Consider the following 55,292-nt stretch of genomic DNA (forward strand, 5'->3'; position numbering starts at 1 on the left):
AAATCGACACGCGCCAGGTGCCCTCGCTGGTGCGCCCGCAGGGGTTTGAGCCGGCGCCGGCGAAGTGGGAGCTGTTGGGTGGAGATCATATGGCGAGGGTGGAAACTTAGACATGTTTGCGGGACAGAGGGGGGTGCGACGGAGCGCGACCATTCAGATGGAGGTCGGCATTGAGTGACCTCGGCCAGCTCTTCGACCGCGCATTCCAACCGCTCACGGATGCAGTGGCCGGCAGGCGCATTCCCGGTGGCGTGCTTGGCATCGTCGACACAAACGGCGAACGCATCATAAAGGCGATCGGCTCCGCGCAACTCGTGCCGAAGCAGCGCCCGATGACCGTCGAAACATGGTTCGACCTCGCATCCCTGACCAAGGTCATCTTCACGACGCCACGCATCCTGGCGCTGGCGGAGGATGGTGTCATCGATCTCGATGCGCCGCTGATCTCCGTCCTGCCTGATCTGCGCCAGTACGATGCCGGAGCCTGGGAGCGGACGGTGACGTTCCGGCAGTGCCTCGGTCACCAGACGCCCTTTCCGGCCGTCGAGCCGATCTACACTTATGGGCGCGACCCCGATCTGCTGCGCGCCTTCATCCTGCAGCGCGAATGGCGGACTCGCGACCCGGTTTATTCCGATATCAATTTCATCCTGCTCGGCTTGGCTCTGGAACGGCTGTCGGGCAAAACGATCCGTGACCTGGAACCCGGTCCGGGCTTTGCCTGGTCAATAGAGCCGGACGCCGCCGCCGCGACCGAGGACTGCACCTGGCGCCATCGCGTGCTCTGCGGCGAGGTGCATGACGATAATTGCGCGGCGCTGCAAGGCGCGGGTCATGCCGGCCTGTTCGGTACGGCAGCTTCGGTGCTCGATTTCGCGCAGGGGCTGCTGATCGGCGCATCCGAACGCTCGATCGCGCTGATGCGCACCCCCATGTCCGACACCCGCACCCATGGTTGGGAATGCCCCTATGAGGGTTGGTCGGGTGGCGCATTGTGCAGCCCGGGAACGATCGGCCACACCGGCTTTACCGGCACCGGCCTGTGGATCGATTTCGATAACGGCAAGGCATGGACCTTGCTCACCAACCGGATCCATCCGACACGTCATTTCGACAGCGGAATCATTTCGCTGCGCCAGGCGGTCGGCGATCTCGTTAATGGAGCTCTTTGATGGAACCAATCTGGGCCGTCGGCCTGATGACCGGAACCGTGCTTGACGGCAACATCGACGTCGCGCTGATCAAGACCGATGGCGAGCGCATCGACGATTTCGGCACTTACCGGCTGATGCCTTATCCCCCGTCCATCCGTTCCCTGCTGGAAGAGACGCTGAAGGAGGCCCGGGCCTGGAATTTCGTCGGGCCCGAACCGGCGATCTTCCGCAGGGCCGAGGAAGCGCTGACGCGTGCCCAGTCGGCGGCGGTGAAGGAATTGGTCGAGGGCTATGGCATGACGATGGCCGATGTCGGCGTCGTCGGCTTTCACGGCCAGACGGTGCTGCATCGCGCGCCGCAGGTCGGACAGCTCGGGCAGACACGGCAGCTTGGCGATGGCGAGCTGATGCATTCCATCCTGGGTACCAAAGTCGCTTACGACTTCCGCTCGGCCGACATGCGCGCCGGCGGACAAGGCGCGCCTTTGGCCGCCGCCTATCACACCGCGCTGATGCGCAGCGCCGGCGCCAGCGGCGAGGTGGCCGTGCTCAATCTCGGTGGCGTCGCCAACATCACCTGGTGGGACGGCGCCGACAATGTCGTCGCCTTCGACACCGGCCCCGCCAACGCGCCGCTCAACGATTTCATCAAGTCGAAGGGGCTCGGCGAAATGGATCGCGACGGCGCGCTTGGCCGCGCGGGAACGGTCGATGAGGTCAGGCTCGCCAAGCTGCTGCAGCACCCCTATCTGACCAAACCCTATCCGAAATCGCTCGACCGTTTCGACTTCGGCGCCGCGATGGCCGACGGCCTGGGCGCCGAGGATGGCGCTGCCCTGCTGACCGCCTTCACCGCCGCCGCCGTCGGCAAGGCGCTCGACCTTTTGCCAAGCCGGCCGAAAAAATTGGTGGTCAGCGGTGGCGGCCGTCACAACCCGACGATGATGGCGATGCTCGCCAGCCGCGCCGGTGTCGAAGTGGTGCTGGCCGAGAAGCTCGGCTGGAGCGGCGACGCGGTGGAAGCCGAATGTTTTGCCTTCCTGGCGGTGCGCGTGCTGCGCGGCCTGCCGATCAGTTTCCCGAGCACGACCGGCGCCCCGCAGCCGATGCGCGGCGGGCGCGTAGCCGGCTGATCAGGCAGGCTGAAGTTTCTTCTGCAGGAAGATGCGGCTGCGGCCGACCGGGAAATCGGCCAGCGTCCCGAAGGGTTGATAGCCCTGGCGCTGGTAGACCCTGGAGGCATTGGGACTGAAGGTGTCGATCCAGGCATTCCGGCAGCCACGCGCCACAGCTTCCTGCTCGGCAGCATCCAGCATCCTGCCGGCCATGTGTTGGCCGCGCAGCCTTTCATCGACCCACAGCCATTGCACGTAGAGCCAGCCCCAGGCCGTGTAACCGGAGATGCCGGCAACGACCGCGCCGTCCTCGTCGCGCACGAACACGGCCAGCGCCTTCCTTTCCGACACGCCGACATCGCCGTCATTGAACGCCGTCAGGCGCTCGCCGAGAAAGGCGAGGTCTTCCGGCAAAGGGTTCGCCGTTGTTTCGAGTGTCGTGTTCATGGCTCTTTCCGGAATGCTTGGCTGGGCAGGAATGAAGCGTTACGAAGCGCAATGCCCTCGCGCAATATCTATATCCGCTCTCGGACAGATTGAGCGTCCGGATCGCCGCCATTGCGAAAATCGGCAGCGGCAATGCCGTAGCGTTTGAGCTTGTCGTAGAACGTCTTGCGCGGCACGCCGAGCGCGTCGATGGCGCCGCGCACGTCACCGCCATGGTCGCGCAGCGCATCGCGGATGAGCTGTGCCTCGTATTGACCGACCCGCTCGGGCAGTGCCGCCGAGGGTTGCGGCAACCGCGCGGGTGCTGCGCTTGCCTCGTCGTCAGGCCCGAGGCCAAGCGCGACACGGTCAGCGAAATGCGCGAGCTCCCGCACATTGCCCGGCCATGTATGCGACTGGAGATGATCGCTCACCGCCGCGTTCACCGCTGGGACGGGGCGGCCGAAGCGCTCCGCTGCCTTGCCCAGGAAATGCCCAAACAGCATCGGGATGTCGCCGCGCCGCTCGCGCAGCGGCGGGATGCGCAGCATCACCACGTTAAGACGGAAATAAAGGTCCTCGCGGAAATCGCCACGCTGGTCGGGCCGGCCGAGATCGACCTTGGTCGCCGCGACGACCCTGAGATCGAGGCGCCGGGTCTCGTTGGAGCCGAGCGGGGTGAGGCTGCGCGTCTCCAGCACCCGCAGCAGCTTGACCTGCAGGGCCGGCGGCATGGATTCGATCTCGTCGAGAAACAGCGTGCCACCGCTGGAATGCTCGATGCTGCCGATCCGCCGCCGCTGCGCGCCGGTGAACGCGCCGGCCTCATGGCCGAACAGCTCGCTTTCGATGACTGTCTCGGGCAGCGCGCCGCAATTCAGCGCCACGAAAGGCTTGACGCGCCGCCGGCCCCATCTGTGCAAGAGGTCCGCCACCACCTCCTTGCCGGTTCCGGTCTCCCCTTCCACCAGCACGTCGACATCCATGTCGGCGATCTGGCGCAAGGTCTCGCGAAGGCGCCGGATGGCGGGCGCTTCGCCGATCAGCGGCAGGCCGTCGGCGGCGAGCGCCGCGGCCTCGCGCAGCCGCCGGTTCTCCATCACCAGCCGCCGCTTCTCGCTCGCCCGCCTCAGTGCCTCGACGAGGCGATCTCCCGCATAGGGTTTTGGAATGAAATCATAGACGCCATCCTTGAGTGCGGCCACCGCAAGATCGACATCGCCATGTCCGGTGACCAGGATCACGGGTATGTCAGGGTCGATCGCCTTGATGCGGTCGAACATCTGCAACCCGTTCATCCCGGGCATGCGGATGTCGCTGACGACCACACCGTCGAAATCCCTGTCGACGACGCCGAGTGCCGCCTCGGCGGCGTCAAGGGCGACCACCGTGAAGCCGGCAAGTTCGAGCAATTGCATGGTGGCATGCAGCAGGTCGGCATCGTCTTCGACGAGCGCCACCAGCCCTGATCCCTCGGTCATTCAATCCGCCTCAAATCGATGGTGAAGGACGCGCCCGCCGCGCTGCCGGGGTCGAGCCGCAGCGTGCCGCCCAGTTCCTGGGCGATCTCCTGCGAGATCACCAGTCCGAGCCCAAGCCCCTTCTCTTTGGTGGTCTGGAACGGCATGAACAGATTGGCGGCCGCCTCCGGCCCGAGACCTGGACCGTTGTCGCGCACCGAGATCAGAACCCTGTCGTCCTGCTCGGCGAGCTCGATCTCGATGCGGGGGTCGGGTTGGTCCTTCATCGCGTCCAGTGCGTTCTGCAGCAGGTTGACCAGGATCTGCTCCAGCCGGATGCGGCTTGCCATCACCATCGGCGACGCGTTGCCACGCGGCTTGACGATGGTGACACCGGAATCGCGTATGCGGCCGGATAGCAGCGACAGTGCCCCGTCGATCGCCTCGCGCACCGGCAGCGGCGAGGCAGCGGTGCCCGGCCGGCGGGCGAAGGTGCGCAAGGTGCCGGTGATCGCGCCGATGCGCTCGGTCATCGAAACGATCGAGGTCAGATTGCCGCTCGCCGGCTCGGTCTTGCCGCTGTCGAGGAAGCGGCCGGCATTTTCGGCATAGGTGCGGATCGCGGCGACCGGCTGGTTGATCTCATGCGCGACGCTGGCGGCGATCTGACCGAGGATGGAAAGCCGGTTGGCCTGGGCGAGATCGTCACGCAGCCTGCGCACCTTGGCTTCGGCGCTCTCACGCTCGGCGATTTCGCCGGCAAGGGCCGTGTTGGAGCGCGTCAACTCGGCCGTTCGCGTGGAGACGCGGCTTTCGAGTTCAGCGTTCATACGCGCCAGCGCTTCCTGCCGCAGCCGGCGCGTGCGACGGCGGCGGGTGAGCACGTAGGCAAGCAAGCCCGTCAGAAGCAGCCCCAGCAGCGTCGTCAGGCGCGCCGTGTTGACGGCGGAGGAAAGTGCGGCGTCGGCAGGCGTCAGCAGCCAGAGGCGCCAGCCGGGAACCGCACCGGGCAGGTTCTGCACCACCTCGACGAACTGGCGCGGCTTGCCGGGGCCGTCGATCGTCGCCAGGCCGTCACCAGCGCCGCGCCGTATCGGCAACGGTTCGAAGGCGGCATCGGGCAGTTGCAGCTGCGCATGAGCAGCGGCGGCGTCTTCGGTGGAGAGCGGCGCCAGCGCATGAAACCGCCATTCGGGCTGGCTGGTGGCCAGCACGACGCCACGTTCGTCGGTGACGAAAACCAGGAACCTGCTGGACCGCCAATTGGCCTCCACGCCGTCGAGTTCGACCTTCAGCACCGCGACGCCAAGTGGCTTGCCGCCATCGTCGACGCGGCCGGCAAGGTAGAGCCCCGGCCGGCCGCTGATTGTGCCGAGGCCGTACTGGCTGGCCGCGCCCTTCGCCATCGCCTCCTGGAAATAGTGACGAAAATTGTAGTCGATGCCGACAAAGCTGGTCGGTTCGCCGGCATTGCTGGCGGCGATCGCGATGCCGGCCGTATCGATGACGTAGATGGCGGACGCCGAGGCATCGCCGGCAATGGCTTTCAGCTTTTCATTGAGCGCGGTCTCTTCCGTTTTTCCGGCCCGGCGCAACGCATCGCGCACCGCGTCGTCGCGCGCCAGCACCAGTGGCACCAGGCGCTGTTTTTCGATTTCGCCGGTCAGGGTTCCCGCCGCCAGCGGCATGGCGGCCAGCGCGCCGTCGCGCAGATCATTGGCCGCCTGGCCGGCGGCGATGCGTCCGGCAATGGCGATCGCGCCCGCAAGGATCGCAAGGGCAACGACGGCGACAAACCAGCGGCCATCGCGCAGCCGGGCAACCGCCTCGCGCAGCAACCCGCGGCTGGCAAATCCCACGGAGCCGCTATCGGTCCCTGCTTGCGGCGTCTGCCCTCTCCCTTTTCTCGCGGCCTTGCAGGCACTCTAATGCGAAATTCCGCCCAGGCAAATGCCGCATGTGCGGAAATCCGCACATGCGGCAGCCGAAGGACGCTGAACAACGCCCGGAACCCCGGGATTCCGGTCTTTCCGCGATCTGGCACGCCGCTTGCAAAAGTCCTGGTTAGCGGCGGGCGACCGGAACGCCGCGATGGGAGAAGTCACGCAGGGCGGTGCATTTGCTGCCCATCCGGCTAGGGAGAGTTCGATGCACATCGCAGACCAATCGGCCGCGCCTGCCGCGCAGCGCAAGCCCCTCTATGCCCAACTCTACGTGCAGGTGCTGGTGGCGATCACCGTCGGCATCCTGCTCGGCCACTACTATCCGTCGATCGGCGAGAGCATGAAGCCGCTCGGCGACGCCTTCATCAAGCTGGTCAAGATGATCATCGCCCCGGTCATCTTCCTGACGGTTGCGACCGGCATCGCCGGCATGAGCGACCTGCAGAAGGTCGGCCGCGTCGCCGGCAAGGCGATGCTCTACTTCCTCACCTTCTCGACGCTGGCGCTGATCATCGGCCTTGTCGTGGCCAATGTCGTGCAGCCGGGCGCCGGCTTCAACATCGACCCGGCGACGCTCGACGCCTCCACCGTCAACACCTACGCCGCCAAGGCGCATGACCAGTCGGTCACCGGCTTCCTGATGAACATCATTCCGGGCACGATCGTCGGCGCTTTCGCCGATGGCGATATCCTGCAGGTGCTGTTCTTCTCGGTGCTGTTCGGCATTGCGCTGGCGCTGGTCGGTGACAGGGGCGCGCCGGTACTCAATTTCCTGCAGGCGCTGATGGCGCCGATGTTCAAGCTGGTCAGCGTGCTGATGAAGGCCGCCCCCATCGGTGCTTTCGGCGCCATGGCCTTCACCATCGGCAAATACGGCATCGGCTCGGTCATCAATCTCGCCATGCTGGTCGGCACCTTCTACGCGACGTCATTCCTTTTCGTGTTCGTCGTGCTGGGCGCGGTCTGCCGCTATAACGGCTTCTCCATCCTGTCGCTCATCCGCTACATCAAGGAAGAGCTGCTGCTGGTGCTGGGCACGTCCTCGTCGGAAGCAGCCCTCCCCTCGCTGATGGAGAAGATGGAAAAGGCCGGCGCCAAGCGCTCGGTGGTCGGACTGGTCATCCCGACCGGCTATTCCTTCAACCTCGACGGCACCAACATCTACATGACGCTGGCGGCGCTGTTCATCGCGCAGGCAACGAACATCCATTTGTCCTTCGGCGACCAGATCCTGCTGCTTCTGGTGGCGATGCTGTCCTCGAAGGGCGCTGCCGGCATCACCGGCGCCGGCTTCATTACCCTTGCCGCGACGCTTTCTGTCGTCCCCTCGGTACCGGTCGCCGGCATGGCGCTGATCCTCGGCGTCGACCGTTTCATGTCGGAGTGCCGGGCGCTGACCAACTTCGTCGGCAATGCGGTGGCCACGCTGGTCGTCGCGCGCTGGGAAGGCGAGCTCGACGAGGCGAAGCTTGCGAGTGCATTGGCAGGAACAGCCGACGACAGCCTGCCGGCGGATATCGTTCCCGCCGAGTGATCGGGGCGGCAACATGGCAATGAAATGGCCGAGGCATTGCTGCCTCCGGCCATTTTTCATGCGCTGACGATGTCAGTCGGCACGGGCTTTGCCGATTGGCGCCAGCGCCTTGCCATCGGCGGCGAAGAGATGGCAATGGGACGGATCGACCTGCATCGCGATGGGACTGTGCAGCGGAGTGGTGTCGGTGCCTTCAGTCTGGATGACAAGCCTTGCCTTCTCGCCAATGTCGGCATGCAGGATAGTCAGGCCGCCAAGCCGTTCGGCCAGCACGGCCTCGCCCTTGAACTGGCCGGCGTCCGCGATACGGATATGCTCCGGCCGGATTCCAAGCAGCAGCTCGGCATTTGGCGCATTCGTTCCGGCCTCGACCGGCACGACCAGGCTTGACCCGCCCGGCAGCGCAACGGCAACGCCGTCTCCGCTCGCGGACAAAACCCGCACCGGGAGCATGTTCATCTTCGGTGAGCCGATGAAGCCGGCGACGAAGACATTCGCCGGACGGTTGTAGAGATCGAGCGGAGTGCCGACCTGCTCGATTGTCCCACCGTTTAGGACCACGATCTTGTCGGCCATGGTCATCGCCTCGGTCTGGTCGTGGGTGACGTAGACGATTGTGGCGGCGAGCCGCTCATGCAGCTGCATCAGTTCGAGGCGCATGTTGACGCGCAGGGCGGCATCCAGGTTCGACAGCGGTTCGTCGAAAAGGAAGACCTTGGGCTGGCGCACGATGGCGCGGCCGATGGCGACGCGCTGGCGCTGGCCGCCCGACAGTTCCTTCGGCCGCCGGTCCAGCAGATGCGACAGCTGCAGCACCTCGGCCGCGGCCTTGACCTTGGCATCGCGCTCCGCCACCGGCAGGCCGGCGATCTTCAGCGCGAAGCCCATGTTTTCCGCGACCGTCATATGCGGGTAGAGCGCGTAGGACTGGAACACCATGGCAAGGCCGCGCTCCGAGGGATCGACCTCGTTGATGCGCGCGCCATCGAGCATGAGCTCGCCAGCGGTGATCTTCTCCAGCCCGGCGATCATGCGCAGCAGCGTCGACTTCCCGCAGCCGGACGGGCCGACGAAGACGACGAACTCGCGGTCGCCGACATCGAGGTCGACGCCCTTGATCACCTCGGCATTGCCATAGGACTTGCGCAGGCCGCGCAGCTTGAGCTCAGCCATTGAAGTCCCTCCTCGTCTCCGGATAGGCGCTTGGACCGGCAGGCATGCGGGCAGCCAGCGCACCCAAATCATCGAACAGCACCAGGCTGGCGGCGCCGACCAGGCCGGCATGGCGGCCGAGCTGGGCCTGGACCACCGGCACGTCGCGATAGGCGCGCATTGCGCGCTGGCGGATGGTAGCCTCGATCACGGGATGCATGAGGTCGAGACCATTGGCGATGCCGCCGCCGACGACCAGCACGTCGGGCGAATAGAGATGCAGGAGGTTGGTGAAGCCGACGCCCAGCCAGCGCGCCTCCTCCTCGAGCAGGGCCAGAGCGAGGTCGTCCTGCAGGCGCGCTGCCTCGACCACGTGGCGGCCGGTGACTTCGGCATTGGCCGAGAGACGGCGCAAAATCGATCCGTCGAAGGCCGATGTGGCGGCATTGGCACGGCGGCCAAGCGCGGTGCCGGAGGCGATGGCCTCGAAGCAGCCGACAACGCCGCACACGCAGCGTTCCCCTTCATTGGTGATGGTCATATGGCCGATCTCGGCGGCCAACCCGCGGCGGCCATGCAGGATGCGCCCGTCGGCGACGACACCGCCGCCGATGCCGGTCGATACGGTGACGAAGACCAGCGAGTGCGCGCCATGGCCGGCGCCGAAGCGCCATTCGCCAAGTGCCGCCGCGTTGGCGTCGTTCTCCAGCCGCACCGGCAGGCCGAGCCGCCGCTCGAGGATGTCGGCCAGCGGCACGTCCTGCCAGCCGGCGAGCGTCGGCGGTCCGACCGCGATGCCGGCCAGCGGATCGAGCGGCCCCGGCGCGCCGACGCCGACGCCGACAATGGCGAGGCCCGGCGCCTCGGCATGAACGGTCGCGGCCAGCGCCTCGATCTGGCCGATCACCACGTCGGGGCCGGCCTGTGCCTGCGTCGGCACCACCGCGAAGGCCAGGATCTTGCCGTCACGGTCGACCAGAGCGGCACGAAGTTCGGTGCCGCCAAGATCGATCGCGAGAGCGGCTTCGGTGCTCATGCCGCGACCTTCAGGCCATGCAGCCAGCCGATGCGGCCGGCCAGATCCTTGTCGCCGAAGGCGAGCGAACCCAGGACCACGGTCTCGGCGCCGGCGGCACGCAGCAAGGGCACGGTCTCGTGGCGGATGCCGCCATCCGCCGCCAGAACCACATCCCGTTCGCGTCCAGCTTTCCTCAAGATGGTGCGAGCCGCGCCCAGCCTGTGGCAGGCCTTGTCCGACAGGCTCTGGCCCTTGACGCCGATGGCGGTTCCGAGAAGCGTGACGAAGGCGACCTCGGAGACGAAAGGCGTCACCGCCTCGACCGGCGTCTCCAGCCTCAGCACGACGCCGGCCTCGGCACCGAGTTTACGTGCCAGCCGCACGGCGCGCAGGCCCGCCTCGCCATTTTCGGCATGGACACTGATCATGTCGGCGCCGGCCTCGATGAACTGGCGCGTCTGTGCTTCGACGATATCAGCATCGACCATCAGATGGACGTGGATGGGCTTGGCCGTCAGCGCCGCGATGCGGGCAACGAGATCGGGAAAGAACAGGAAGGACGGCGCGAAATGGCCGTCCGCGACATCGATATGATGCAGATCGACATAGGGCTCGATGCGCCTGATGTCGCTCTCGAAATTGGCGAGATTGGCCGACCAGAGCGAGAACTCGGCGATCAGGCGATCGCGCGGCAATGCGGCGATGGCGGCCGGGCCTGAAAGAGGTTTCGAGGTCATGACTGGTCCTGGTTGTTGAAATTTCGGTCGAGAAAGCCGCCGATCGCGGCCCGGATTTCGGCGAAATGGCGATCCTTGTCGGTGGCCTTCGGCGTCACTTCGGCAAAGGCAGCATCGGGGATGGTCCCGGCGAGCTCGCGGGCGACCGCCAGGGGATGGACCAGATCGATGCCACTGCCGATGACCAGCGTGGGTATTGCCAGGCCGGCGGCTTCGGCCCGCACTACGCCAGGTTCGTCATTCGCGACTGCCTGCATCACCTCGGCGAAGACGGCCGCGTTTTCACGGGCGAAGAAGCCGAGCAGCGAGGCCAGATTGTCCGGTGCTCCGCTGCGGAAGCGGGCTGCCGTTTCGGAAGAGGCGAAGGCTTCCCGCGCATCGTCCAACGGGCGGCTGCGGATGAGTTCCGCCACTTCGACGTAAGGACGCATGTTTGGCGGCGCCGCGTCGAAAACCCAGGCGGGGCGCACGAGCACCAGGCCAAGCACGCGGTCCGGATGGCGGGCGGCGAGCCGCAGCGCGATCGCCGCGCCCATCGAAATGCCGCCTGCAACGAAACGATCGAGCCCTGCGGCATCTGCGGCGGCCTGCACATCGTCGGTGAACATCGCGATCGAAAAAGGACGCTTGCTGCCGGCTCTGGAACCACCCTGCGCGCGGCATTCGACAGTCAGCCGACGGCGCGACACGTGGTCGGGGAAATTCTGCGCCACCTGGGCGGCATCACCGCCGAGACCATGCTGGAAGACGACGGGAAGCCTGCCCTGCTCCGTGTCGAAGACACGAAGTGCGGCATCGTCGCGAAGCATGGTCGTCGGCGCGGCACTCATCGGAACAGTTCCCGCAGGAAGGCGGCGACGCCGGGAGCCTCGTCGGCCGACAGTCCATGGGTGACGAGTGCGCCCTCGAAACCCACGTCCTTCAACCGCGCGACGAAATCGGGGAAGTCGACGATGCCTTGCCCTGCCGTGGCGAAGCGGCCGTCACCATGCCGGTCCTTGGCGTGCGCCATGGCGATGTGGCCGGCGGCTTCCTCGATCGCGGCGGCGACGATGGCGCGCGCCTCGTCCGACGTCGCATGTTCGAACAGGTTCGCCGGATCGAGCACGATCTTCAGACGCCTCGAACCCATGTCGGCGATCAGGCGCGTCGCCTCCCCGGCCGAGGTGACAATGTTGGCCTGCTCGGGCTCGATACCGAGATCGACGCCGGCGGCTTCCGCCAGCGCCAGTGCCTTCGCCATCTCGGTGGCCATGTCCGACCATGCAGCCGGCGTCGTATTGTCGGGATGAAACGCCCATTGGTCGGCGGCATTACGCGAGCCGGTGCAAAGCGTCACCAGCGGGATGCCGAGGGTCGCTGCCGTCTCGATGACAACAGCGAGGCGACGAAGACCGTCGTCGCGCACGGACTTGTCGGGATGCGCCATGTTGTAGGTGCCCGACAGCGCTGCCAGCGAGACGCCTGACGATCGCGCAGCAGAACCAATGGCCGCGACGGCATCGGCCAGCACCGCATCGGGCATAGACGGCAAGCCGGTGCAAGCGAGATTGAACTGCGTCGTCTCGTATCCGGCCTGCCTCACCGCGGCCAGCACAGCGGCCGGGTCGGTGCCCGAGAAAGTCTTGGCGAAGATGCCGAGGCGCATCAGACCGCACCCGAAACCGAGGCGAATTCAACCCGCTCGCCGGTCTCGACAGAACGGGCAATCGCCACCATGGCGCGGATCGACGCGATGCCGTCCTCGACATTGGCGCCGCGCATCGGCGCGCCGATGAGCACCGTATCGGCAAGGCCTTCCAACTGGCGGCGGAAGAAATGGCCGTCGGCGCCAAGCGGTTTGCGCGAGGTCGCATCCTTCTCATGGAAGATATCGACCTCGCTGGCGCGGAAGTACCAAGGGTTGAACGTCTTGGCGATCACCGAGCCGTTCTCGCCATAGAGCTGGAAGCCTTCGTGCCAGTCCATGCGCACGGCGACGGTAAGATCGAGATGGCCGAGCGCGCCGCTGGCGAATTCGGTCTCGACAAACCAGCAGTAAGCGCCGAAGCGCTCGTTGAGCCGGGCGCGCACGGCGGTGATCTCGCCGCAGAGGAAGCGCGCCGTGTCGACGAGATGCGAGCCGTGCGCCAGCATGAAATATTGCCTGAGATCAGCCTTGGGGTTGCCCGCCGGCTTGCGCGCCAGCTTGCTGGTCACTGGCAGCGGCTGCACGGCATCGGTGTTGGTGTAGCGATGGGTGGAATCGCAGTACCAGGCCTTCAGCGCCAGCACCTCTCCCATCTCATCGCGAACGAAGTCGCGCGCCGCCTCCAGCGCCGGGTCGAAGCGCTTCATGTGGCCGACCTGCAGCACCTTGCCCGAACGCTTCACCGCAGCCGCCAGAGCCTCGCCTTCCTCCACCGAGGTGCCTATCGGCTTTTCGCACAGAACATGCTTGCCGGCGTCGAGCGCCTTGATCGACATCGGCACGTGATAAGCATCCGAGGTCGCGACGATCACCGCCTCCAACTCGGGATCGGCGAGCATGGCGTCGTAGTCGGAATACATCTTCCGCGGCTCGTAGGTGGCGCCCATGCGGGCGAGCAGATCGGGCGCCGCGTCGCAGATGGCGTAAAGGTCGGCATTCCCAGCCTTCACGCAGGATTCCAGGTGCGCGAACTGCGCGATGGGACCGCAGCCGAGCACGCCGACCCTGAGCCGTCTGTCTTGTTTCCTGATCATCGTTTCGTTCTTCAGGCGCCGTAGCTGCGCATTGTCTGGCGGTTGGTCTTGACCGCGCCGGCGGGATCGGCGGCGGCCGCGTCGGATTCCTCTTCCAGCACCAGCCAGCCATCGAAGCGTGGCGCGGTGCCGGCGATCTCGATGACTTCAGGCGTATTGCACACACCCTCGCCCAGCATCGCCCAGGTGCCGTTGGCGTCGACGTCCTTCAGATGGATGTAGCGGATGCGGTCGCGATAGGTGCGCAGCGTATCGGCCATGTCCTTGTGGCCGCGCAGAATGTGGCCGGTATCCGGCACCCAGCCGACCAGATCGGGGTCGAGCAAGGCAAAGATCCTGTCGTAGTCGGCGCGGTCGAACAGCAGCGTGTTGTGGTGCGAGCTCGGATGCACCGCGACCTCGACACCGGCCTTGCGGCCGAGCTCGCCGGCCCTGTTGTAAACCTCCGCGGCGATCGCGAACTTGTCGTCGCGTGGCCCGTCGGAAACGACGGTCGCCGACCCCATCGAGACCAGCGCGCCGGAGAAGGCGGCGGCGAAGTCGATCCAGCGCTTGGCGGCGTCGAGGTCGGCGCCGATCTGATCCTCGAGCGTGAAGCCGCTCTTCGAACCGAAGGCGAAGGAGACGAGCGTCAGGCCGGACGATTTCAGCGCGGCGGCGAACTCCAACGGCCGGTCGGCGTAGCGGCCGATCATGGTGTCGGTGATCTCGATGCCGGCATAACCGCCATCGGCGATCGCCTTCAACAGATCATCGGGACCGCCGGTCCAGGCCTTGCCAAGCATTTCCCAGGTGAAGGTCTGGCAGCCGACCTTGAGCTTCGTCTTCGTCATGTCGTTCATTCCTTGACGCCGCCCTGGGTCAAGCCTTCGATGATGTGGCGCTGGAAGAACAGCACCAGAAGGATCAGGGGCACCGTCACCACGGCGGAGGCCGCGGCGATATCGCCCCAGGGGACGTAATAGAGGTTGGTGAAGTTGGCGATGCCGACCGGTATCGTCTGCCGGTCGATGTTGGAGGTGAAGGCGAGCGCGAACAAGAATTCATTCCACGCGGTGATGAAGGCAAGCAGGCCGGTGGTCACCAGGCTCGGCAGCGACATCGGCAGGATGACGCGCCAGAGCAGGCCGGGGACGCTGACGCCGTCCATGCGCGCGGCCTCGTCGATCTCGCGCGGCAGCGTCTCGAAATAGCCGAACAGCACCCAGGTGACGAGCGGCAGGCCAAGTGCCAGATAGGTGATGATCAGCGCCGTGTAGGTATCGAGCAGGCCGAGATTGGTGGCGACGAGATAGAGCGGCCCGACCAGCGCGATCTGCGGGAACATCGACACAGACAGGATGACCATCAGGATGCCGAAGCGGCCCTTGATGTTGAGCCGCGACAGCGCGAAGGCGGCCAGCGAGCCGACGAACAGGCACAGGAACGTCGTCGCCAGCGAAACCACCAGCGAGTTCCACACATAGCGGTGAAGCTGCTTCTCGACGAAAGCGTTGTAATAGTGTTCCAGCGTGAAGGGATGCGGGATCAGCGACGGCGAGCCCGATGTCAGCATCTTGTCGAGCTGGAACGAGGTCGAGAACTGCCAGATGAACGGGCCGCCCGACCAGACCAGGATCAGCAGGGCGCCGGCATAGATCACGAAGCTCTGCAGCGGCGAGCGCGTCTCGTTCATTGCGCCCTCCTGATCTGGCGGACGAGATAGACGACGAAGACCAGCGCGATGAGGCCCTCGGTGATGAACATCGCCGTCGACACGGCCGAGCCGTAGCCAAACTGCAGCGTCGAGAACAGCACCTTGTAGGACAGCGTCGACAGCGTCTCGGTCGAATCGGCCGGGCCGCCGCCGGTCAGCACATAGACGAGGTCGAAGACGCGGAAGGCGTCGAGCGCGCGGAACAGTCCGGCGATCAGCAAGGTCGGCATCAAGAGCGGCAGGCGGATATGCCAGAACGTGATCCAGCCCTTGGCGCCGTCCATGCGCGCCGCCTCGATCAGCGAATTGGGCACGGTCTGCAGGCCGGTCAGCAACAGCAGGGCCATGAACGGCGTCGTCTTCCAGACGTCGGCGATGATGATGGTGATCATCGCCGTGTCGGGCGAGCCATACCAGTTCACGTTCTGGTCAATCAGGCCGGCATGCAGGAGGATGTAGTTGATGATGCCGTTCTGGCCATCGAACAGCCAGCCGAACATCTTCGAGGTAACAACGGTGGGCATTGCCCAGGGAACCAGCATGGCCGCGCGGACGAGCCCGCGCCCCTTGAACGCCTCGCACAGGATGAGCGCCATGCCGAATCCGATCACCGTCTCCAGCACAGTCGAGGCGGCAGTGAACCACATCGTATGCCACCAGGCGTTCCAGAACTGCGGGTCCCCCCAGAGCTGCACATAGTTGGAAAGGCCGGTGAAATCCTGATCCTGCGTGATCAGCGAGGTGTTGGTGAGCGAAAGATAGAGCCCGTTGACGATCGGGTAAAAGGAAACCGACGCCAGCGACACGAAGGCCGGCGTCAGCAGGATGAGGCCCCAGAAGGCGCCGGGAAGCGCCCTGCCGAGCCGCCGCGGCCGGCGAACACTGGAAACAGTGGCGGCCGCGGTCATTGTCAGGCGACGATCTTGTTGATCTGGTCGGCGAGCGCGTCCATCTCGGCCTGCACCTTGCCTGAAACCAGCGCCTTGGAGATGCCGGACTGCAGGGCCAGCGTCACCTTGGCGTATTGCGGCGTGATCGGCCGCGCCGTGGCGCCGGTGAATACTTTCTCCAGGCTCGCCATGAAAGGCTGTTCCTTCTTGATCTGCTCGTCCTGGAACAGCGCCGGTCGCGTCGGCGCGAGCCCGAAGTTGAGCGCGATGCGGTGCTGCGTCTCGGTCGACGACAACCAGGTCAAGAGCTCGATCGCGGCTTCGCGCTGCTTGGAGTTGGCATTGACGCCGAGCTGGTAGCCGCCGAGGCAGGCCGAGCTCTTGCCACCGGGGAATGACGGCAGCGGCGCGACGCCAACCTTGTCGACCACCTGTGAGGTCTTGGCGTCCTGCGCGATCGGCCAGACATAGGACCAGTTGCGCATGAACATCGCCTTGCCCGAGGTGAAGGGCTGGCGCGATGGTTCCTCGTCCCAGGACAGCACGTCCTGCGGGCTGATCTTGGTGGTTGCGATGGTGTCGTGCAGGAACTGGATCGCCTCGACCGCGCCTTTCTGGTTGATCAGCGACGACTTGCCGTCGGGAGCTAGGATGGCGCCATTGTTGGAGGTGACGATCTCGACCGCGTCGCAGACCAGAACCTCGGCCTGCTTGCCCTGCCAGAGATAGCCGAAATCGATGTCACCAGCCTTCTGGGCGGCGGCGGCGATTGTCGCCATGTCGGCCCAGGTTTCCGGCACCTTGCCGCCATGCTTTTCCAGCACGTCCTTGCGGTAGTAGAACATGCCCGAATCCATGAACCAGGGAAGGGCCGTGAGCTTGCCGCCATAGGTACAGGCATTGAGGGTTCCGTTGAAGTAGGCACTGCGCTTGTCGGCCGGGAAATACTCGTCCAGCGGCAGCGCCCAGCCGGCGGCGGCGAAGCCGGCGATCCAGATCACGTCCTGGCTGAACACGTCGGGCGTGCCGTTGCGGCGGGCCAGCTGCTGCACCAGACCCTGGTAGACCTCGGTCGAGGAGCTCGGCGGCGGCAGCGCTATGTTCTTGACCAGGATGCGGTCCTGCGATTCGTTGAAGGCCTTGATCAGGTCGCCGAAGGTCTCCTTGCCGAAGAAAGCCGCACTCGCGAAGCTGATTTCGGCACGCGACTGGGCGCGAGCACGGCCGAGGCCAAGGGACGTCCCTGCCCCGAATGCCGCCGCGCCAAGCAGGCCGGCGGAACCGATGAGAAACTGGCGGCGATCGGCGATCGTCACGTGACCTACAGGCTTAGTACCGGCGGTCGGCCGTTTTTTCATGTCTGTCATCTTCTCCTCCTAAGGCTGGCAGCCTCCCGATGTTGCGCCAGCGTTTTCGCATGGTGTATAAAAATTTTACGCGCGTCAATATTTAAAATACTGTATAGCGCTTTTCCGAAACTGATCCATTGCCCGCGCAACGGATCCCGCAGACCGTGACCAAACCGGGAGGACGATCGAACATGCAGGGGAAATCAAAGGACAAGCTTGGAATCGGCGTCATCGGATGTGGCAACATCTCGATGACTTACCTCCGCAATGCCGCGCTCTTCGGTGGCATCGAGCTGCGGGCCTGCGCCGATATCTCCGCCGAGATGGCGGCGTTGCGGGCCAAGGAATATGGCATCCAGGCACTCGGCGTCGATGCGCTGCTGGCCGACCCCGAGATCGATCTTGTCCTCAACCTGACCATTCCGGCGGCACATTTCGACATTTCGTTCTCGGCACTTTCGGCCGGCAAGCACGTCTTCACCGAAAAGCCGCTGGCGACCTCGGCCAGCGACGGACGCCGGCTGGTGGCGGAGGCGGCCAGGCGCGGCCTGCTGCTCGGCTCGGCTCCCGACACCTTCCTCGGCGCCGCCGGGCGCCGGGCGCGGCGCCTGATGGATGAAGGCGCCATCGGCCGTCCCGTCACCGGCACCGCCTTCATGATGGGGCGCGGTATGGAGCACTGGCACCCCAACCCGCAATTCTACTATCAGCCGGGCGGCGGCCCGGTCTTCGACATGGGCCCGTATTATCTGACCATGCTGGTCAATTTGCTCGGCCCTGTCGCGCGCGTCATGGCGATGGCGACTCGGGGCCAGGAGGAAAGACTGATCACCGCCGAGGGACCGTTCAGGAACACCTCGTTCAAGGTCGGCACGCCGACCAATGTGCTGTCGCTGCTCGAGTTCCGCTCCGGCGTGTCAGTAACCTTCGGCGCTTCATGGGATGTCTTCAGGCATTCGAACCATCCGATCGAGTTGCATGGCACCGAGGGCTCGCTGCGACTGCCCGATCCCGATACGTTCGGCGGCACGGTGTCGCTGTCGGAACGCGGTGCGGACTGGAAGGATTTCGCCAGCGAGGGCGAACTCTACGGCGCCCGCAACTGGCCTTATGCCGCGCCCGACCGCGCCAACTATCGCATGCTTGGCGTTGCCGATCTGGTGCGCTCGCTGCGGACAGGTGTCACACCCCGCGCTTCCGGCAATCTGGCACTGCACGTGCTGGAGATCATGGAAGCGATCCTGCGTTCGGGCGAAACGAAAAACTCGGTCGCCATTGCCGGCTACTTCGTCCAGCCAGCGTTGCTGACCGAGGACGAAGCAAGCAGCCTGCTCGCCCAGTGACGGCGGAGATGGCGATGGTGCTCGACCCCGATGCTTTGCGTGCCCTCGAAATCGGTAATGCTGCCGGCGGCGAGCCGTTCGAGAGCGGCAGCGTGGCGGCGGCACGGGCCGCCTACAACGCTTCGTTTCCGACGCAGCAAGGCGAGCACGAACCGGTCGCGGCGACCGCGCAACGGCAGATCGACGGGCCGAACGGCCCGGTCACCATCCGCATCCATCGCGGCATAGGCGCGCCGCGGACCGGCGCGCACGCCGTGCTCTATCTGCACGGCGGCGGCTGGGTCATCGGCAATCTCGATTCGCATGACGAGATCTGCCGCTGGCTGGCCAATCTGGGCAACGCTGTCATCGTCTGCCCAGATTATCGGCTGGCGCCAGAACACAAATTCCCGGCAGGGCTCGAGGATTGCGCGGCAGCGCTCCGCTTCATGGCGGAAAACGCCGGAAAGCTCGGCATCGACCCGGCCCGCATCGCCGTTGCCGGCGACAGCGCCGGCGGCAACCTTGCCGCCGTTCTTGCGTTGCTCGCCCGGGACGGGCTGGCGCCGCCGCTTGCCGCTCAGATCCTGATCTATCCCAACACCGATGCACGCCAGACGGCGGACAGCTATCGGCGCTTCCGTGACGGCTTCGGACTTACCGCCGCCACCATGGCCTGGTTCCGCGACCACTATGTGCGAACGCCTGACGACATCACGGACTGGCGCGTCTCGCCGCTGCTGGCCTCGAGCCTTGCCGGCGCGGCACCGGCATTTGTCATGATCGCCGGCCATGACATCCTTGCCGACGAAGGCACGGCCTATGCCGAGCGCCTGCGCGCCGACGGCGTGCCAACGGTGCTGCGGCACTGGCCCGGCCAAATCCACGGCTTCGTCTCGATGGGCCGCAATATACTGGGCGCACGGCAAGCGGTGAGCGAGGCGGCGGCCTGGCTCCAGCTCCAGACGCGCGTTCAGGCCGACTGACGCATCACCAAGGTCGCGCCTAGCTTGACGTTGCGTGCCAGATCCTGTCCGGGGGAATCGGTCTCACCCAGCAAGGCCAGCAGGATCTCGACGCTGCGTCCGGCCATGGCGGCGAAATCCTGCGCCATGGTGGTCAGCGCCGGGCAGGTGTAGCGGCTCAGCGGATGATCGTCGTGGGCAGCGACACGGAAGTCGCAATCGGGGCGCCGGCCGATCTTCAGGCCGCGCGAGAAGGCGGCCGACATGACACCGAAGGCGAGACGGTCATTGGCGCACAGCAGCGTGCGGGCCGGCAGGCCGCCCTTGTCGAGCGTCCTGTCCATCCATTCATGGCCGATGCGCTCGAAGTCCCAGCTGTAGTCGCCCGCCGCCTTGAGAACGACGGGCTCCAGGCCGGCGGTCTGCATCGTCTCGATATAGCTCTGTAGGCGTTCGTCCGAATTGTGGTTGACGTGCGGAATGTCGACATAGGCCGGCGGCTCGCCGGACCGGCAGAGATAGTCGACGATGGTCGACGTGCTCTGGTGATTGTCGTTGCCGACGAAAGGCGTGTCACCTTCGATGTAGGTGTCGAAATAGACGATCGGAATGTTCTCGCTCATCCGCTCGAAGACGCCGGGTTCGGAGACCAACCCCAATGGTGCGACGATGGCGCCGGCGACCTTCAGCGACATCAGCGTCCTGACCGATTCCGCCTCCAGTTTCGGCGAACCGTGCGAGGAGATGACGATCGGCCAGAAGCCTTCATCGCGGCAGCGCAGTTCGATACGGCTGACCATCTCGGCATAGAACGGATCGGTGATGGCAGGCACGACGATGCCGACATTGCGGGTGCGCTTGCGGTTGAGATTGCGCGCGAAAACATTCGGCTGATAATCCGATGAACGCAGTGCCGCCTCGATGCGCGCCCGCGTCGCCGCCTTCACGCTCGCCGGATCGTCGAAGTATTTCGACAGGGTCGGCCGTGACACGCCGGACGCCCTGGCGAAGTCGTCCATCGTGCGGTGCGTCTTCTCCGCCATCGATATTTCCAGCCCCTATGTCTTCGCCCGCCAGCCGCCTCAAGTCCGGCCAGAATCAGTCTTGCGGCCGTAGCCGACGGGCAGCAATGCTTGACCGAGCTTATTCAGTCAAATTTTCACGCTTCCCGATACAATGGGAAATCATTTCGCGCGTCAAATTATTTATTGACGCTCTAAAAATTGCAACTTAGGTTTTGAGGCCGCACGACATGGAAAAGGCGCCCGGCAACCGGGCGCCGACCATCCGGCAAATGGTGAGGACATGAAGAAACTGGTTTGCGCCGGCGAGATCCTGGTCGAGATCATGGCCGAGCGGATCGGCCAGAGTTTCCTTGCTCCCGGCCTGCTGGTGGGTCCGTTTCCATCCGGTGCGCCGGCGATCTTCATCGACCAGGCGGCGCGGCTCGGCCAGCCGGCGGGCCTTATCGCGGCCGTTGGCGATGACGACTTCGGCCATTTGAACATCGAGCGCCTGCGCACGGACGGGGCTGATGTCTCGGCCATCAAGGTCCACCGAGGTGCCGCGACAGGCACGGCCTTCGTCACCTATGAGGCGGACGGCAGCCGGCACTTCGTCTACAACATCAAGCAGAGCGCCGCCGGCCTGATCGAGATCGGCTCCGAGGCGCGCGCGCTGCTGGCGGGCGCCGATCATTTCCACGTCATGGGCACCTCACTGTTTTCGCCCGAGGTGATCGAGGTGGCGCATACCGGGATCGAGACAGTCAAGGCGCGTGGCGGCACGGTCTCCTTCGACCCCAACATCCGCAAGGAAATGCTCGATCTGCCGGGCATGCGCGACGCCTTGCACTTCGTGCTCTCGAAGACCGATGTTTTCCTGCCGAGCGGTCCGGAACTGTTCATCTTCGCCAAGGCAGCCGATGAAGAAAGTGCCGCGCGCGAAATGCTGGATCGCGGCATCTCCACCGTCGTCGTCAAGAAGGGCGCGCAAGGCGCTGTCCACTACGACAAGGCCGGACGCACCGCATCGCCCGGCTTTGCCGTCGAGGAAGTCGATCCAACCGGCGCCGGCGACTGTTTTGCGGCGGCCTTCGTCTCCCTTTGGCTGCGCGAGGCGGCACCCGAGACAGCGCTGCGCATCGCCAATGGCTGCGGCGCGCTGGCGGTAACGAAGAAGGGGCCAATGGAGGGCATCGCTTCGCTCGCCGCTGTCGAAGAATTCCTCAAGACCGCCAGGACCGGGGCGCCGGCATGAGCCAGGCGACGGACAGGCTGGCGGCCATCGCGGCCCGTCGCGCGGCGGGCGAACGCGGCGGCATCGCCTCGATCTGCTCGGCCCATCCGCTGGTCATCGAGGCAGCACTTCGCCACGGCAAGGCGCGCGGCACTGACGTGCTGATCGAGGCCACCTGCAACCAGGTGAACCATGAAGGCGGCTACACCGGCATGACGCCCGCCGATTTCCGCCGCTTCGTCGAGACGATCGCCGGCAAGGTGGCCTTTCCCCTGGACAGGCTTGTGCTCGGCGGCGACCATCTCGGCCCCAATCCCTGGAAGCATCTGCCGGCGCCCGAGGCAATGGCGAAGGCTTCGCGCATGGTCGATGCCTATGCCGAAGCCGGCTTCACCAAGATCCATCTCGATGCCAGCATGGGCTGCGCCGGCGAAGGCGCGGCACCACCTGACGCAACCATTGCCGCGCGCGCCGCCGAACTGGCCGAGGTCGCCGAGGCCGCGACTGGAAGAACCGGCGGGACCAGGCCTGTCTACGTCATCGGCACGGAGGTGCCGGTGCCGGGTGGCGCCCTGGAAGCGATGGACCATTTGGCGGTGACGACGCCGCCGGCGGCACGCGAGACGGTGCGTATCCACAGCGAAGCCTTCAGCAGGCACGGCCTCGACCAGGCCTTCTCGCGCGCGATCGGGGTTGTCGTGCAGCCAGGCGTCGAATTCGGCAATGCCGAGGTGATCGCCTACCGGCCGGAAGCCGCCAAGGCGCTGGCCAGCACTTTGCAGGGCCTGCCGCAATTCGTCTTCGAGGCGCATTCGACCGACTACCAGCCGGCCGCGGCGTTGAGCGCGCTGGTCAACGATGGCTTTGCCATCCTCAAGGTCGGGCCGTGGCTGACCTTCGCGCTACGCGAGGCGCTCTATGGCTTGAGCCACATCGCCGACATTCTGGTTCCGGACCCGGCGCGCGAAACCCTGCCGGCGGCGATGGAGCGCGTCATGCTGGCTTCGCCGGGCAACTGGAAGAATTATTATCATGGCTCGGAGGCCGAGCAGCGGATCGAACGCCATTTCTCCTACAGCGACCGTATCCGCTACTACTGGCCGGCGCCGGAGGCCCAGCAGGCCACGGAGGCATTGATGCAGGCGCTTGGCGACCGCGACATCCCCCTACCTCTCATCAGCCAGTATCTCAGCCGTCTCGACGGCGCGGTGGCGAACGGATCCGTCGCGCCAACAGCCCGGGATTTGCTGATCGCCAGCGTGACGGAAGTCCTCGACATCTACGCCGGCGCAACCAGCTGATCCGCAGTTACGGTCTCGGCACGATGACCAGCGCCCCCGTGGTGCGGCGGGCTTCCAGATCGCGGCCGGCACGCTGATCCCGCTCTACCGCCTGGTGGGCTCGATCGGGCTGAACGCCAGCCTTGCCGGCATCATCGTTCCCAACCTCGCCAATGCCTTCGGCATCTTCCTGATGCGCCAGTTCATATCAGGCGTGCCGGACGATCTGATCGACGCCGCGCGCATGGACGGCGCGTCGGAACTGCTGATCCTCTACAAGATCGTAGCGCCCAGCGTCGCGCCGGCGATCGCCGCACTTGCGCTGTTTGCCTTCGTCTATCACTGGAACAGCTATCTGTGGCCGCTGACCGTGCTGCAGGGCAATGCCGACGCCTATCCGATCGTCATCAGCCTCAGCCGGCTCTTGAGCTACAACCGGGGTGCTATGAATACCGGATTGGTGATGGCCGGCGCGACGCTGGCCGTGCTGCCGCCGCTCATCCTCTTCGTCTTCCTGCAGCGCTTCTTCGTCGATTCCATCGTCGGCTCGGCGATCAAGGGATAGCCGCCCTCAATGGGGCAGACCGACATAGTTCTCGGCGAGCGCGGTCGATGCCGCGCGCGAGTGCACGAGATAGTCGAGTTCCGCCTCCTGGATGCGTTGGCCGAATTCGCCCGTGTCGGGAAAGCGGTGCAGCATGGTCGTCATCCACCAGGAAAAGCGCACCGCTTTCCAGACCCGCGCCAGTGCCTTGCCGGAATAGGCGTCGAGACCTGCTTGAGATTTGGCCTCATAGAACTCCCGAAACCCGTCGAAGAGATAGCGCACATCGCTGGCGGCGAGGTTGAGGCCCTTGGCGCCGGTCGGCGGCACGATGTGGGCGGCGTCGCCGACCAGGAAAAGCCGGCCAAAGCGCATCGGCTCGGCAACGAAGGAGCGCAGCGGCGCGATCGATTTCTCGAAGGATGGCCCTGTCGTGACGCCCGCCGCCGTCCGCTCCGGCAAGCGGCGGCGCAACTCATCCCAGAAGCGGTCGTCGGACCAGTCCTCGACGCGATCGTCCTGCGGGCACTGTACATAGTAGCGGCTGCGGTGTGTCGAGCGCATCGAGCACAGCGCAAAACCCCGCTCGTGATTGGCATAGATCAGTTCATGATCGGCCGGCGGCACTTCGGCCAGCACGCCGAGCCAGCCAAACGGATACTGCCGCTCGAAGGTTTTCAGCGCGCGCTCCGGCACCGACTTGCGGCTGACACCGTGATAGCCGTCGCATCCGGCAATGAAGTCGCAGTCGATGCGGTGCGCCACGCCATGCCTGGTATAGGTGACGAAAGGCGCTGCGCCGTCGAAATCGTGCGGCGCGACATCGGCGGCCTCGTAGACAGTGACAAGCCCCGCCGCCTCGCGCTTGTCCATCAGATCATGCGTCACTTCGGTCTGGCCGTAGACGGTGACATGCTTGCCGCCGGTGAGCGCCGCGAGATCGATGCGGTGCAGGCGCCCGTCGAAAGCCAGCGAGATGCCGGAATGCGGCAAGCCTTCGGCATGCAGCCGCGCGGCAGCACCGGCCTCCCCGAGCAGATCGACGGTACCCTGTTCGAGCACGCCGGCGCGCACGCGGCCAAGCACATGGTCGCGGCTCGAGCGTTCCAGAATGATGGTCTCGACGCCGACGCCGGCGAGAAGCTGCCCGAGCAGCAAGCCCGAGGGTCCCGAGCCGATGATGACGACCTGAGTGCGCATCAGTGGCCGAGACTTTCGATCTGCCCGGCCAGGCCGGCGGCAAGCCGCAGCGATGCGGCGGTTGCGACCGCCATCTGCGGCAGCAGCAGCCATTCCAGCGTCCAGGCCGCGCCCGAACGCTCCTGCTCGTGCACCAGCACCTGATGCATGCCGGAAAGCTGCGTGGCGTTGAAGCGGGCGAGTGCCACCAGCGCCTCGGCCTTAACCGGGTTCTGCTTGTGCGGCATGGCCGACGAGCCGCCCCCACCCGACAGCGCGATGTCGGTGCCACCCTGCGCCATCAGCGCGATGTCCTGGCCGAACTTGCCGAGGCTGCCGGTCAGCAGCGACAGCCAGCCGGCAAAATCGGCGAGTGCGTCGCGCTGGCTATGCCATTGCGGCGCATCGGCAAGATCAAGTCTTTCGGCAAGCGCCGCACGCACCGCCGGCCCCTTGTCGCCAAACTTTTCCAGCGTGCCGGCGGCTCCGCCGAATTGCACCACCAGCAGGCGCCTGGACTGTTCCGATAGCCTTTCCTGATGCCGCTGCAGTGGCGCGCGCCACGCTGCGACACGGTCCGCCATTCTGATAGGGATCGCCTTCTGCATGCGCGTCACGCCTGTCAGCGTCCTGTCCCCGAAACGCTCCTCGAGTGAGGCGAGGCGCAAAACGGTCTCGGTCAGGAGCAAGCCGAGATGCTCGACGACGGATTTCAGCCGAAGCACAAGACCGGTATCGACGACATCCTGGCTTGTGGCACCGAAATGCACTTTGTCGCCATGCTGTTCGCCGACCGCCGTCCTGAGCTGGCGCACCAATTCCGGCACGATGACGCCGTCCCTGGCGGCAGCGGCCCGCAGCAACGCCGTGTCCAACCGGAACGAGGCGAGTGCCACCGTGATCGCCGACGCGGCGTCCTTGGTGATGATCCCGCTTTCGGCCTCGGCTTGCGCCAGCGCGCGCTCAAAGGCCAACATCGCCTCGATTTCCGCCTCGACGGAAAATTGCCTGGCCGCCTCCACGTCGCCGAGAAGCGCGGAGAGCAGCGGATGGTCGAAGGGCGATACAGTCATGTCAGGGGTCGCCTAGCTGTCGAAGAAGACCGTTTCCTTCTCCCCCTGGAGATGGACGTCGAAGACATAGGTATCGCCTTGGCGCGCCGCGATCAGGGTGGGCACGCGAACGCGGTGCTCGATGCGCGCCAGGATCGGATCCCCGGCATTGGCTTCTTCCTCGTCGGAGAAGTAAAGCCGCGTATGCAGGCCGATATTGATGCCGCGCGCGACGATCCACAATGTGATGTGCGGCGCCATCAGGCTGCCATCCCGGAACGGCACCCGGCCCGGCTTGACCGTCTCGAATGCGCAGAGCCCGGTTTCCATGTCGGTCGGGCAACGGCCCCAGCCGGAAAAGTTCGGATCGGCGGCACCGCGCAATTCTGCGGGCGAATTGTAGAGCCCCTCCGCGTCCGCCTGCCAGATCTCGATCAGCGCATCCTTGAGCGGCGTGCCGGTGCCGTCGAGAACCCGGATGTGAAGTTTGATGCGCTCGCCTTTGGTCTTGTCGTTGACCATGGCTGCACCGAGGTCGCTGGGGTAGACACCGCCGATACCACAGAAATTGGGCGTCAGCCCGATATGGACGTAGGGTCCCGCGGTCTGAGATGGGCTTTCCCTGAGCCGGTCGAGCGACTGGGCCATCAATTGCCCTCCAATCGGTTTTCGAACAGCGATGAGCGCCGCCCGCGCAGCACGATGTCGAACTTGTAGGCGAGCGCATCCATCGGAATGGTCGCCTGCGTGTCGAGAACAGCCGTCAGCGCCTCTATGGCCGCCTTGTCGGCGATGCCGCGCACGATCGGGCATTTCCAGATCAGCGGGTCGCCCTCGAAATACATCTGCGTGATCAGCCGCTGCGCGAAACCATGGCCGAAGACCGAGAAATGGATATGCGCCGGACGCCAGTCATTGGGACCGTTCGGCCAAGGATACGGTCCAGGCTTGACGGTGCGAAAGGCGTAGCCGCCATCCTCACCCGACAAGGTGCGGCCACAACCGCCGAAATTCGGGTCGAGCGGCGCCAGGTAACCATCCTTCTTGTGGCGGTAACGGCCGCCGGCATTGGCCTGCCAGAACTCCAGCAGCACGCCGGGAACGCCAACGCCGCGTTCGTCGATCACCCTGCCATTGACGATAATGCGCTCGCCGACGGCGCTCTCTCCCGGCCTTGCGAAATTGTGGATCAGGTCGTTGTCCAGTTCACCGAGCATGGCATGACCGAAGACCGGGCCCGATATCTCCGACAGTGTGTTGTCGAAGGACAGCAGCGCCTTCCGCGGCGAGCGCAATACCGAGCTCTTGTAGCCCGGCGTCAGCGCAGGCGGGTGCCATGTCCGGTCGCGCTGGAAGAAAGCGCCGGTCTCGGGCACCCGGTTCGAGCCGGACTCAGGCATTCTTGGCTCCATCCATTTCCGAAAACACGTCCTTGGCAATTCTGAAGGCCCGGTTGGCAGCAGGCACGCCGGCATAGATGGCGACATGCAGGAAGGCTTCGCAGATATCGTCGCGTGTGGCGCCGGTGTTGGCGGTTGCGCGCAGATGCAAGGCGACCTCTTCATCATGGCCAAGCGCCGCCAGCAGCGCCAGGGTGACGATCGAGCGCTCGCGTTTGCTGAAGCCCGGCCGCGACCACACCGTTCCCCAGGCGGCCTCGGTGATCAGTTCCTGAAACGGTTGATCGAAATCGGTGGCGCCGACCTCGGCCCGGTCGACATGGCGGTCGCCGAGCACCGACCGTCGGACGGCGAGACCCTTCCGATATCTGGCTGTGTTGCCGGGGACTTCATCCATGGGTTTCTGCTCCAGGGGCAAGCGATGCGACAAAACCGCGGATCAGCGCGACCAGCGCCTCCGGCTGTTCGATGCAGGGAATATGTCCGGCATTGCGGATGATCTCGAAACGCGCGCCCGGGATCAGATCGGCCAGAGAGCGGACAAGATCTGGAGGCGTCGAACCGTCCCGATCGCCGGCGATGCAGAGCGTCGGCACGGCAATGCGCCGCGCGCTCTCGGTGAAGTCGGCGTCGCGGACGGCCTTGCATGTCCCGATATAGCCGGGCAGCGCCTGCCTGGTCAGCATGTTGCGGCAACCGGCAAGGTCGGCGGCGCGGGCGGCATGGAAATCCGGCGTGAACCACACTTTCATCACGCCGTCGGCGATCGCATCGATGCCGAAGCGCTCCACGGCCGCAATGCGGCTGTTCCAGCTTTCGGCGGTGCCGATCTTGTGGGCGGTGTCGCTGAGGATCAGGCCCTCGACACGTTCCGGATGGCGGGCATGGAAGCCCTGCGCGATCATGCCGCCGACCGACAGACCGAACAGCACGATCTTGTCGAAACCGAAATGGTCGACGAGGGCGCAGAGATCGTCGACATGGTCATCAATCGAACGGACGCCGTTGCCATTGTCGGAAAGGCCGTGACCGCGCTTGTCGTAGACGAGCAGAGGCATCTCACCGGCCAGAAGCGTAACGACCTCGTCCCATATCCGCAGATCGGTGCCGAGCGAATTGATGAACACGACCGGGGGCGTCCTGCCTTTCGCCTCGACATATCGGTGGTGCAGCGTGATGCCGCCAATGGTGACGAATGGCACGGGTCCGATCCTCCATCTCCACATTGCACGCTGCGTTTGGTTCGGTAAAATGATATTTTGCGCCATTTCATTAACTCAAGGGTTATCAAATTCATGCCCGACAGCCGCATCCGGTTCCGTCATCTGCAAGCATTCCTGGAAGTCGCAAGGCAGGGCAGCGTGGCCCGTGCCGCAGACTTCCTGCATGTCAGCGCGCCGGCGGTGACCAAGACCCTGCGCGAACTGGAGGAGGCGCTGGGTGTGGCCGTCGTCGAGCGTGACGGGCGCGGCATTCGCGTCACAAGGCTTGGCGAAATCTTCCTGGACCATGCCGGCTCGGCGATATCGGCGTTGAGGCGCGGCATCGATTCCGTTCGCCAGGACGGCGCCGTCAACCGCCACCCGATCCGCATCGGCGCGCTGCCGACAGTATCGGCGAAGGTCATGCCGCAAGCCATGAGCCTGTTCCTCAGGGAAAACACCGGGGCGGCGATCAAGATCGTCACCGGCGAGAACGCCGTGCTGCTTGAACAATTGCGCATCGGCGCGCTCGATCTCGTTGTCGGACGGCTGGCGGCGCCCGAAAACATGACCGGCTTCTTCTTCGAGCACCTCTACTCCGAACAGGTGCTGTTCGTGGTGCGGGCCGGGCATCCGTTGCTGGAACCGGGAGCCGACATCTTCGCGAGGCTCGACGAATTCCCGGTGCTCATGCCAACTCGGGAATCCGTCATCCGCCCCTTCGTCGATCGCCTGTTCATCACCAATGGCATGACCGCGCCGGCGATGGAAATCGAGACGGTTTCGGACTCCTTCGGCCGCTCCTTCATGCGGCAGAGCAACGCGGTGTGGATCATCTCGGCCGGCGTGGTCGCCAACGAGCTCGCAAGCCGCGCCTTCGTCGCGCTGCCGGTCGACACGGACGAAACCAAAGGACCGGTCGGCCTGACGATGCGCACCGACACCGCCCCCTCGCCCGCCTTCATGATCCTGCTGCAAACCATTCGCGAGGCGGCGCGGCCTGATGCCTGAGCTCCAAGACGGTTCGAACCGAGCTCGGCTGCGGCGCGGTCTCCTAACCCAGGGGTTAATAAAACACCGCAAAATATCATTTTACTGAACCAAACCGCAGGTGCACTGTACCGACCGAGGAGCACAGAGGGAGGAAACGCATGACCCATTCCATTGGCAGCAGGCCCATCATTCGTGGCGTGTCGCGGCGCCAGTTCATCGCCACCTCGATCGCCGGTGGCGCGGCACTCGCGCTTGGCGGCAAGAGAGCCTTCGCCCAGGCAGGCGGCACGCTCAAGGTCGGCTTCGTCAGTCCGCGCACCGGGCCGCTGGCAGGCTTCGGCCAAACCGACGGCTATGTGCTCGATCTGGCCCGCAAGGCACTGGCCGGCGGCCTTGAGATCGGCGGCAAGAAATACAGCGTCGAGATCCTCGACCAGGACACGCAGTCCGATCCGTCACGGGCCGGCCAGCTCGCCAAGGACTTGATCAACAACCAGGCCATCGACCTGATGCTGGCGGTATCGACGCCCGAGGTGATCAATCCAGTGGCCGACGCCTGCGAAGCCGCCGGCGTGCCGTGTCTGTCGACAGTCATGCCGTGGGAAGCCTGGTATTTCGGCCGCGGCGCCAAACCCGGCGCGCCCTCGCCATTCAAATGGACCTATCATTTCGGCTTCGGCGTCGGCGAGTTCTTCAAGACCTACATCTCGCAATGGAACCTGATCGAGACCAACAAGAAGGTCGGCGTCATGTATCCCAACGACGCCGACGGCAACGCCATCCGCGCCAATCTCGCGCCGCTGCTGGCCAAGCAGGGTTTCACCATCGTCGATCCCGGCGCCTACGAAACCGGCACCACCGACTATTCCTCGCAGATCGCGCTGTTCAAGCAGGAAGGCGTCGAGATCTTCAACTCCTTCCCGATCCCGCCGGATTTCGCCGCCTTCTGGCGCCAGGCGGCGCAGCAGGGCCTGATCAGGCAGATCAAGATCGCCCAGGTCGCAAAGACCGGCCTGTTCCCATCGGATATCGAGGCGCTCGGCGACCTCGGCGCGAAGATTTCGAGCGCCGCCTACTGGCACAAGGCCTTCCCCTACAAATCGCCGCTGACGGGCGTTTCGGGCACCGAGTTGGCCGACGGCTATGAGGCGGCGAGCGGCAAGCAGTGGACACAGCAACTCGGCGCCTCGATGTCGCTGCTCGATGCCGGCTTCGAGGCCTTGAAGGCGAGCGCCGACGCCAAGGACAAGGCGGCGGTGGCGAAGGCGCTGAGCACGCTCAAGACCGAAACCATGATTGGCAAGGTCGACTTCACCAGCGGACCCGTGGCAAATGTCTCGCCCGGGCCGATCATCGGCACGCAGTGGGTCGCCGCCAAGGAAGGATCGAAGTTCCCGCTCGATTATGTGGTGACCGAGAACGCCACCGATCCGAAGGTTCCGGTCGGAGCCAAGCTTCTTCCTTACAACGGCTGATAGACCGCTGACGAGGATCGCGTGGTGACCCATCCGCAACAACAGGCGTTCCTCACTGCCACTGGAATCCACAAGCGCTTCGGCGCGCTCGTGGTGCTGGATGCCGTCGATTTCACCATGGCAGCCGACGAAGCCGTCGGCATTGTCGGCCCGAATGGCGCCGGCAAGACCACGCTGCTCAGCGTGCTTGCCGGCGCCTTTCCGCCCAGTTCGGGCTCGGTCAGCTTCAAGGGCGGTGATGTGACGGCGCTGCCGGCGACACGGCGTTGCCGGCTGGGTCTGGTGCGTACGCACCAGGTGCCGAAACCGTTCAGCGGCATGACCACTTTCGAGAATGTCTTCGTCGCCGCCTCGCATGGCGCCGGCCTTGGGCGCGATGAAGCCTATGAGGAGGCGCTCGGTTCGCTGAAACTTTGCGGCATGCTGGGTGTTGCCAACCGGCGAGCCGAGACGCTTGGCCTGCTCGACCGCAAGCGACTGGAATTGGCGCGGGCGCTGGCGGCCAGGCCGGCGCTGCTGCTGCTGGACGAGATCGGCGGCGGCCTGACCGATGCAGAAGCGGGCGAGCTCGTCGACACTATCAAGGAGTTGCGCCGGCGCAAGATCGGCATCGTCTGGATCGAGCACATCGTGCACATCCTGCTGCAGGTGGCCGAGCGGCTGATCTGCATGGACGCGGGAAAGATCATCGCCAACGGCGATCCGCAAGCAGTGATGGCCGATCCGCGGGTGGTCCACGCCTATCTCGGCGGAGGCCCGAAATGAGCCTGCTGACAGTCGAGAACCTTGTCGTCCGACACGGCCTGCTACAGGCGGTGCGCGGCGTCAGCTTCAATGTCGAACGCGGCGAGACGCTGGCGCTGGTCGGCGCCAATGGCGCCGGCAAGACGACGCTGCTGCGGGCGATTGCCGGCGCGCACCCGCCGGCCGCCGGGCGGGTGCTGCTGGATGGTGCCGATCTTGCCGGCGTGCCGTCGCACAGGCGCGTCGGCATAGGCATCGCGCTGGTACCGGAGGGGCGAAAACTGTTCGTGCAGATGACGGTCGAGGAGAACCTGCTGCTCGGCAGGACTGCTCGCCGGCCGGGCGACTGGAGTGTCGATAAAGTGCTGGAGATGTTCCCAAACCTGAAGCCGCGCCGCCATGCCCGGACGGGCCATCTTTCAGGCGGCGAGCAGCAGGCGACCGCGATCGGCCGGGCACTGATGAGCAATCCGGACGTGCTGCTGCTCGACGAGGTTTCGCTCGGCCTGTCGCCGGCAATCGTCGACCGCGTCTATTCGGCGCTTCAGGGCCTGATTGCTTCCGGCACGACGATCATCCTGGTCGAACAGGATCTCAATCGCGCGCTCGCGGTCTCCGACAGGGTCATCTGCATGCTCGAGGGGCGTGTCGCGCTCGAAGGGCCAAGCAAGGAGGTCTCGCGCGACGAGGTGACAAAGGCCTATTTCGGCCTGCATCGGAAAAGCGGGAACGTTCCGGCATGAGCAACCAGATCATCCAGGGCATTCTGCTCGGCGGCTATTACGCGCTGATCGCCTGCGGCCTGTCCTTCATGTTTTCGGTGATGCGCATCATCAACCTCGCCCATGGCAGCCTCGCCGTGTTCGCCGCCTTTGCGCTGTGGCTGCTCGCCTCGCGGTTCCATGTCTCGCCATTCCTGGGCCTGCTCATCGTGCTGCCATTGATGGCGGCGATCGGCTGGGCGCTGCAGCGCTTCCTGCTCGAGCGCAGCGCGCGCGGCGGCGCGCTGCTGCCGATCCTGACCACGTTCGGCCTCGCCATCGTCATCGACAACATGCTGTTCGAGCAGTTCGGCGCCGACACGCGTTCGCTGGCGCCCTATATCGGCAGCCTCTCCTACGATTCATGGGAATGGCCGGGCGGCATCTATGTCGGCAAGCTCGCCGTGATCATGTTCGCCACCGCCGTGATCCTGCTTGGCGGACTGCAATTGTTCCTGACCCGCACAAGGCTTGGCCGCTCGATCCGCGCCACGTCGGAGGATCCCGACACCGCCGGCCTGGTCGGCGTCGACGCGCGCCGCGCCAATGCCATTGCCGCGGCCATCGCCATGGTCACGGTCGGCCTTGCCGGCGCCTTCCTCGGCATGCGCGCCACCTTCGATCCCTATGCCGGCGCACCGCAATTGCTGTTTGCTTTCGAAGCCGCGGTGATCGGCGGCGCCGGTTCGCTGTGGGGGACGCTGATCGGCGGCATCGTGCTGGCGCTTGCCCAGACGCTCGGCGCTCAAGTGCATCCGCAAGGCTTTCTCATCGGTGGTCACGCCGTCTTCCTCGTCGTCCTGTTCGTGCGGCTTTCCACCTCGGGCCTGGGCCTGCGCGGCCTGTTGCGCTTGCCCTCCCGGAGCGCGCCATGAGCGCCTCCGCCCCCATGCCAGTCATCGAGCGCGGCACCGCGACGTCGCGGATCGCCGCGATCGCGACCGCCCTCATCATCGCGCTGCTCGCGATCGCGCCGCAGGTCCTGTCGGCCGGCGCGGTCGACCGGATGACCGCGCTGTTCATCTATGTGATCCTGGCGGCGATGTGGAACGCGCTGGCCGGCTTCGGCGGACTGGTCTCGGTCGGACAGCAGGTGTTCTTCGGGCTCGGCGCCTATTTCGCCATCCGGCTGGCCGATGCCGGCCTCAACCCTTTCGCCGCGCTTTTCGTTTCAGCCATGGCCGTCGGCGCGGTTTCGTGGCCGCTGTCGCTGTTCATGCTGCGGCTCAGGAACGGTGAGTTCGCCATCGGCATGTGGGTGATCGCGGCGCTGACGCATCTCCTGATCAATCTCGACCGGCTGGTGCAGGGCGAAACCGGCACCTCGCTGATCTCGCTCAATGTCTACGACGCCGGCCCCAGGCGGGTGACCATCTACTGGCTGGCTCTGGCATCGATGACGGCGCTGCTCGCGGTCCTGTTCGGCTTGCTGCGCGGCAGCACGGGTGCCGCGATCCGCGCCATCCGGGACAATGAGGATGCCGCCGCTTCGGTCGGCGTGCGCGTCACCGGCACAAAGCGGCTGCTGTTTGTGCTTGCCGCCTTCGGGATCGGCATTGCAGGTGCGCTGTGGCTGGCAACATCCATTACTTTCCAGCCGAAGACCTACTTCAACGTGCAGTGGACCGCCTACATGATCTTCATGGTGCTGGTCGGCGGCATCGGCACCTTCGAGGGCGCCATCTTGGGCGCGCTGGTGTTCTTCCTCATCGAGACATGGTTCGGCGGCACCGGCGTCTGGTACCTCGTCGGCCTTGGCGCCACGGCGGTGCTGTTCTCGCTGTTCCTGCCGCGCGGCCTGTGGGGGACGATCGAGGAACGCTTTGGCCTGCGCCTGCTGCCGGTCGGCTACCGCGTCAGGCTTACGGGAAATCCTGCAGCTTTAGCCGGGGATGGCGCTTCATCCCCGCCGCGCCAAACCACACAGCATCAGGAGAAGGCATGACCATGCTTTTCGGCAAGACCATCCTCATCACCGGCGTCGCCTCCGGCATCGGCGCGCGCACGGCGGAACTCGCCGGCCAGTTCGGCGCGGATGTGATCGGCGTCGATGTGCGCGAGCCGGCCGCATCGGTCGGCAGCTTCGTCAAGGCCGACATCTCGTCGAAGGCGGGCGTCGACGATCTCATCGCGCGCCTGCCGCAACGCATCGACGCGCTTTGCAATGTCGCAGGCCTCTCCGGTAACACTGGCGCGGTGTCGACGTTGGCTGTGAACTTCTTCGGGCTGCGTGCACTTTCGGAAGGCCTCGCGCCCAGGCTTCGCGAAGGTGGCGCGATCGTCAACGTCGCCTCGATCGCCGGCTATGGCTGGCGCGCCAATCTTAACCGCGCCGCTTCGATGATCGGCATCGAAGGCTTTCCCGACGTCGCCAAGGTGGTCGCCGATCACGCGGTCAGGAACGAGGAAGGCTATCCCGTTTCAAAGGAACTGCTGCTGCTGTGGACCTTCCGCGCGGCGCATCAGGATCTGTTCAAACGCCGTGGCATCCGCGTCAATGCTGTGAGCCCAGGGCCGGTCGAGACGCCGATCCTGAAACAGTTCCGCACCGTGCTTGGCGATGCCCGCGTCGACAGCGACATTGCCAGGGTCGGGCGTGCCGGCACCTCGGGCGACATCGCGCCTGTCGTGCTGTTCCTGTGCTCGGATGGCGCACGCTGGATCAATGGCGCCAACGTGCCCGTCGACGGCGGCCTCGAAGCATCGATCAATGCCGAAATGTTTGGCTTCTAACACCCAATTTGTAAGGCTCCATCGAGAGCGAGGGAAAGAACAATGGATATCGGACTTCTGATCGACGGCGACGAAAGGGCGGCAACAGGCTCGGCTTCCTACGAGCGCCTGGATCCCTTCACCGGCAGACTGGCGACGCGCGCCGCCGCGGCCAGTGTCTCTGATGCCAACGCAGCCGTCGGAGCCGCTGCGGCCGCCTTCCCGGCATGGTCGAAGACCGGCCCCGGGGAGCGCCGTGCCTTGCTGTCAAAAGCGGCGGATGTGATGGCGGCCAAGGTCGGCGAATTTACCAAGCTCATGATGGAAGAGACCGGCGCGACAGGTCCCTGGGCTGGCTTCAACGTCATGCTGGCCGCCAACATGCTGCGCGAGGCAGCCGCCATGACGACGCAGATCTCCGGCGAGATCATCCCCTCCGACAAGCCCGGCACTTTAGCCATGGCAATCCGCCAACCCGCGGGTGTGTGCCTCGGAATCGCGCCATGGAACGCGCCGGTCATCCTCGGCACACGCGCCGTGGCGATGCCGATCGCCTGCGGCAATACGGTGGTGCTGAAGGCCTCCGAACTATGTCCCGGTACGCACCGGCTGATCGGCCAGGTGCTGGTTGAGGCTGGGCTGCCGAAGGGCGTCATCAATGTGGTCACCAACGATCCTAAGGACGCCGCCGCCATCGTCGAGACACTGGTCGCGCACCCGGCCATCCGGCGCGTGAACTTCACCGGCTCGACAAAGGTCGGCCGCATCATCGCGGAACTCGCCGGACGGCACCTCAAGCCGGCGCTGCTCGAGCTTGGCGGCAAGGCGCCGCTGATCGTGCTCGACGATGCCGACATCGATGCCGCGGTCAATGCCGCGGCCTTCGGCGCTTTCATGCACCAGGGCCAGATCTGCATGTCGACCGAACGGCTGATCGTCGACGAAAAGATCGCCGACGAGTTCGTGGCCAAGCTTGCCGCCCGCGCTTCGAAACTGCCGGCCGGCGATCCGCGCGGCAATGTCGTCCTGGGCTCCCTGATCAGCAGCCAGGCGGCCGACAAAATGGAGGAACTGGTCGCCGACGCGCTCGCCAAGGATGCCTCCCTGGCGGCGGGCGGCAAGCGCAGCGGAACTGTCGTGGAAGCGACGGTGCTTGATCATGTCACCGCGTCAATGCGCGTCTATGCGGAAGAATCCTTTGGGCCGGTCAAGCCAGTCATCCGCGTCAAAGGCGAGGATGAAGCGGTGCGCGTTGCCAACGATACCGAATACGGCCTGTCGTCGGCGGTCTTCAGCCGCGATATAAGGCGCGCCATGGCGGTCGCCGCCCGCATCCAGGCCGGCATCTGCCATATCAATGGCCCAACCGTTGGCGACGAAGCGCAGATGCCGTTCGGCGGCGTGAAGGGCTCCGGATATGGCCGTTTCGGCGGCAAGGCCTCGATCGCCGAATTCACCGACCTGCGCTGGGTAACAATCGAGGATCCGGGCCAGCATTATCCGTTCTGACCCGGCCTCGCTTTGAGCTACCGAGCGTCAAACAGCCAGTGAGGGCGTGAAGCGAACGCTGGCGGATAGCTTCTGGCCGGGCGCCAGCACGATGCGGCCGGTCTCCTCGCCGCCAGGCCGGTTGAAGGCATCGGTGATGTTGCTGACCGGCTCGGCGCAAAAATACGGCTCGCCGGGCGGCGTATAGAGGACCAGGAAATCGAGCGGCGCCTCTGCCTCGATGTCCAGTTGCCGTCCCTGCTCCGGCCAGGAGATCCGGGCGCGGCGCGTCCATCCGGTGAAGACCGTATCGAAGTCCACCTCCGACACATCAAAGCCAGTGGATGGATCGGCCCCCGCCGGCGGCGGGACGTGGCGCGTTGGCAAGACCTCCGCATCCGTCTCCCACATGCCGGACACGGGCGCCTGGATGTGCGTCCACGGCGTCGACGGGAAATAGGGATGGAGGCCGAAGCCGAGCGGCATCGGTGCATCCGACAGATTGCGCACCGCGACGGTCACGCAAAGCCTGCCATCGGTCAGCGCGATTTCCTGCTCGGCCTCATAGCTCCAAGGCCAGGAATCGGCGGTGTGGCGATAGCGCAAGACAACCGCACCAGCTTCGTGCCGCGCGACCGTCCATGGCCTGCGCCAGCCATGGCCATGCTCATAATGCGGATCGTCAGGGGCCGTCGGCAGCTCAACGATGCGTCCGGCGAATTCGAAGCGGCCGCCCCTTATGCGGTTGGAGTAGGGCACGAGCGGAAAGCAGGCCATGGCGCCCGCATCGCGGCGATCGATCGCCGCCGAATCCGCCGGGCGTAGCCAATCCACGGCAGCGCCATTTCGCCACCAGCGATACGACGCCAGCGCGCCGCCGGCGGTCGGAGCAATCTCTGCCGTCGCCAGGCCGTCGCTGATCGAGACCAGCTCCGTGTGCCGCCCGGTGGAATTCTTTGCCATCGCCATTCCCCTCCCTTGACTCCCGCCACGACCTCTTTAAAACATATCATATGAATAGTATGAAGAATAAAAAATCCTTCAGCACGGCCCGCACGTCAAGGGTCGCGGTAGCGGTTTCCAGCGGCTCCACCGCCCTGCACGCAACGGTCGTCGAGCAGATTGGGCTGCGCATCGTGCAGGGTGACTTTCTGCCTGGCGAGGCCCTGCCCAATGCCGACGATTCCAGCGAGATGCTGGGCGTCAGCCGCACGGTATTGCGTGAGGCGATCAAGGTGCTGGCCGGCAAGGGGCTGGTCGAATCGCGGCCAAAGACCGGCACTCGCGTGCGTCCCCGCTCCGACTGGAACTTCCTCGATCCCGACGTTCTGTCGTGGCGCTATGCCGGCGACGTCAGCACCGAGGACGTTCGCGCCCTGTTCGAGCTGCGCCGCGCCATCGAGCCGATGTCGGCAGCGCTCGCCGCCCAGCGCGCAACCCCGGCGCAGATCGCTGAAATCCGCGCCGCGCTGGCCGAGATGGAAGCGGTGAGCGACGACGGCGACCGCTTCGCCAAGCCAGACCTGGTGTTCCACCAGACCATTCTGCGCATGACCGGCAATGAGCTGATCGGCTCGCTGGCGGCGCTGGTCGAAACCGCCTTGGTGATGAGCTTTCGGCTCTCCAACGACAATCCGGAAGGGCAGCGCCATTCCTTGCCGCTGCACCGCGAGGTGGCCGAGAAGATCGCCGCCGGTGACGCGCTCGGCGCGCAAAAGGCACTGCTGGTGCTCATCGACAATGCCGAGGACGACGTGCGCCGCAGCGTCGAGAACCGCAACAAACGCCGCAACGACCGGGGCCAGCAATCGTGACCGAGACCAAACGCAAACTGCGGTCCGAAGCCTGGTTCGGCGGCGAAGGCAAGAACGCCTTCATGCACCGCAGCTGGATGAAGAACCAGGGCATACCCGCCGATGCCTTTGACGGCCGCCCGGTGATAGGCATCTGCAACACCTGGTCGGAATTGACCCCCTGCAATGCTCACCTGCGGGCGCTCGCCGACCACGTCAAGCGCGGCGTCTATGAAGCAGGCGGCCTGCCGCTGGAGTTTCCGGTGATGTCGCTGGGCGAGAGCAATATGCGCCCCACCGCCATGCTGTTTCGCAACCTGGTCAGCATGGATGTCGAGGAATCCATCCGCGGCAATCCGATCGATGGCGTGATCCTGCTCGTCGGCTGCGACAAGACCACGCCAGCGCTGCTGATGGGGGCCGCCTCGTGCAACCTGCCGACCATCGCGGTCTCCGGCGGGCCGATGCTCAACGGCAAGTTCCGTGGGCAGGATATCGGCTCGGGCACCCATGTCTGGAAATTCGCCGAGGACGTGAAGGCCGGCCGCATGAAGGTCGCCGATTTCCTTGCCGCCGAGCAGGGCCAGAGCCGGTCGGCGGGCAGCTGTATGACGATGGGCACGGCATCGACCATGGCCAGCATGGTGGAGGCGCTCGGCATCGGCATGCCGGACAATGCCGCGATACCGGCGGTGGATTCGCGCCGTGGGGTGCTTGCCCAGCTGGCCGGGCGCCAGATCGTCGATCTGGTCCGCCGCGACGTGACGATTTCGCAGATCCTCACCAGGCAAGCCTTCGAGAATGCCATCCGCGTCAACGGCGCCATCGGCGGTTCGACCAATGCGGTTCTGCACCTGATCGCCATCGCCAACCGGGTCGGTGTCGATCTCGGCCTCGAGGATTGGGACCGCCTTGGCCGCGACGTTCCGACCATTGTCGACCTGATGCCGTCGGGCCGGTTCCTGATGGAAGATTTCTACTATGCCGGGGGGCTGGCTGCGGTCATGGCGTCGCTTGATGAAGTGGGGCTTCTTCATCGCGACGCCATGACCGTCAGCGACAAGACGATCGGTGAATTGATCGATGGCGCCCCCAACTACAACAGCGAAGTCATCCGCCCGCTGAGTAAGCCGCTGACCAAGGAAGGCGGCATCTCGATCCTGCGCGGCAATCTGGCGCCCGATGGGGCGGTCATCAAGCCGTCGGCCGCAACGCCCGAACTGATGCAGCATCGCGGCAAGGCGGTCGTCTTCGAGAACATCGAACATTACTACGCCCGCATCGACGATCCGGATCTGGATATCGACGCCTCATCGGTGATGGTGCTGAAGAACTGCGGACCGCGCGGTTATCCCGGAATGGCCGAGGTCGGCAATATGCCGCTGCCGGCCAAGCTGCTCAAGCAGGGCGTCTCCGACATGGTGCGCATCTCGGACGCGCGCATGAGCGGCACCGCCTACGGAACCGTCGTACTGCATGTGGCGCCCGAGGCGGCGGCGGGCGGCGCGCTTGCCCTGGTACGCGACGGCGATCTCATCGAACTCGATGTCGCCGGCCGCCGCCTGGAGCTCTTGGTATCGGAGGAGGAACTGGCGATCCGCCGTCGCGACTGGAAGGCGCCGGTGCCGCCCCAAGGCGGCTATCAGAGCCTCTATGTCGAGCGCGTGCTGCAAGCCGACAAGGGCTGCGACTTCGACTTCCTCGTCGGTCGGCGTGACGCCGGCATCCCCCGGCATTCCCACTAGAGAGGCACGCGATGACGGATCAGATCGATGGCTACGCGACCTACCCCAGCCTCAGGGGCCGCAGCGTGTTCATAACCGGTGGCGGCAGCGGCATCGGCGAAAGCCTGGTGCGCCATTTCTGCGCGCAAGGCAGCCGCGTCGCCTTCGTCGACTTGGCGGAAGAGCCTTCACGGCGCCTGGTCGAGGCGATCGCGGCCGAGGGGCATGCCGCGCCGCTGTTCATTGCCTGCGACCTGCGCAACGTCGAGGAGTTGCAGGCAGCCACGGCGCAGGCCGCACAGCACAACGGCCCGATCCAGGCCTTGTGCAACAATGCCGGCAATGACGACCGCCACCAGACCAAGGACGTGACACCAGCCTATTGGGACGACCGCATGGCGGTCAATCTGCGCCACCAGTTCTTCGCGGCCCAGGCGGTGAGGCCGCAGATGAGCGCGCACGGTGGTGGCTCGATCATCAATTTCGGCTCCATCACCTGGATGGTCGGCGATCCCGATTGCCCGGCCTATGTCACCGCGAAAGCCGCGGTCTACGGCATGACGCGGGCGCTGGCCCGCGAACTCGGCCCCGAGCGCATCCGCGTCAACTGCATGGTGCCCGGCTGGGTGATGACCGAGCGCCAGATGCGCCTGTGGCTGAACCCGGCTGGTGAGCGCCAAATCGCGGAAAGGCAGTGCCTGCCCGACCGGGTGCAACCCTCCGATATCGCGCGCATGGCGCTGTTCCTCGCCGCCGACGACAGCCGCATGTGCACCAGCCAGCAGTTCATCGTCGACGCGGGCTGGGTGTGACCCGGACAGCCCCGAAAGAGGAAGGGAATCTCATGCGTCTTGTTCAGTTCAAAATGTCCGATGGAAGCCGGCGCGTCGGCCGCGTCTCCAAGGATGGCGACCATCTGCATCCGCTCGAGGGAACGACCACCGTCATGGAACTGGCGGAAGCCGCGATCTCGCGTGGCGTGTCCATTGCTGCGCTCGTCGAGGAGCGCACGACGGCGGAACAGGTCGACTATGACCAACTGTTGAATGGAGGTCGCGTCCTGGCTCCCGTGGATCATGCCGAGCCGGCGCGATTCCTCGTCACAGGTACGGGCCTGACCCACACGGGAAGCGCGGCCGCGCGCAACCAGATGCATGTGCTGACCCATGGCGAAGGTGCCGCGGAATCCGATTCCCTCAAGATCTTTCGCATGGGGTTGGAGGGAGGCAAGCCCGGTGCCGGCAAGATCGGCATCCAGCCCGAGTGGTTCTTCAAGGGCGTCGGCACCTGCGTCGTGCCGCCCGGCGCGCCGCTGCCGATGCCGGCATTCGCGAAGGCCGGAGCCGAGGAAGCCGAGATCGTCGGGCTTTATCTCAACGGACCGGACGGCCATCCCTATCGCATCGGCTATGCGCTCGGAAACGAATATTCCGACCACGTGACGGAGGGCGAGAACTACCTTTATCTCGCCCATTCCAAGCTCCGTTCCTGCTCGATCGGCCCGGAACTGCTGATCGGTAATTTGCCGGAAGAAGTGCGCGGCCATTCCCGCATCACGCGCGACGGCGCGGTCATCTGGGAACAGGAGTTCCTGTCGGGCGAGGCACACATGTCGCACTCGATCGCCAATCTCGAACACTACCATTTCCGCTACCCGATGCATCGCCGGCCAGGCGACCTGCATGCCTACTTCTTCGGCGCGGCGGTGATGAGCTACGCCTCCGGCGTCCAGACGGCTCCCGGGGACGAGTATGAAATCCAGGCACCGACATTCGGCAAGCCACTGCGCAACCGGATGGAAAAGGTGCCGGACGAAGGACTGGTCACCGTCACGAAGCTGTGACGGCGAAAGTCCGGAAATCGCGGTCCACCAGAAAGAAAATGGGAGATTAAAATGGGACTGAAGAGACTGTTTCTGAAGATGGCGACGGTCGGGCTCGGCATCGGCCTCATGACGTCGGCGGCGCTGGCCGCGAACCTGCGCGTGCTGGCCTGGGATGGCTATGCAGACGCTGACTGGGTCAAGGACTTCACCGCCGCCACCGGCATCGGAGTCGATGTCGTGTTCATCGGCAGCGATGACGAGATCTGGGCCAAGATCAAGGGCAGCGAAGGGCAGGACTTCGACGTCTTCGCCGTCAACACTGCCCAGCTGCAGCGCTATATCAAGGCCGATCTCGTCTCGCCGATCGATGTGACCAAGCTGCCGAACCAGAAGGAGGTGCTGCCACGCTTCCGTGACCTGAGCACGGTGAGCGGCGTCACCAAGGACGGCAAGGTCTACGGCATCCCGTTCTGCTTCGACTCCATCGGCCTGATCTACGACACCGACAAGGTCAAGCCGGCGCCGACCTCGATGTCGGTGCTGTGGGATCCGGCCTATAGGGGCAAGATCCTCGCCTACGACAATGGCGAGCACAATTTCTCGTTCACCGCGCTGACGCTCGGCTACAAGGATCCATTCAACCTGAGCGCGGAGCAGATGGCGGCGGTCAAGGCCAAGCTGGTCGAACTCAAGCGCAATGTGCTCAGCTTCTACACCACCGCCGACGAGGCGCAGCAGATCTACCAGAACAACGACGTTGCGCTGATCTGGGCCAATTACGGCCAGCAGCAGGTCAAGGCGCTGCAGAAGATTGGCGCCCATGTCGCCTACGTCAATCCAAGCGAAGGCGCGCTCGCCTGGCTCGACAATTGGGTAATCTCCAAGGGCGTCCGCGACAATGCGGCGGCCGAGAAATGGATCGACTTCATGCTTAGCAAGAAGGTCAGCGGCGGGCTTTCCGAGCGCACCGGCTTCGGCAACACAGTGGTCGAGTCGAGCAGCGCCGGCAGCAACGACAAGCTGGTCTGGCTCAACAATGTCGAAGACCCGCTCAGGCGTTCGGACATGTGGAACGAGGTCAAGGCAACGCCCTGATTTCGCTGCCCCACCTTCAAGCCCTGGCGGTTCGGACGTTCCGGACCGCCGAAGCGTAAGCGAGAGCATTTCATGAACCAGAACACCGACCTGCTGACGCTGCGGTCCGTCTCGAAATCCTACGGCCCGGTGCCCGTGCTTCATGACATCCACCTGTCGATCCGGGACGGTGAGTTCCTCACCGTTCTTGGACCGTCGGGTTCGGGCAAGACCACGGTCCTGCGGCTGATCGGCGGCCTGGAGCCGCTGACGACTGGCGAGATCCGCCTTGAGGGCCAGGACATCAGCCGCATGCCGATCAACCGGCGGCCGTTCAATACCGTGTTCCAGGATTATGCACTGTTCCCGCATATGACCGTTTCCGGCAATGTCGGCTATGGGCTTTCGGTGCGCCATATCCAGCGCAAGGAGATCGCGCGCCGCGTCGCTGAGGCGCTCGAGCTGGTGCAGCTCGGGCGCTTCGCCGATCGCTTCCCGGCACAGCTCTCGGGCGGCCAGCGCCAGCGCGTCGCGCTGGCACGGGCGCTGATCTGCCAGCCGCGCCTGATCCTGCTTGACGAGCCGCTCGCCGCGCTCGACCTTGAGCTGCGCCGGCAGATGCAGGAATTCCTGAAATCCATCCAGCGCGAGATCAAGACCACCTTCCTGTTCGTCACCCATGACCAGGAGGAAGCCATCGGCATGGCCGACCGGATCTGCGTCATGCAGGCCGGCCATATCCGCCAGCTCGGCACGCCGCACGAGCTTTACTACAAGCCGAACTGCGAGTTCGTGGCGCGCTTCTTCGGCGAGAACAATCTGGTCGCCGGAAAACTCGGGCCGGTCCAAGGCGACCAGCGGCCGATCGAAACGGCGCTTGGGCGCCTGGTCTGCTCGATCGGCGATCAGCCGCATCTGAAGGCCGCGCCGGACGGCACCAGCGCTTTCGCGGCGTTCCGTCCCGAGGCCTTGCGCCTCGCGGGCGCCAAGGACAACGACAACCGCTTGTCCGGCACCATCGCCGATCTGGCCTTCGCCGGCTCGTCGACCGTCGCAACGATCACGGCGGGGGCGGACAACGCCGCCCAACGCCTGCGGTTGCGCATGCCAAGTCGGATCGACGGCAGCATGCTGAAATCCGGCGAGACGGTCTCGCTCTCCTTCGCGCCGCATGAAGGCCATCTGGTGCTGGCATGAGCAAGGCCGGCTCGACACAGCCTTCGGAACAGCACCTGTCGCTGCTGGTGACGGTGCTGGCTTTTGCCCTGCCGGTGATCTTTGTCCTCGTGCCGCTGGCGATCTTCCTGGTCTACAGCTTCTTCAGCGTCGACCAGGGCACGATCATCCATGCGCCGACGCTCGGCAACTATGTCAGGTTCTTCACCGACCCGATCTTTCTGCCGGTGTTCTGGAACACCATCGTGCTGTGCGTGTCGGTGGCCGTCATCTGCATCCTGCTCGCCTATCCCGCCGCCTATTTCCTGACGACGCTGAAGGGGCGGTGGCGCTATGCCTTGCTGATGCTGCTCCTGGTCCCGCTGCTGATGAGCTACGTCATCAAGATCTATGCGATCCGCAGCATCCTCGGCCTCAACGGCTTCCTCAACAAGGCACTGGTGGCGCTCGGCATCCTTGAGCAGCCGTCGACGCTTTTCGTGTTCAACATGAACGCCATCCTTTTGACGCTGAGCCTGCTTTTGATCCCCTTCGCCATCCTGCCCATCTTCCTGTCGCTGGAGCGGATCCCTCAGACATTGCTGCGCGCCTCCGACGACCTTGGCGCGAGCGGCTTGCAGACGTTCCTGCGCATCACCTTGCCGCTCAGCCTGCCCGGTGTCGCCTCGGCGGCGAGCTTCGTCTTCGTGCTGGCGATCGGCGATTTCCTCACGCCGCAGATGGTCGGCGGGATCAGCGGCTTCACCTTCGGCCGCATCCTCTACAGCCAGTTCGGCACGGCCTATAACTGGCCGTTCGGCGCGGCACTGTCGGTGGCGCTTGCGATCGTTGTGATCTGCGCAATCCTCATCGGCGAACGGTTCGGACGCAACCGGGGGACGTCGGTATGAGCGCCTTGCCCCGGCTTTCCACACTCTTCCTGGCCGCGATCACGACGCTGGTCGCCGTGCTGCTCTACAGCCCGCTGTTCGTGCCGATCGTGTCGTCGTTCTTCACGATCTCGCATGGCGATGTCGACTGGTCGTCGCCAACCCTGTCGACCTATCGGGCGCTAGCGGCGAACCACGATATCCTGGCCGCCCTGCGCACCACGCTGATCGTCGGCATGTGCACCGTCGTGCTCTCGGTGGTCAGCGGGACGCTGCTGGCGCTCTACTATCACGGCCGCCGGTCGGGACGTTCGGTGCTGCAGTTCATCATCTTCCTGCCGTTCCTGATGCCGCCGATCATCAGCGGACTGGCGCTGCTGATCTTCTTCCGCGAGATCGGCCTCGAACGTTCGCTGCTGACGGTCATCATCGGCCATACCGTCTTTGTGCTGGCGATCGTCTATCGCACCGTGCTGATGCGGCTGCAATCGATGAGCCACACGCTGGTCGAAGCGTCCTACGATCTCGGCGCCACCGGCTGGCAGACTTTTTGGCGCGTCATCTTGCCGAACCTGTCGAGCGCGATGGTCGGCGGCGCCATCCTGGCCTTCGCCCTGTCGTTCGACGAAACGATGATCACCATCCTGGTCACCGGTACGCAAAGCACGCTGCCAGTCAGGCTGTGGGCGATGATGCGGCTTGGCTTCTCGCCCGACATCAATGCGCTGGTGGCGCTGATCCTGATGTTCACCGTGCTGCTCTGCGTGCTCGCCGCGCGTTTTCTGATCCCCAGGCAGATGGCGACGGAACGGACCTGAGCTATCGAGCACCTGTCATCGAGGCAGGGCCGTCGGGTTGAGATCGAAGACACGTCCTGGATTGAGGATGTTCTTCGGGTCGAGCGCTGTCTTCAGCCGCCGCATCGTGGCGATTTCGGCCTCGCCGCGCGCCAGATGCAGCCACTGCTTCTTGTCGAGGCCGATGCCATGCTCGGCCGAAACGCCGCCTCCCGCCGCCGCCACGCCGCGATAGATGATGCCATATGCCGCCGCCGGATCCGCCGTCAGGACCTGATAGTGCAGGTTGCCGTCGCCGAGATGACCGAAGACATAGATGTCGGCGCCGGGATCGACGGCATGGATGGCGGCGTCCGCTTCCTGCAGAAAGGCGCCCATGCGCGCCAACGGGATGCTGATGTCGACGCCGATCAGGCCTTTGATCGAAAACAGGACACGATTGGCGTCCTCCCGCACGTCCCAGAGCGCACGGAATTCGCGCGGCGATTGCGAGACGACCACATCGTCGACCACGCCGTCCTCGACCGCTTGCATCAGAACCTCGGCGAAGCGCTCGCCGTCGCGTTCGGGCTCGCTGCCCTGGATTTCGGCCAGCACATAGACGGGTGAGCCGGCCGGCAATGGTGCCGGCATGGCCATGCTGCCGACCATGACGTCATAAAGCGGCGCGAAGTTGACCTCATAGGCGGAAAGTAGCGGGCCGAGCTTTTGCCGGAGCAGCCCAAGCAGTGCAATCGCCGCATCGAGCGAAGGCAGCGCGCAGAAGGCGTTCACCTCGGATACCGGTTTGGGATGCAGCCTGAGCGCGGCGCGGGTGACGACGCCAAGCGTGCCTTCCGCGCCGATGAAGAGCTGGCCGAGGTCGTAGCCGGAATTATCCTTGGGCAGGCCCTTGAGCGACGTCAGCACGCTGCCATCGGCGAGCACGGCCTCAAGCCCTAGTACCTGCGCCCGGTACATGCCGTAGCGCAGCACCCGGATGCCGCCGGCATTGGTGGCTATGTTGCCGCCGACCGTGGCCGAACCGCGCGCGCCAATATCGACGCCGAACATCAGCCCGGCGCTGTCGGCGGCCTCCTGCACGGACTGCAGCGTCGCGCCCGATTCGGCAACGATGCTGGCGGCTTGAATGTCCGGAGCGGCGAGGCCGGTCATGCGTTCCAGCGACAGCACGATCTCGCCCGGCTGGACGCGTGCGCCGCCGGCCAGCCCGGTGCGTCCGCCCTGGACGACGACCGCCTGGCCGAGAGCGTTGCATCCAGCGAGTGCTGCCGCGACGCCAATGGTATCGCGCGGGCGCAACACCACTTCGGGAAGCGCGCCAAGCTTGCCGTCGGGATCCTCGCGATAGCGCTGGTCCACGTCGGAGCCGGCAAGAACGCCGCCCGCGCCCAGCCGATCGCCAAGGGCGGACAAAAGTCGTTCCGTTTCAGGCGACATCGGACTCAGGCGCCTGAACGGCAAAGCGCGTCGTCTGCATCCACCGACCGGACGGCCCGATGAGTATCCTTGTCCAACACGCTCGCCATCCTTCAATTGCAGCCGGCCGATCCTATTCGCGATCGCGTGCCGTGCAAGCGATATTGGCCCGCCTCAAGCGAGGCCGGCATCAATCGCGATGAAACACGGTTGATGCCGGAAGCACTGTCCAGCTTACTGAAGCTTGGCCTGCAGGGCGTTGATGTCGTCGGTGGTCATTTCACCGTCGGTGGTCACCTTGCCGTCGACAATCTTCCACAGCCGGAACGGTCCGGTGATATCGCCGAACTTGTCGAAGGCGACAGGGCCGATGACGCCTTCATAGCGGATCGGCTTGCCGTCCTTGATCAGGCCGAGTGCCTTGGCGAACTCCTCCTTGCCGGCGAAGATCGGCGTGCCGGCGGGGTCGACCGCCTTGTACATGGCATCCTTGATCTTGGCCGGATCCTCCGAGCCGGCAATGGCGATGGCCAGTCCGACGATGGCGCCGGCATCGTAGGACCGGTCGGCCGCCGGGTTCGATGGCTCGATGCCGGAGAACGCCTTGTAGTTCTTGGTGAAATACTCGGTCGACGCGGTCGGGTTGGTGCCGGACGACGTGCCGTAGGCATTCTTCAGATAGTCGGCGCCGACCGACTCGATGAAGTCAGGGCTGTTCATGCCGTCATTGAGCAGGAATTTCTGTACGCCGCCTTGCGAGATCCAGGTGCGGGCGATGGTGGCGCCATCGACCGGCGTGCTGACCAGATAAAGTCCGTCCGGCTCGCCTCCCATCGCGGCCGTCACTTCAGAGGCATAGCTCGACTGCTTCTCATTGTAAGGCGTGTCGGAAACGATGGTGCCGCCGAGCGCTTTATAGGCACGCGAGAATTCGGCCACCATGTTGACGCCGAAATCGTTGTTCACGTGAATGATCGCCAGCTTCTTGAAGCCCCTGTCGATGGCGTATTTGGCCGCGGCCACGCCCTGCAGCGCGTCCGAGGTGATGGTGCGGAAGAAGATGCCGTTGGTCTTGCCCTCGCGGCCGAGCGTCGTCAGCGTCGGCGAGGACGAAGCCGGCGAGATCTGGACGATCTTGGCCGGCGCGGTGACCGAGGTCAGGATCGGGATCGACACCGAGGAGATGATGCCGCCGATGATGACCGGCACCTTCTTGACCTGAACCAGCTGGGTCGCGGCGTCGACGGCGATGTTGCCCTGGCTCTGGCTGTCGCGCGTGTCGGTCGCAAGGTCACAGCCGCGCACGCCGCCTGCTTCGTTGATGTCGCGGAAGGCCATTTCGACCGACTTGGCGCCGGCCTGGCCGTATTCGCCGGCCGGACCGGTCAGTTCCATGACAAGGCCGACGGTGATCTTGCAGTCGGCGGCCTGTGCAGCACTGGCAATCGTGACGAGAGCGAGCGCGGTGGTGAGTTGGAGTATCGTCTTTCTCATTGTTGTTCCCCTTGAGTTACACGAACTGGTTTGACGTCTGGAAAGTGTCAGTGTTCCGGCACCTGCAGCCAGGTTTCATGCAGATGCCGCCATTGGACGCCGTTGGGCGCCGATGAACTGGTGGTGAAAACGGCGCTCGACTGGCGGCGGCTACGCATGCCGCCGCGCAACTGCGCCTCGACATAAAGGACGACGATCGTATCGCCGCCCTGCCAGCCGGGCTTGATGTCCTCGATCGAGATGGCGAAGCCGTCGTCGCAGGTGGCTCGGCTGGAGCGCACATGGTCAACAACGGCGTCACGGTCGAGGATCTGGCCGTCTGGTGCGATCATGGTCAAGCCTTCGCCCATGACGGCTTCGAAGCGGCCGAAATCCGCTCTGTCGGCGCGCGCGGCGACGAACCAATCGACGAAGAAGCGGTGCAGGTCGATGACCTCGGCGCTGGCCTGCGAAAACAGCTTGGCGTCCATGGTTTTCAAACCCGGCCCGCGTTGAGATTATAGTGCATGATCGAGCCGTGGCGGCCATTGCGGTCACGCTCCAGCGTGTAGACGTCGCCCTCAAGACCGGCGCCCCGCGCTATGACGGCAGCGATCCGCGCGCGGTCATCGGCATCGAGTTCGATATCCATGATTTTGGCATTGGCCAGCGCATGCGCCTGGTTGCGGGCACCGACGATTACGGCGGCCACGTGCGGTTGCTCCAGCACCCAGGCGCTGGCGATGGTGGCGATGTCGACGCCGTGGCGATCGCCTACAGTCTTCAACGCCTGAAGCAGTTGCTGGAACAGGTCCCAGCCGCCGAAATCGTCGATGATCAGCTTGTATTTGACCAGCGAGCGGTTTTCGAGCGGCGTCGCCGGTTCGGCCATACCAAGCCATTTCTCGCTGAGGAAGCCGCCGGCCACGGAGCCGTAGCAGAGAAAGCTGACGCCGTTTGTCTTCGCAAGTGCGGCGAGGCTGTGCGCAGGACGCTGGTCGAGCACCGAATATTGCAGCTGCTGGCTGACCAGCGGGATGCCGGCAGCCAGGATTTCGGCAAGCCTCGGCGTGTCGAAATTGGTGGTGCCGAGATTGCGCACCTTGCCTTCGCGCCGAAGCTCGTCGAGCCATCCCATCGCTTCGACGTAGCGAGGCTGCGCATAGTCCCACCAGTGGAACTGCACGAGATCGAGCCGCTCGGTCTTCAGCCTGCGCAGCGACTGATCGACGATGCCCCTGATGTAGTCGCGGCTAATTGTGGCCAGCCGTTCGAGGTCGGGCACCAGCTTGGTGTGCACCTTCATTTTGGCCGCCGCATCGAGGCCGCGCTCATTGGCCAGCCGCAGGCGCGCGGCGCCGATCAGCTCCTCGACGCCGGTGTAGATGTCGGCGCAGTCATAGGTCCAGATACCTGCATCGAACGTGGCGATCAGGTCGGTCACCGCTTGGCTGCGGTCGATGGCGCCATGGCCGCCGGCGAGTTGCCAGCCACCGCGGATGACGCGCGAGATCGTGTAGCCTGGGCCGAGCTCGAAGGTCTTGGCGGTCATGTCGGATCATTCTCCTTCGGCAGCGGCACGGCCGTGGTTTCGGCATGGCTGAACCGCCGCTTGGCCAGCCTGACGATCCGCAGCCTGCTGGCGCAATTGGGATCGGGACAAGCGATCTCGGCGTCCGAGGTCATCCAGTCATTGGCGTGGGTCGGGCGTTGTTTTGCCGCCAGCAGCGGCAGCACGGCAGCGAGCGAATAGATCGAAAAGCCTTGTCCTGACGGCATTGACAGCATTTCGCCCTTGAGCTCGAAATAGTCGCCGGCCATGGCGCCGCAATAGATCGGCTTGCCTTCGGGGACGACCGCCTCGACGCGAAGATCGAAGAGTTCGAAACTGTCGTCAGCCATGTCAGGCCTCCATCAGGCTGAAAGTAACATCGCAGGCGCCGTTGCGGCGGATGACGCCGCAGGCGGCCGCGAACTGATCGCGCTCCTCGGCAATCACCTGCGCCACCACGCTGCCGGCCAGCCAGCCGATCGGGAACAGAAGCCGCGCCCCTTGCCCATAAAACAGGCCGATGTCGAAGATCGCGTCGGGGTTGCCGCCCCACATGCGCGGCGGCACGTAGGACAGCACGATATCTCCGGGCTGCGGCGTCAGCGTGGCGTTCTCCGCCGGCAGCGGCCGGGCATAGGCCTGCCCCTCGATATCGGCTGATGGAACCGGACAGGAAATCTCAGGTCCGGTCCACATCGCATGGATGCCTGGGACGACGCGTGGCGTGGCGAGATACGCTGTGAGGAAGTCTGCGTTTTCCGGCGCCTTCGCTGGCAGCAGCACAGCCGTGACGGAAAGCTTCGAGTGTGGTTCGGTGATCCGGATGGAGGTCATGTCTGATCTCTCCCAGCCGCGGATTGCAGCTTGCTGCGCAGGAAGGTGAAGGGCCGGCTGATGTCGGCGACCAGCGCGTCGCGCGCCGCCTGTGCGTCCTGCGTGGCCAGCGCCTCGACGATGCGGCGGTGATACTGGGCGGTGTCGACCTCGCCGGCTTCCGAGAAGGCATAGATGGCGACGCGGATGCAAGGACCCGATTGCAACCACAGGCTCTCGATCATCGGGATCAGAACGGCCGAGCCGCAGGATCGGTAGATCTCGAAATGAAAGCTTTGATTGAGCGTAACCTCGCGGTCGACATCCTTTTTGTGTTTCAAAGCCCGCATTTCGTCCCATTCGGCCAGAATGGTTTCGATGGTGGCGATCTGGCGCGGACCCATGCGGGCGGCAGCCAGCGCGATCGCCTCGCCCTCGATCAGGATGCGGGCCCGCAGGAGATCGTCGAGGCGATCCAGCGTAATTGGCGGCACGCGCACCGAACGATTGGGCAACGCCTCCAGCGCCTTTTCCGTGATCAACCGCCCGAGCGCCTCGCGCACCGGCATGGTCGAGGTAACCAGCGCATCGGCAAGCCCACGGATAGTCAGCACCTGGCTCGGTTCAAACAGGCCCCCAATCAGGGCACGGCGCAGCTCGGAATAGACGCGATCCTGCACGGTCTCGCGGCCGACCGGCGCAAGCTGGGCCGCGATCGCCTCGTTGTTCTTTTCGACGGCAGCCTTTTGCATGGAATTCCGTTCTCGGCCGGTTTTCGGCTTGCGGAGGAAATTAAAGCCGAATATCGTGATCAAAGCAAGTGTGATCACAAATCAAAAATCAGGAGACGGCGACGACCGTCTTCGGCCAGAGGGTCTAGATGAGCGAGGCAGCCAGACGGCAAGGGCGAGAGACCCATGCGCCGGTCCTGACGGCAAGGAACGTCGTGCGCCGCTTCGGCGGCCTCGTCGCCGTCAATGACGTCTCGTTCGACGTCAAAGCAGGAGAAATCCTTGGCCTGATAGGGCCGAACGGAGCAGGCAAGACCACCATGTTCGACCTGCTCGCCGGCAGCATTCTGCCCTCCAGCGGCGATATCCTGCTCAACGGCACGTGCGTCTCCGGCGAAGCCGCTCACCTGCGCATCGGCCGCGGGCTCGGCCGCACCTTCCAGATCCCGCGCCCGCTGCCCAATCTGACGCTGATCGAAAACATCATGCTGGCGGCGCAGGGTCAGGCCGGCGAAAGGCTGCTCGCCAACTTCGTCACGCCGTGGCGGGTGGCGGCGCAGGAAAAAGCCGCCCGGGCGAAAGCGCTCGAACTGCTGGAACTCGTTACCCTCACCCACCTCGCGCATGAGCCGGCACGCGTGCTGTCCGGCGGCCAGCGCAAGCTGCTCGAACTCGCCCGCGTCATGATGGCCGACCCGGCGATCATCCTGCTCGATGAACCGGCGGCCGGTGTCAACGCGACGCTTCTGGAAGTCATCATCGACCGCATCCGCGACATCAATGCGCGCGGCATCACCTTCCTCTTGATCGAGCACAACATCGACATGGTGACGCGGCTCTGCCATCGCGTCCTCGTCATGGCGAGCGGCCAGTTGCTCAGCGAAGGCACGGCGGAAGAAGTGGCCCGCGATCCGCGCGTCATCGAGGCCTATCTCGGAGGCGCGGCATGAGCGAGACTGTCCTCGATGTCCGCAATCTCGAAGCCGGCTACGAACCCGGCGTGCCGATCGTGCGCGGCGCTTCGATCACCGTCAGCAAGGGTGAGATCGTCGTCGTCCTCGGCCCCAATGGCGCCGGCAAGTCGAGCTTCATCAAGGCGATCGCCGGCCTTGTCCCGATCACCGGCGGCACGGTGTTCCTGGACGGCAGGGACATCACCGCAGCACCTGCCCATACCATGGTGCGGCTTGGCCTCGCCTTCGTGCCGCAGACCGAGAACATCTTTCCGCTGATGTCGGTCGAGGACAATCTCAAGGTTGCCTGCGGCATCCTCGAGCGGCGGGAAATCCCTGCCCGCATCGAGGAAATGTATGCCGCCTTCCCCGACCTCGTCCGCCAGCGCCGCACCGCGGCCGGCAATCTGTCGGGCGGGCAACGGCAGATGCTCGCCGTCGCGCGGGCGCTGATCGTCCACCCCAAGGTGCTGGTGCTCGACGAACCGTCGGCCGGCCTGTCACCGAAATTCGTCTCCATGGTGTTCGAGATGCTGGCCGGCATCCGCAGGTCCGGCGTCACCATCCTGCTGGTCGAACAGAACGCCAAGGCAGCCCTTGCCATCGGCGACCGCGCCTATGTGCTGGTCGAGGGCAAGGACCGCCACGAAGGCATCGCTTCCGAACTTTGGAACGACCCGGTCGTCGCTGAACTCTATCTCGGCCAGCGCCCGCTCACAGCCGAAAAGACGTCGCACGCCGGGAATGGAGGCGCGGCATGAGCCTGCAATTCATCGTCGACGGATTGCTGACGGGCTCGATGATCGGCCTTGGGGCCATCGGCGTGACGCTCACCTATTCGATCCTGCGCTTTTCCAACTTCGCCCATGGCGACTTCATGGCCTGGGGGACCTATGCGACGCTGGCCGTGGTCAGCGCCATCGGCGCGACGTTCGGCAAGGTGGCGCCGATCGCGCCGCTGTCCTTCGGCTGGCCGCTCATCGTTGCGCTGGTCATCGGCATGGCGTTCACCGCGCTGCTGGCGCTGCTGCTCGACAAGGTGCTGTTTTCGCGGCTGCGCTCGCAAGGCCAGGCGATCATCGTGGTTATGGCGAGTTTCGGCGCTTCCATGGCACTCCGAAGCCTGCTCGAATTCATCTTCACCTCGCGGCCGACCTATTTCAGCCGGGCCATCCAGATCGCCATGCCGGTCGGCTTCGGCATCCGCGTCACGCCTGACCAGATCGCCTTGCTGCTGCTGACCGCCATCCTCGTGCTCGGCGTGCATCTGTTGATGACGCGCACGCAGACCGGCCGCTCGATGCAGGCCTTGAGCCAGAACGCGGCATTGGCGCGCATCGTCGGCATCGATGTCGCCAAGGTGGTGCGCGTCACCTGGATCGTCGGCGGCGCATTGGCCTGCGTGGCCGGCGTGATGATCGGCATTCTGGTGCAGATCCGCCCGTTCATGGGCTTCGACATGCTGCTGCCGATGTTCGCCGCCGCTATCCTCGGCGGCATCGGCAGCATCCCGGGCGCGGTGCTCGGCGGGTTGATCATCGGGCTTGCGGAAGCCGGCGCGGTACAGCTGATTGGCGCCGAATGGCGCGCCGCCGTCTCCTTCATCATCCTGATGGCGGTGCTGTTCGTGCGGCCGATCGGCCTCTTTGGCGTGAGGGAAAGATGATCGATCTCGTCGGCTATGGCGCCTTCTTCCTGACAACCGCGCTGATCTTCTCGCTGGTCACGCTGGGGCTCAATTTGCAATGGGGCCTGACCGGCCTGTTCAATGTCGGCCTCGCCGGCTTCGTCGCCATCGGTGCCTATACGTCCGCACAGCTGACCACGCCAGATGACGCCGCAAGGCTGGGCGGTTTCGGCCTGCCGCTCCTCGTCGGTTGGCTCGGCGCCATGATCGTCGGCGGCCTTGCCGCGGCACTTACCGGGATGGCCACGCTGCGTCTCAGGTCGGACTATCTGGCGATCACCACATTCGGCGTCGCCGTGGTCGTGCAACTGGTCGCGCTCAACGCGCAGAAGCTGACCGGCGGACCGTTCGGCATCGGTTTCATCCCGCGCCCCTTCGGTAGCCTGGCCGAGACGCCGCTGCTGTTCAACCTGTCCAACCTTGCCGTCGTCTCGGCTGTCACGCTGATCGCCTATCTCGCCTTGGAGCATCTGTCGCGCAGCCCGTGGGGCCGTGTGCTGAAGGCGCTGCGCGAGGACGAGCGGGCGGCGATCTCGCTCGGCAAGAGCGCGCGCTTCTATCGCGTCCAGGCCTTCGCCGTCGGCGGCGCCATCATGGCGCTGGCCGGCGCTCTGCAGGCACATTTCACCGGCTTCATCGCGCCGGACAATTATCTGCCGATCCTGACCTTCCAAGTCTGGGTGATGCTGATCGTCGGCGGCTCGGGCAGCAATCTCGGCGCCGTCATCGGCAGCATCCTGGTCTGGGCGATCTGGGCCGGGTCGGGCACGCTGACCAGCGTGCTGTTCCCGCCCGAGCAGCAGGCGCGCGCCGCTTCGCTGCAGATCGTCGCCATCGGCGTCATGCTCTGCGT

The 55,292-nt window shown here is 65.0% G+C and carries 57 protein-coding genes (2 of these 57 cut by a window edge); 29 read left to right on the top strand and 28 right to left on the bottom strand.

Features of this window, described 5'->3' with window-relative positions:
* The 3 genes in view from FJ958_RS14140 to FJ958_RS14150 are tightly spaced (at most 60 nt apart) and all read left to right on the top strand, a layout consistent with a single transcriptional unit that may run on beyond the window.
* A protein-coding gene (locus FJ958_RS14140; RefSeq protein ID WP_140743539.1) for an ABC transporter ATP-binding protein crosses the window boundary here: on the top strand, positions 1–110 show its 3' end. The gene continues 1,639 nt to the left of window position 1, outside the view; only the last 110 of its 1,749 coding nucleotides appear in the window; its start codon lies beyond the left edge, outside the window; its stop codon occupies positions 108–110.
* A 60-nt stretch (positions 111–170) separates the two neighbouring features.
* Positions 171–1,172 carry a serine hydrolase domain-containing protein gene (locus tag FJ958_RS14145; RefSeq protein WP_140743541.1) on the top strand — a complete coding sequence of 334 codons (1,002 nt, stop codon included), beginning with the start codon at positions 171–173 and terminating at the stop codon, positions 1,170–1,172.
* On the top strand, positions 1,172–2,287 hold the full coding sequence (locus FJ958_RS14150; protein ID WP_140743543.1) for an anhydro-N-acetylmuramic acid kinase: 1,116 nt from the start codon (positions 1,172–1,174) through the stop codon (positions 2,285–2,287). The genes FJ958_RS14145 and FJ958_RS14150 overlap by 1 nt, the downstream gene beginning before the upstream one ends.
* Here FJ958_RS14150 and FJ958_RS14155 read toward each other — a convergent pair whose 3' ends face one another.
* From FJ958_RS14155 to FJ958_RS14165, 3 genes are all read right to left on the bottom strand, one after another.
* Positions 2,288–2,716 carry a GNAT family N-acetyltransferase gene (locus FJ958_RS14155; protein ID WP_140743545.1) on the bottom strand — a complete coding sequence of 143 codons (429 nt, stop codon included), beginning with the start codon at positions 2,714–2,716 and terminating at the stop codon, positions 2,288–2,290. It lies immediately after the preceding gene.
* Positions 2,717–2,784: 68 nt separating this feature from the next.
* Positions 2,785–4,176, bottom strand: a complete 1,392-nt coding sequence (locus FJ958_RS14160; protein WP_140743547.1) for a sigma-54 dependent transcriptional regulator — start codon at positions 4,174–4,176, stop codon at positions 2,785–2,787.
* Positions 4,173–6,014, bottom strand: a complete 1,842-nt coding sequence (locus tag FJ958_RS14165; RefSeq protein WP_246679594.1) for a sensor histidine kinase — start codon at positions 6,012–6,014, stop codon at positions 4,173–4,175. The genes FJ958_RS14160 and FJ958_RS14165 overlap by 4 nt, the downstream gene beginning before the upstream one ends.
* Before the next feature lie 289 nt (positions 6,015–6,303).
* Here FJ958_RS14165 and FJ958_RS14170 point away from each other — a divergent pair, with 289 nt between their 5' ends.
* A complete protein-coding gene (locus FJ958_RS14170) occupies positions 6,304–7,632 on the top strand; it encodes a dicarboxylate/amino acid:cation symporter (RefSeq protein WP_140743549.1) in 1,329 nt (442 codons plus the stop codon).
* Positions 7,633–7,704: 72 nt separating this feature from the next.
* On the opposite strand, the gene ugpC is transcribed toward FJ958_RS14170, so the two are convergent.
* The 10 genes from ugpC to FJ958_RS14220 are packed head-to-tail and all read right to left on the bottom strand — an operon-like array spanning position 7,705 to position 17,216.
* Positions 7,705–8,805, bottom strand: coding sequence for a sn-glycerol-3-phosphate ABC transporter ATP-binding protein UgpC (gene ugpC, locus FJ958_RS14175; protein ID WP_140743551.1), 1,101 nt, complete (start codon positions 8,803–8,805; stop codon positions 7,705–7,707).
* Complete coding sequence (locus FJ958_RS14180) at positions 8,798–9,820, bottom strand: ROK family protein (RefSeq protein ID WP_140743553.1); 1,023 nt, start codon at positions 9,818–9,820, stop codon at positions 8,798–8,800. Before FJ958_RS14180 ends, ugpC begins: the two co-directional genes overlap by 8 nt.
* Complete coding sequence (locus FJ958_RS14185; protein ID WP_140743555.1) at positions 9,817–10,539, bottom strand: ribulose-phosphate 3-epimerase; 723 nt, start codon at positions 10,537–10,539, stop codon at positions 9,817–9,819. Before FJ958_RS14185 ends, FJ958_RS14180 begins: the two co-directional genes overlap by 4 nt.
* Positions 10,536–11,369: an alpha/beta hydrolase gene (locus tag FJ958_RS14190; RefSeq protein WP_140743557.1), complete on the bottom strand. Its 834-nt coding sequence runs from the start codon at positions 11,367–11,369 to the stop codon at positions 10,536–10,538. The genes FJ958_RS14185 and FJ958_RS14190 overlap by 4 nt, the downstream gene beginning before the upstream one ends.
* Complete coding sequence (locus tag FJ958_RS14195) at positions 11,366–12,187, bottom strand: sugar phosphate isomerase/epimerase (protein WP_140743559.1); 822 nt, start codon at positions 12,185–12,187, stop codon at positions 11,366–11,368. Before FJ958_RS14195 ends, FJ958_RS14190 begins: the two co-directional genes overlap by 4 nt.
* Complete coding sequence (locus FJ958_RS14200) at positions 12,187–13,263, bottom strand: Gfo/Idh/MocA family oxidoreductase (RefSeq protein ID WP_140743561.1); 1,077 nt, start codon at positions 13,261–13,263, stop codon at positions 12,187–12,189. The genes FJ958_RS14195 and FJ958_RS14200 overlap by 1 nt, the downstream gene beginning before the upstream one ends.
* Before the next feature lie 11 nt (positions 13,264–13,274).
* On the bottom strand, positions 13,275–14,096 hold the full coding sequence (locus tag FJ958_RS14205; protein WP_140743563.1) for a sugar phosphate isomerase/epimerase: 822 nt from the start codon (positions 14,094–14,096) through the stop codon (positions 13,275–13,277).
* 5 nt (positions 14,097–14,101) lie between these two features.
* Positions 14,102–14,938, bottom strand: coding sequence for a carbohydrate ABC transporter permease (locus tag FJ958_RS14210; RefSeq protein ID WP_140743565.1), 837 nt, complete (start codon positions 14,936–14,938; stop codon positions 14,102–14,104).
* Positions 14,935–15,867, bottom strand: coding sequence for a sugar ABC transporter permease (locus FJ958_RS14215; protein WP_140743567.1), 933 nt, complete (start codon positions 15,865–15,867; stop codon positions 14,935–14,937). The genes FJ958_RS14210 and FJ958_RS14215 overlap by 4 nt, the downstream gene beginning before the upstream one ends.
* A gap of 2 nt (positions 15,868–15,869) precedes the next feature.
* Positions 15,870–17,216: an ABC transporter substrate-binding protein gene (locus tag FJ958_RS14220; RefSeq protein ID WP_140743569.1), complete on the bottom strand. Its 1,347-nt coding sequence runs from the start codon at positions 17,214–17,216 to the stop codon at positions 15,870–15,872.
* Between the two features lie 173 nt (positions 17,217–17,389).
* Here FJ958_RS14220 and FJ958_RS14225 point away from each other — a divergent pair, with 173 nt between their 5' ends.
* A complete protein-coding gene (locus FJ958_RS14225) occupies positions 17,390–18,541 on the top strand; it encodes a Gfo/Idh/MocA family oxidoreductase (RefSeq protein WP_140743571.1) in 1,152 nt (383 codons plus the stop codon).
* 14 nt (positions 18,542–18,555) lie between these two features.
* Positions 18,556–19,506, top strand: a complete 951-nt coding sequence (locus FJ958_RS14230) for an alpha/beta hydrolase (protein WP_140743573.1) — start codon at positions 18,556–18,558, stop codon at positions 19,504–19,506.
* On the opposite strand, the gene FJ958_RS14235 is transcribed toward FJ958_RS14230, so the two are convergent.
* Positions 19,494–20,528, bottom strand: coding sequence for a LacI family DNA-binding transcriptional regulator (locus FJ958_RS14235; protein ID WP_140743575.1), 1,035 nt, complete (start codon positions 20,526–20,528; stop codon positions 19,494–19,496). The two genes, FJ958_RS14230 and FJ958_RS14235, sit on opposite strands and share 13 nt — an antisense overlap.
* 262 nt (positions 20,529–20,790) lie before the next feature.
* On the opposite strand from FJ958_RS14235, the gene FJ958_RS14240 reads away from it, so the two are divergent.
* From FJ958_RS14240 to FJ958_RS14250, 3 genes are all read left to right on the top strand, one after another.
* A complete protein-coding gene (locus FJ958_RS14240) occupies positions 20,791–21,744 on the top strand; it encodes a sugar kinase (protein WP_140743577.1) in 954 nt (317 codons plus the stop codon).
* Positions 21,741–23,024, top strand: a complete 1,284-nt coding sequence (locus tag FJ958_RS14245) for a D-tagatose-bisphosphate aldolase, class II, non-catalytic subunit (protein WP_140743579.1) — start codon at positions 21,741–21,743, stop codon at positions 23,022–23,024. Before FJ958_RS14240 ends, FJ958_RS14245 begins: the two co-directional genes overlap by 4 nt.
* Before the next feature lie 94 nt (positions 23,025–23,118).
* On the top strand, positions 23,119–23,568 hold the full coding sequence (locus FJ958_RS14250) for a carbohydrate ABC transporter permease (RefSeq protein WP_246679595.1): 450 nt from the start codon (positions 23,119–23,121) through the stop codon (positions 23,566–23,568).
* 6 nt (positions 23,569–23,574) lie between these two features.
* On the opposite strand, the gene pobA is transcribed toward FJ958_RS14250, so the two are convergent.
* The 6 genes from pobA to pcaD are packed head-to-tail and all read right to left on the bottom strand — an operon-like array spanning position 23,575 to position 28,380.
* A complete protein-coding gene (gene pobA, locus FJ958_RS14255; RefSeq protein WP_140743581.1) occupies positions 23,575–24,747 on the bottom strand; it encodes a 4-hydroxybenzoate 3-monooxygenase in 1,173 nt (390 codons plus the stop codon).
* Positions 24,747–25,799 (bottom strand): 3-carboxy-cis,cis-muconate cycloisomerase, encoded by a 1,053-nt coding sequence (locus FJ958_RS14260; protein ID WP_140743583.1) that lies wholly within the window; start codon positions 25,797–25,799, stop codon positions 24,747–24,749. Before FJ958_RS14260 ends, pobA begins: the two co-directional genes overlap by 1 nt.
* A 12-nt stretch (positions 25,800–25,811) precedes the next feature.
* On the bottom strand, positions 25,812–26,426 hold the full coding sequence (gene pcaG, locus FJ958_RS14265) for a protocatechuate 3,4-dioxygenase subunit alpha (RefSeq protein ID WP_140743585.1): 615 nt from the start codon (positions 26,424–26,426) through the stop codon (positions 25,812–25,814).
* On the bottom strand, positions 26,426–27,178 hold the full coding sequence (gene pcaH, locus FJ958_RS14270; protein WP_140743587.1) for a protocatechuate 3,4-dioxygenase subunit beta: 753 nt from the start codon (positions 27,176–27,178) through the stop codon (positions 26,426–26,428). The genes pcaG and pcaH overlap by 1 nt, the downstream gene beginning before the upstream one ends.
* Positions 27,171–27,575, bottom strand: a complete 405-nt coding sequence (pcaC, locus tag FJ958_RS14275) for a 4-carboxymuconolactone decarboxylase (protein ID WP_140607377.1) — start codon at positions 27,573–27,575, stop codon at positions 27,171–27,173. The genes pcaH and pcaC overlap by 8 nt, the downstream gene beginning before the upstream one ends.
* The gene (pcaD, locus tag FJ958_RS14280; RefSeq protein WP_140743589.1) at positions 27,568–28,380 is read right to left on the bottom strand and encodes a 3-oxoadipate enol-lactonase; all 813 of its coding nucleotides are present in this window, start codon (positions 28,378–28,380) and stop codon (positions 27,568–27,570) included. Before pcaD ends, pcaC begins: the two co-directional genes overlap by 8 nt.
* Positions 28,381–28,473: 93 nt before the next feature.
* Here pcaD and pcaQ point away from each other — a divergent pair, with 93 nt between their 5' ends.
* From pcaQ to FJ958_RS14320, 8 genes are all read left to right on the top strand, one after another.
* Positions 28,474–29,391, top strand: a complete 918-nt coding sequence (gene pcaQ, locus FJ958_RS14285; RefSeq protein WP_140743591.1) for a pca operon transcription factor PcaQ — start codon at positions 28,474–28,476, stop codon at positions 29,389–29,391.
* Positions 29,392–29,531: 140 nt separating this feature from the next.
* The gene (locus FJ958_RS14290) at positions 29,532–30,848 is read left to right on the top strand and encodes an ABC transporter substrate-binding protein (protein ID WP_140743593.1); all 1,317 of its coding nucleotides are present in this window, start codon (positions 29,532–29,534) and stop codon (positions 30,846–30,848) included.
* A 21-nt stretch (positions 30,849–30,869) separates the two neighbouring features.
* On the top strand, positions 30,870–31,613 hold the full coding sequence (locus FJ958_RS14295) for an ATP-binding cassette domain-containing protein (RefSeq protein WP_140743595.1): 744 nt from the start codon (positions 30,870–30,872) through the stop codon (positions 31,611–31,613).
* Positions 31,610–32,335: an ABC transporter ATP-binding protein gene (locus tag FJ958_RS14300; protein ID WP_140743597.1), complete on the top strand. Its 726-nt coding sequence runs from the start codon at positions 31,610–31,612 to the stop codon at positions 32,333–32,335. The genes FJ958_RS14295 and FJ958_RS14300 overlap by 4 nt, the downstream gene beginning before the upstream one ends.
* A complete protein-coding gene (locus FJ958_RS14305) occupies positions 32,332–33,228 on the top strand; it encodes a branched-chain amino acid ABC transporter permease (RefSeq protein WP_140743599.1) in 897 nt (298 codons plus the stop codon). Before FJ958_RS14300 ends, FJ958_RS14305 begins: the two co-directional genes overlap by 4 nt.
* Complete coding sequence (locus tag FJ958_RS14310; protein ID WP_140743601.1) at positions 33,225–34,298, top strand: branched-chain amino acid ABC transporter permease; 1,074 nt, start codon at positions 33,225–33,227, stop codon at positions 34,296–34,298. The genes FJ958_RS14305 and FJ958_RS14310 overlap by 4 nt, the downstream gene beginning before the upstream one ends.
* Positions 34,299–34,300: 2 nt before the next feature.
* Entirely contained in the window at positions 34,301–35,086 is a 786-nt protein-coding gene (locus tag FJ958_RS14315; RefSeq protein WP_140743781.1) for a coniferyl-alcohol dehydrogenase, read from the top strand.
* Positions 35,087–35,128: 42 nt separating this feature from the next.
* Entirely contained in the window at positions 35,129–36,574 is a 1,446-nt protein-coding gene (locus FJ958_RS14320) for an aldehyde dehydrogenase (protein WP_140743603.1), read from the top strand.
* 27 nt (positions 36,575–36,601) lie between these two features.
* Here the strand turns inward: FJ958_RS14320 and FJ958_RS14325 are convergent, their stop codons facing one another.
* Positions 36,602–37,516, bottom strand: coding sequence for an aldose 1-epimerase (locus tag FJ958_RS14325; protein ID WP_140743605.1), 915 nt, complete (start codon positions 37,514–37,516; stop codon positions 36,602–36,604).
* Between the two features lie 59 nt (positions 37,517–37,575).
* On the opposite strand from FJ958_RS14325, the gene FJ958_RS14330 reads away from it, so the two are divergent.
* The 8 genes from FJ958_RS14330 to FJ958_RS14365 all read left to right on the top strand — a co-directional run bounded on the left by FJ958_RS14330 (position 37,576) and on the right by FJ958_RS14365 (position 45,832).
* A complete protein-coding gene (locus tag FJ958_RS14330) occupies positions 37,576–38,367 on the top strand; it encodes a FadR/GntR family transcriptional regulator (protein ID WP_140743607.1) in 792 nt (263 codons plus the stop codon).
* Positions 38,364–40,091, top strand: coding sequence for an IlvD/Edd family dehydratase (locus FJ958_RS14335; RefSeq protein WP_140743609.1), 1,728 nt, complete (start codon positions 38,364–38,366; stop codon positions 40,089–40,091). Before FJ958_RS14330 ends, FJ958_RS14335 begins: the two co-directional genes overlap by 4 nt.
* Positions 40,092–40,102: 11 nt before the next feature.
* Positions 40,103–40,882, top strand: a complete 780-nt coding sequence (locus FJ958_RS14340; RefSeq protein ID WP_140743611.1) for an SDR family oxidoreductase — start codon at positions 40,103–40,105, stop codon at positions 40,880–40,882.
* 32 nt (positions 40,883–40,914) lie between these two features.
* Complete coding sequence (gene araD1, locus FJ958_RS14345) at positions 40,915–41,913, top strand: AraD1 family protein (RefSeq protein ID WP_140743613.1); 999 nt, start codon at positions 40,915–40,917, stop codon at positions 41,911–41,913.
* A gap of 51 nt (positions 41,914–41,964) precedes the next feature.
* Positions 41,965–42,990, top strand: coding sequence for an ABC transporter substrate-binding protein (locus FJ958_RS14350; RefSeq protein WP_140743615.1), 1,026 nt, complete (start codon positions 41,965–41,967; stop codon positions 42,988–42,990).
* Positions 42,991–43,062: 72 nt separating this feature from the next.
* Complete coding sequence (locus FJ958_RS14355) at positions 43,063–44,166, top strand: ABC transporter ATP-binding protein (protein WP_140743617.1); 1,104 nt, start codon at positions 43,063–43,065, stop codon at positions 44,164–44,166.
* A complete protein-coding gene (locus tag FJ958_RS14360; RefSeq protein ID WP_140743619.1) occupies positions 44,163–45,035 on the top strand; it encodes an ABC transporter permease in 873 nt (290 codons plus the stop codon). The genes FJ958_RS14355 and FJ958_RS14360 overlap by 4 nt, the downstream gene beginning before the upstream one ends.
* On the top strand, positions 45,032–45,832 hold the full coding sequence (locus FJ958_RS14365; RefSeq protein WP_140743620.1) for an ABC transporter permease: 801 nt from the start codon (positions 45,032–45,034) through the stop codon (positions 45,830–45,832). The genes FJ958_RS14360 and FJ958_RS14365 overlap by 4 nt, the downstream gene beginning before the upstream one ends.
* Positions 45,833–45,847: 15 nt before the next feature.
* Here FJ958_RS14365 and FJ958_RS14370 read toward each other — a convergent pair whose 3' ends face one another.
* The 7 genes from FJ958_RS14370 to FJ958_RS14400 all read right to left on the bottom strand — a co-directional run bounded on the left by FJ958_RS14370 (position 45,848) and on the right by FJ958_RS14400 (position 51,820).
* Positions 45,848–47,251, bottom strand: coding sequence for an FAD-binding oxidoreductase (locus FJ958_RS14370; RefSeq protein WP_140743622.1), 1,404 nt, complete (start codon positions 47,249–47,251; stop codon positions 45,848–45,850).
* Between the two features lie 213 nt (positions 47,252–47,464).
* Positions 47,465–48,724 (bottom strand): ABC transporter substrate-binding protein, encoded by a 1,260-nt coding sequence (locus tag FJ958_RS14375; RefSeq protein WP_140743623.1) that lies wholly within the window; start codon positions 48,722–48,724, stop codon positions 47,465–47,467.
* 47 nt (positions 48,725–48,771) lie between these two features.
* A complete protein-coding gene (locus FJ958_RS14380; RefSeq protein WP_140743625.1) occupies positions 48,772–49,194 on the bottom strand; it encodes a DUF4440 domain-containing protein in 423 nt (140 codons plus the stop codon).
* A gap of 5 nt (positions 49,195–49,199) precedes the next feature.
* Positions 49,200–50,255, bottom strand: a complete 1,056-nt coding sequence (locus tag FJ958_RS14385; protein WP_140743627.1) for an aldo/keto reductase — start codon at positions 50,253–50,255, stop codon at positions 49,200–49,202.
* On the bottom strand, positions 50,252–50,605 hold the full coding sequence (locus FJ958_RS14390) for a TIGR04076 family protein (protein ID WP_140743629.1): 354 nt from the start codon (positions 50,603–50,605) through the stop codon (positions 50,252–50,254). Before FJ958_RS14390 ends, FJ958_RS14385 begins: the two co-directional genes overlap by 4 nt.
* Position 50,606: 1 nt before the next feature.
* Entirely contained in the window at positions 50,607–51,089 is a 483-nt protein-coding gene (locus FJ958_RS14395; RefSeq protein ID WP_140743631.1) for a DUF3830 family protein, read from the bottom strand.
* Positions 51,086–51,820 (bottom strand): GntR family transcriptional regulator, encoded by a 735-nt coding sequence (locus tag FJ958_RS14400; RefSeq protein WP_140743633.1) that lies wholly within the window; start codon positions 51,818–51,820, stop codon positions 51,086–51,088. Before FJ958_RS14400 ends, FJ958_RS14395 begins: the two co-directional genes overlap by 4 nt.
* Before the next feature lie 128 nt (positions 51,821–51,948).
* Here FJ958_RS14400 and FJ958_RS14405 point away from each other — a divergent pair, with 128 nt between their 5' ends.
* The 4 genes in view from FJ958_RS14405 to FJ958_RS14420 are tightly spaced (each overlapping or abutting the next) and all read left to right on the top strand, a layout consistent with a single transcriptional unit that may run on beyond the window.
* Positions 51,949–52,749 (top strand): ABC transporter ATP-binding protein, encoded by an 801-nt coding sequence (locus FJ958_RS14405; protein WP_140743635.1) that lies wholly within the window; start codon positions 51,949–51,951, stop codon positions 52,747–52,749.
* Complete coding sequence (locus tag FJ958_RS14410; protein WP_140743637.1) at positions 52,746–53,513, top strand: ABC transporter ATP-binding protein; 768 nt, start codon at positions 52,746–52,748, stop codon at positions 53,511–53,513. Before FJ958_RS14405 ends, FJ958_RS14410 begins: the two co-directional genes overlap by 4 nt.
* On the top strand, positions 53,510–54,418 hold the full coding sequence (locus tag FJ958_RS14415; protein WP_140743639.1) for a branched-chain amino acid ABC transporter permease: 909 nt from the start codon (positions 53,510–53,512) through the stop codon (positions 54,416–54,418). Before FJ958_RS14410 ends, FJ958_RS14415 begins: the two co-directional genes overlap by 4 nt.
* On the top strand, positions 54,415–55,292 hold the 5' portion of the coding sequence (locus FJ958_RS14420; RefSeq protein ID WP_181176391.1) for a branched-chain amino acid ABC transporter permease. It continues 106 nt past the right edge of the window; only the first 878 of its 984 coding nucleotides appear in the window; its start codon is at positions 54,415–54,417; its stop codon lies beyond the right edge, outside the window. Before FJ958_RS14415 ends, FJ958_RS14420 begins: the two co-directional genes overlap by 4 nt.

Source organism: Mesorhizobium sp. B2-3-5, assembly GCF_006442395.1.
Taxonomy (GTDB): Bacteria; Pseudomonadota; Alphaproteobacteria; order Rhizobiales; family Rhizobiaceae; genus Mesorhizobium.

What these genes read in the sequence shown, in the direction of transcription:
- FJ958_RS14365 (WP_140743620.1), top strand. Translation starts at nt 45,032, where the DNA reads ATGAGCGCCTTGCCCCGGCTTTCCACACTCTTCCTGGCCGCGATCACG.
- FJ958_RS14355 (WP_140743617.1), top strand. Translation starts at nt 43,063, where the DNA reads ATGAACCAGAACACCGACCTGCTGACGCTGCGGTCCGTCTCGAAATCC.
- FJ958_RS14305 (WP_140743599.1), top strand. Translation starts at nt 32,332, where the DNA reads ATGAGCAACCAGATCATCCAGGGCATTCTGCTCGGCGGCTATTACGCG.
- FJ958_RS14245 (WP_140743579.1), top strand. Translation starts at nt 21,741, where the DNA reads ATGAGCCAGGCGACGGACAGGCTGGCGGCCATCGCGGCCCGTCGCGCG.
- FJ958_RS14290 (WP_140743593.1), top strand. Translation starts at nt 29,532, where the DNA reads ATGACCCATTCCATTGGCAGCAGGCCCATCATTCGTGGCGTGTCGCGG.
- FJ958_RS14160 (WP_140743547.1), bottom strand. Translation starts at nt 4,176, where the DNA reads ATGACCGAGGGATCAGGGCTGGTGGCGCTCGTCGAAGACGATGCCGAC.
- pcaG (WP_140743585.1), bottom strand. Translation starts at nt 26,426, where the DNA reads ATGGCCCAGTCGCTCGACCGGCTCAGGGAAAGCCCATCTCAGACCGCG.
- FJ958_RS14155 (WP_140743545.1), bottom strand. Translation starts at nt 2,716, where the DNA reads ATGAACACGACACTCGAAACAACGGCGAACCCTTTGCCGGAAGACCTC.
- FJ958_RS14380 (WP_140743625.1), bottom strand. Translation starts at nt 49,194, where the DNA reads ATGGACGCCAAGCTGTTTTCGCAGGCCAGCGCCGAGGTCATCGACCTG.
- FJ958_RS14210 (WP_140743565.1), bottom strand. Translation starts at nt 14,938, where the DNA reads ATGAACGAGACGCGCTCGCCGCTGCAGAGCTTCGTGATCTATGCCGGC.
- FJ958_RS14340 (WP_140743611.1), top strand. Translation starts at nt 40,103, where the DNA reads ATGACGGATCAGATCGATGGCTACGCGACCTACCCCAGCCTCAGGGGC.
- FJ958_RS14180 (WP_140743553.1), bottom strand. Translation starts at nt 9,820, where the DNA reads ATGAGCACCGAAGCCGCTCTCGCGATCGATCTTGGCGGCACCGAACTT.
- FJ958_RS14325 (WP_140743605.1), bottom strand. Translation starts at nt 37,516, where the DNA reads ATGGCAAAGAATTCCACCGGGCGGCACACGGAGCTGGTCTCGATCAGC.
- FJ958_RS14170 (WP_140743549.1), top strand. Translation starts at nt 6,304, where the DNA reads ATGCACATCGCAGACCAATCGGCCGCGCCTGCCGCGCAGCGCAAGCCC.
- pcaH (WP_140743587.1), bottom strand. Translation starts at nt 27,178, where the DNA reads ATGCCTGAGTCCGGCTCGAACCGGGTGCCCGAGACCGGCGCTTTCTTC.
- FJ958_RS14400 (WP_140743633.1), bottom strand. Translation starts at nt 51,820, where the DNA reads ATGCAAAAGGCTGCCGTCGAAAAGAACAACGAGGCGATCGCGGCCCAG.
- FJ958_RS14410 (WP_140743637.1), top strand. Translation starts at nt 52,746, where the DNA reads ATGAGCGAGACTGTCCTCGATGTCCGCAATCTCGAAGCCGGCTACGAA.
- FJ958_RS14225 (WP_140743571.1), top strand. Translation starts at nt 17,390, where the DNA reads ATGCAGGGGAAATCAAAGGACAAGCTTGGAATCGGCGTCATCGGATGT.
- FJ958_RS14405 (WP_140743635.1), top strand. Translation starts at nt 51,949, where the DNA reads ATGAGCGAGGCAGCCAGACGGCAAGGGCGAGAGACCCATGCGCCGGTC.
- FJ958_RS14300 (WP_140743597.1), top strand. Translation starts at nt 31,610, where the DNA reads ATGAGCCTGCTGACAGTCGAGAACCTTGTCGTCCGACACGGCCTGCTA.
- FJ958_RS14390 (WP_140743629.1), bottom strand. Translation starts at nt 50,605, where the DNA reads ATGGCTGACGACAGTTTCGAACTCTTCGATCTTCGCGTCGAGGCGGTC.
- FJ958_RS14350 (WP_140743615.1), top strand. Translation starts at nt 41,965, where the DNA reads ATGGGACTGAAGAGACTGTTTCTGAAGATGGCGACGGTCGGGCTCGGC.
- FJ958_RS14185 (WP_140743555.1), bottom strand. Translation starts at nt 10,539, where the DNA reads ATGACCTCGAAACCTCTTTCAGGCCCGGCCGCCATCGCCGCATTGCCG.
- FJ958_RS14385 (WP_140743627.1), bottom strand. Translation starts at nt 50,255, where the DNA reads ATGACCGCCAAGACCTTCGAGCTCGGCCCAGGCTACACGATCTCGCGC.
- FJ958_RS14220 (WP_140743569.1), bottom strand. Translation starts at nt 17,216, where the DNA reads ATGACAGACATGAAAAAACGGCCGACCGCCGGTACTAAGCCTGTAGGT.
- FJ958_RS14370 (WP_140743622.1), bottom strand. Translation starts at nt 47,251, where the DNA reads ATGTCGCCTGAAACGGAACGACTTTTGTCCGCCCTTGGCGATCGGCTG.
- FJ958_RS14375 (WP_140743623.1), bottom strand. Translation starts at nt 48,724, where the DNA reads ATGAGAAAGACGATACTCCAACTCACCACCGCGCTCGCTCTCGTCACG.
- FJ958_RS14330 (WP_140743607.1), top strand. Translation starts at nt 37,576, where the DNA reads ATGAAGAATAAAAAATCCTTCAGCACGGCCCGCACGTCAAGGGTCGCG.
- FJ958_RS14215 (WP_140743567.1), bottom strand. Translation starts at nt 15,867, where the DNA reads ATGACCGCGGCCGCCACTGTTTCCAGTGTTCGCCGGCCGCGGCGGCTC.
- FJ958_RS14415 (WP_140743639.1), top strand. Translation starts at nt 53,510, where the DNA reads ATGAGCCTGCAATTCATCGTCGACGGATTGCTGACGGGCTCGATGATC.
- pcaQ (WP_140743591.1), top strand. Translation starts at nt 28,474, where the DNA reads ATGCCCGACAGCCGCATCCGGTTCCGTCATCTGCAAGCATTCCTGGAA.
- FJ958_RS14360 (WP_140743619.1), top strand. Translation starts at nt 44,163, where the DNA reads ATGAGCAAGGCCGGCTCGACACAGCCTTCGGAACAGCACCTGTCGCTG.
- FJ958_RS14240 (WP_140743577.1), top strand. Translation starts at nt 20,791, where the DNA reads ATGAAGAAACTGGTTTGCGCCGGCGAGATCCTGGTCGAGATCATGGCC.
- FJ958_RS14150 (WP_140743543.1), top strand. Translation starts at nt 1,172, where the DNA reads ATGGAACCAATCTGGGCCGTCGGCCTGATGACCGGAACCGTGCTTGAC.
- FJ958_RS14310 (WP_140743601.1), top strand. Translation starts at nt 33,225, where the DNA reads ATGAGCGCCTCCGCCCCCATGCCAGTCATCGAGCGCGGCACCGCGACG.
- ugpC (WP_140743551.1), bottom strand. Translation starts at nt 8,805, where the DNA reads ATGGCTGAGCTCAAGCTGCGCGGCCTGCGCAAGTCCTATGGCAATGCC.
- pcaC (WP_140607377.1), bottom strand. Translation starts at nt 27,575, where the DNA reads ATGGATGAAGTCCCCGGCAACACAGCCAGATATCGGAAGGGTCTCGCC.
- FJ958_RS14320 (WP_140743603.1), top strand. Translation starts at nt 35,129, where the DNA reads ATGGATATCGGACTTCTGATCGACGGCGACGAAAGGGCGGCAACAGGC.
- araD1 (WP_140743613.1), top strand. Translation starts at nt 40,915, where the DNA reads ATGCGTCTTGTTCAGTTCAAAATGTCCGATGGAAGCCGGCGCGTCGGC.
- FJ958_RS14235 (WP_140743575.1), bottom strand. Translation starts at nt 20,528, where the DNA reads ATGGCGGAGAAGACGCACCGCACGATGGACGACTTCGCCAGGGCGTCC.
- FJ958_RS14195 (WP_140743559.1), bottom strand. Translation starts at nt 12,187, where the DNA reads ATGCGCCTCGGCATCTTCGCCAAGACTTTCTCGGGCACCGACCCGGCC.
- FJ958_RS14200 (WP_140743561.1), bottom strand. Translation starts at nt 13,263, where the DNA reads ATGATCAGGAAACAAGACAGACGGCTCAGGGTCGGCGTGCTCGGCTGC.
- FJ958_RS14205 (WP_140743563.1), bottom strand. Translation starts at nt 14,096, where the DNA reads ATGACGAAGACGAAGCTCAAGGTCGGCTGCCAGACCTTCACCTGGGAA.
- FJ958_RS14260 (WP_140743583.1), bottom strand. Translation starts at nt 25,799, where the DNA reads ATGACTGTATCGCCCTTCGACCATCCGCTGCTCTCCGCGCTTCTCGGC.
- FJ958_RS14230 (WP_140743573.1), top strand. Translation starts at nt 18,556, where the DNA reads ATGGTGCTCGACCCCGATGCTTTGCGTGCCCTCGAAATCGGTAATGCT.
- FJ958_RS14315 (WP_140743781.1), top strand. Translation starts at nt 34,301, where the DNA reads ATGCTTTTCGGCAAGACCATCCTCATCACCGGCGTCGCCTCCGGCATC.
- FJ958_RS14395 (WP_140743631.1), bottom strand. Translation starts at nt 51,089, where the DNA reads ATGACCTCCATCCGGATCACCGAACCACACTCGAAGCTTTCCGTCACG.
- pobA (WP_140743581.1), bottom strand. Translation starts at nt 24,747, where the DNA reads ATGCGCACTCAGGTCGTCATCATCGGCTCGGGACCCTCGGGCTTGCTG.
- FJ958_RS14190 (WP_140743557.1), bottom strand. Translation starts at nt 11,369, where the DNA reads ATGAGTGCCGCGCCGACGACCATGCTTCGCGACGATGCCGCACTTCGT.